Below are 43,282 nucleotides of genomic sequence, written 5' to 3'. Positions count from 1 at the left end.
GGTCAGAAAACTCTTGCATAACGGACGGTAACCACAGAAGAAATCCGCGTCGATAATGTTCCTGACCCTCTGCTTAAGCTCTTTGGGGTTGGGGAAGCCACCGTCTCTCTTGCGTTCCCATATCACTTCGTGATCTACGCGAATTTCAAATCTTCCACCTGTGTCAGGGCAGAGAGCAACCTCACCAAGCTGATTTCCAAAAGTGGAAAGAAGTTCCTGCGCCATCCATGCTGCACGTAAAAGCCAATTGCACTGTGTGCAGTAGTAAATAGAAACGCGAGGCAAGGGCATGAGCATGTTCCATTTTTTTACGCGGATAATTTTAAAGACGAATGAGCGCATTATAGGGTTGCTGCAGTAAGGTCTATTTTTAAAGCGATATAGACGTTTTTATGTAATAACTTTGTTAGAGTTTATTGAAGTGCATGCGGTGCAAATGCGCTTTTAAAAATGAACAGAATGTCAATTTGTGTTCTGTAAGATTCAATCCGTTTTTGTGGCTGTTTTGATCAAGATCATTGAGGTGTTTTTAGCTCTCTTTTACTCTGTAATAGCTTTAGAAAATCATGGTCTATGCAGGTTTTTTGGAGAGAATTTGTGTGTAGAAAATAATAACTTGACCATTGTGTCATAATTTAATCATATTGCCTCGTCTGCATTCTGCGCTTTGATGTGTTGTGATCCGTTTTTTAGCAAGGTTTATTGTGAAAGCTCCTGCCAAAATTGCAATTATCGCTCTTTCTCTCTTTGCGGTCGCGGGCGGAGCGTTCGCATGGCATGAGCATCAAGTGGCTCAAAGTGTTCCTGATGGTATCATTTACGGCAATGGTCGGTTGGAATTTACCCGTGTGGATGTGGCCGTTAAATATCCGGGGCGCATTACGCAGTTACTGGTGCAGGAAGGTGATAACGTAACCTCTGGCCAAATTCTTGCGCAGGAAGATAAAGCGGCTGTTCAGGCACAATACGATCAGGCAAGTGCGCAACAAAATCGCGCAGCAAGCGCAGCTGGTCGAGCCTCGGCTGAACTTGTGGCGCGGCAGGCGGCCTTGCAACTTGCGCGTGATGAGCTGCGCCATGCCCAGAAGATGCGGCAACAAAACCTCGTTTCCGATATGGAGGTTACGCAACGGCGCACGCAGGTTGAAACAGCACTGGCCGCAGTAAACGCAGCTTCTCAGGCGGTTCAGGAGGCCCTACATGCCAAGGAAGGTGCCGCAGCGCAGGTTAATCAGGTTCAAACCGTGCTGGATGATATGACCATCCGCGCCCCTGTTTCCGGCCGGATTGAATACCGTGTTATTGAAACCGGCAGTGTTCTGCCGCCGGGTGGGCGGGTGTACTCCATGCTGGATCCGGTGGATCCTTACATGACGCTGTTTTTCCCAACAGCATCCATCAGCAACCTAAAAATAGGTGATGAAGCGCGCATCCGATTTGATGGAATGGATACGCCGGTTGCTGCCACTGTTTCCTTTATTGATAGTCAGGCCCAGTTTACCCCCAAATATGTGGAAACAGCTACCGAGCGAGAGCAGCTTGTATACCGTGTTAAACTGCGCGTAACCGCAGATGAGCAGAAGCGACTGGGCACACTGCTAAAAGCCGGGATGACGGGTGAAGGTTATATCAAGCAACGGCCAGATGCGGCATGGCCCAAAGCAGCACTGTCTGGCGATGCCAGATAATGAGGGCATCGGCTTCTGAAATTCGTGTTGAAGGCGTAAGCCATGCTTATGGTGGGCGTAATGTTCTGCACGATATTTCTCTCACCCTTCCTGCTGGGCAAACCATTGCGTTTATCGGCCCGGATGGTGTTGGTAAATCAACACTTCTGGGGCTGATTGCCGGGGTTCGGCACCTTCAGCGCGGGGCCATTCACACACTTGGAGTGGATATCAGCAACAGAGCCGAGCGGGAGGCTTTTCTTTCCCGCTTGGCCTTTATGCCGCAAGGGTTGGGCAAGAACCTCTACCCTACCCTTTCCGTGCGTGAAAATATCGACTTTTTTGGCCGGCTATTTGCGCTGGATGCTACAACCCGCGCCAACCGCATTACGCATCTACTGGATGCCACAGGTCTTGCGCCTTTCCCTGATAGGCCCGCAGGTCACCTTTCTGGTGGGATGAAGCAAAAGGTCAGCCTGTGCTGCTCCTTGGTGCATGAGCCAGACCTGCTCATTCTGGATGAGCCTACAACGGGGGTGGACCCACTCTCTCGGCGTCAGTTCTGGGCGTTGGTGGAGCAAATGCGGGCTGAACGCCCCTCCATGACCGTGATTGTTTCAACCGCTTATATGGATGAAGCCGAGCGCTTTTCATGGTTGGTGGCCATGAATGACGGGCGTATTCTGGCCTCAGGCCCCACAGATGAGGTGAAGAAGCAGACTCATACCACAACGGTGGAAGCGGCTTACATCTCACTGCTGCCTGCGGCGGATCAGAAGGAAATTTCTGATTTTGCAATTCCACCTTATCAGGATGATGGCAGCCCTCCGGTTATTGATGCCGAAAACCTGACGCGCAAATTTGGATCTTTCACGGCAGTTGACCATGTAAGCTTCCGTATCCGCCGGGGTGAGATTTTCGGGTTTCTGGGTTCTAACGGCTGCGGTAAATCCACCACCATGAAAATGCTGACAGGGTTGTTGGATATTACCAGCGGCACAGCAACCCTGTTTGGTCGCCCGATAACACCGGGAGACATGAAAACGCGTATGCGTATTGGCTACATGTCTCAGGGTTTTTCTTTGTATGAAGAACTGACGGTACGCCAGAATCTGATGTTGCAGGCAGAGCTTTTTCAGCTTTCCTCAACCGAGGCCAAACAGCGTGTTGAAAACATGCTCCAGAGCTTTCAGTTGGCGGATGAGGCCGATAGCCGCCCAACGGGCCTGCCCTTGGGGTTTAGGCAAAGGCTGCAACTTGCGGCCGCCTGCATTAACAACCCGGATATTCTTATTCTGGATGAGCCCACTTCTGGCGTGGACCCGGCAGCGCGAGACATGTTCTGGAAGCACCTTGTCGCGCTTTCACGCCAGAAGCATGTGACCATTTTTGTTTCTACGCACTTCATGAACGAAGCCGCCCGGTGTGACCGCATCTCTCTGATGGATAAGGGGAAGGTGTTGGCTATGGGCACCCCTGCCGAAATTACGCAGGAGGAAGGCGCTTCTACTCTGGAAGATGCGTTTATTTCGTGCCTGGAAAAGGCTGGGAATTCCATAGTCGTTGCCAAGCCCCAGCAGGCTGCTTCGGCAGCAACGGGCGCAATGCGGACAATACCACCCTACATACGCTGGTTTTCGCGCTGCTGGGCCTTTGCCCGGCGTGAGGCTGTGGAACTGATGCGTGACCGCCTGCGCCTGATGTTCGCCATTCTTGGCCCGACCATTCTGCTGCTTATTTCGGCTTATAGTATCTCGTTCGATATCAACACCATTCGCTACACCGTGGTGGATTACGATCATACCCATGCCAGCCGAGAGCTTGTGGAGCAGTTTCGGGGCTCTCGCTATTTTCAGGAAACCGCATTCTCGCCAGATCGCGAAACGCTGGAAACACGCATACGCCATGGGCAGGTTGCAATGGGGCTGGATATCCCCCCTGGTTTTGGGCGAGATGTTGCCGCAGGGCGTAACCCGGCCATTGGTGTGGTTATTGATGGCTCCATGCCCTTTTTAAGCGCCAATGTGCGCTCTTACACAGATGCCGTGCTGTTAACCTATATGGCAAACATGCAGAAAACACTGCCGGCTTCTGTAACATCCAGCCTGATACCCGTAAGCATTGTGCCGCGCTTTGTGTATAATCAGGAATTCCGCAGCATTTTTGCCATGACACCCGGCACCATCATGCTGGCGCTTATTCTTGTTCCCACCATGCTCACAGCACTTGGTGTTGTGCGGGAAAAAGAAATTGGTTCCATTATGAACCTGTATGCCTCCCCCGCTAGTTCCGGGCAGTATCTGGTGGGCAAGCAACTTCCTTATGTTGCGCTGGCCGGTATGGCGTATCTGGTTCTGGTGGCGCTTTCTGTTACCGTTCTGGGGGTGCCGCTTAAGGGCTCCTTTATTGGGCTGAGCATTGGGGCCACGCTGTATATTCTGGCAAGTACTGGTCTGGGGCTGTTGATTTCAACTTTTGTCAGTTCTCAAGTGGCGGCCATTTTTGGCACGGCCATTATTTGCCTGATTATGTCTGCCAATTTTTCGGGTTTGCTGTACCCGGTTTCAACACTTACCGGCTTTACTTACTATTTGGGTAAAGCTTTTCCGGCTTCGTGGTTTCAGCTTATCAGCCTTGGTAGTTTTACAAAGGGTTTGGGTATTAGGTCCTTTCTTTCCATGTATCTGGCATTGGGTGGTTTTGCCGCGCTTTACATGGTGGGGGCCCGTCTTTTCTTGAAAAAGCAGGATACGTGATGCTGCGCTGGCTCATAAATGTCGGCCTGCTATGCCGCAAGGAATTCCACAGCCTGATGCGCGATTTTGTGCTGATGGGCCTAATTGTTTTTGCATTTTCTGCAGCCATTGTTCTTGTGGCGCATGGGGTGCGTGTGGATGTTGCAAACGCAACAGTTGCGTTTATTGATGAAGACAACTCAGCTCTTTCGCGCCAATTACGTTCTGTTGTGCTGCCGCCTTATTTCAAGCCCCCTACCCTGACCAACCGTATTGACGGTAAAACGGGTATGGATAACGGAAGCTACAATTTCGTTATTGATATTCCACCGCGTTTTGAAGCCGATGTACTGGCAGGCCGCACGCCACAGATACAGGAACTGATTGATGCCACGGCCATGACGCAGGCCGGGCTTGGCAGTGTTTATCTGCAACAGATTTTTCTGGGTGAAGTAGAGGCGCAGCTTCACTCCCCCGATATCAACAAGCTTATGCCGTTTCATCCAGAAAGCCGTATTCGTTTTAACCCGAACAGTGAATCTGCATGGTTTACGTCTGTTATGCAGGTTGTCACCAACGCAACAATTCTTTCCATTGTGCTGGTTGGGGCAGCCGTTATTCGTGAGCGTGAGCACGGCACCATTGAACATTTGCTTGTTCTGCCGGTTTCCGCCAGCCAGATTGCTATTGGGAAAATTCTGGCAAATGGTGCTGTTATCTTTGTAGCCAGCATGCTTTCCCTTTGGGTTGTTGTGCATATCGGGCTGGCTGTGCCTATTTCTGGCTCGCCTTTACTATTTGCTGCCTGCCTTATTTTATATCTGTTTTCGGTAACATCTCTGGGGATGATGTTGGCTACCATTGCGCCCACCATGCCGCAGTTCGGGCTTTTGGTGGTGCCGGTTTATGCGGTGGCCTATCTGCTTTCTGGCGCGGCTACTCCAGTGGAAAGTATGCCAGAGGCTGTGCAATCCTTGGTGCGGTTTTTCCCTACCACGCAATTCGTCAAAATCTCACAATCCATTCTGTATCGCGGTGCGGGGCTGGAAAGCATCTGGCCTTCGCTGCTGGCTATTGTGTTTTCTTCTACTCTCTTTCTTGCCATGGCGCTGCTTCGCTTCCGTTCCATGCTTGCCCGCCAGGATTGAATGCTGATGTTCCTTTCTTCCTCCTCTACGCGCTTATTGTTCAGCACTCTTCTTTGCACTGGCTTGGTGGCGTGCTCTCCTTTCCATACCAAACTGCCGCCTTCCCAGGTGGCTGTTCCGGCGCAGTTCAGCGCTACACCGCAGGATGCACAACCTACGGACCTGACAAACTGGTGGACAGCATGGCAGGACCCGTTGCTTGATCAGCTTGTGCAAAATGCGCTGGCTGCCAACCCGGAAATACGCATGGCGCAAGAGCGCGTGCAGGAATCTCGCGCTTATACCCAAATGGCCAAATCTGCCCTGTATCCTACCATTGGTGCCACGGGCGGCATGATGGGTGGTGGTGTGGACTGGCGGCACCCGGTGCCGCCCCTTATGAAAATGGCAGACCCTGATATTCAGGATCCGGCAACAGATGGGCATCTGGCTGGCATAACCATGGCGTGGGAGCCAGATATCTGGGGCCGCAACCGTGCCCGTAAGCGAGCAGCGCAACATATGGCCTTGGCTGCGGCAGATGTGCTGCATGGCACACACATGGCCATTGCGGCAGATGTGGCCGCCAATTACCTTACGGCGCGTGGGCTGCAACAACGCATTGCGTTGCTTGATCAATCTGCCCGCACGCTACAGGAGCTTTTGCGGTATGCCACAGCGAGGTTTGATGCAGGCCAGACAACACGGGCTGATCTGGAAACCATAACGGCCCAGATCAATCAGGTGCAGGCACAACGGCCATTACTGGTTGCCGCGTTTGATGCATGCCGGCATCGGCTGGCTATTCTATCCGGCCTGCCGCCGGAACAGGCGCCGGATCTATCAGCACCGGCTCAATATCGGGTGCCAGCGCCCCCTGCTACAGAACTGCCCTCTACAGTGCTGGAGCGTAGGCCAGATGTGCTGCTGCAAAAGAATATTGTGCAAGCCAATCTGGAACGGTTGATCAGCACAAAAACAGATTTGCTACCGCGTTTTGGGTTAGAGTTTTTTGGTGGCGATGGACGCTTGCGGTTTGATGGTATTCCGGGCGTATCCGGCTCTGGCGGCCTTATGGCTGTGAATGCCTACCTGCCTATTTTTACGGCTGGGCGCATACAGGCCAAGATACGCGCTGCGGACTCTCAGCTAAAGCAGGCTGTGGCATCGTATGATCAAACGGTTCTGACAGCCTTGGCAGAGGTGGAAGATGCCTATGAAAGCCGTTCCAGCGCAGACCAGAATATTGCCAGCCTGAGCGGAGAAGTTTCATCCCTCTCTCTCGCCACAACTCAGGCACAAGGGCTTTATGAAGGCGGGCAGTTTACCATGCAGGATATTCTGACAACCCGGATAAAAAAGATTTCCGCTCAGGATGAACTGGTAAGTGCCCAAACCCGGCAGGCGTTGGCAACAGTGCGTCTTGCGCGGGCTTTGGGCGGTGGCTGGGATACGCAAACAACCAAGCGGTAAAAGTCTAGCACCCATTGCTGCGCTTTTAGGTCTGCACTTTGCTGGATTGGGCAATTAACTCCAACAGCGCTTCTGCTGCCGGGCTGCGATAACGCTCCTTATGGCGCAAACCGTAGAAGAAGCGTGTTCCCAAAGCTTGGGGCACGGCATGCAACGTGCCTGCCTGCACGGCGGGTGCAATCACTAAAGCAGAAAGAGCACCAATACCTGCACCTGCCTCAATGGCCGTACGCACACTCTCGTTGGAAGGCAGCACAAGCGTTACATTTAGTTCCGTAGGGTCTATGCCGTGATGCCGCAAAGCGTGTTCCAGTGTGGTGCGGGTGCCAGAACCCGGTTCACGCATGACCCATTTGGCAGATCGTAGCCACGCGGCATCTATAGTGTCAGGCACATGCGCATCGGCTTGCACAATGCTCAGGCTATCTGTTGCAACGGGCCATTGCGCCAAGGCGGGATCATCCACCTGCCCTTCCACAATACCCAGATCAACTTCACCGTTTTTAACGCGGTGTGCTGCTTCTTCTGTGTTGCTGATGGCAATATCCATAACAATTTGCGGATATTGTTGGCAGAATTTCACCAAAAGTGCTGGCAGCCAATAGGCTGCAATAGTCTGGCTGGCAACAACGCGTAATGTGCCCTGCTTCAGCCCGCTAAAGGCTTCCAGCATGTTCTCGGCGGCTTCTGCCTGCGCCAGAACTGCACGGGCTTCAGGTAAAAACAGGCGGCCTGCCTCTGTAAGGCAAATACCGCGCCCCACACGATGAAACAGCTTGACTGCATGCTGTTCTTCCAGCGTGGCAATAGCAGCGGATACGGCTGATTGCGTAACATGCAGGGCCTTGCTGGCCGCTGTAACGTGCTCACGCTCTGCAACAGCAATAAAGAAGCGAAGTTGTTCCAGTGTCATGCCTGATTTCATACTTCAATCAATCATGATTTCCGATTGGAATAAACAGAATAATGAGTTGGAGTGATGAAATGGCTTGCCCTTATGTTTTGCAAAGAAAGGGACATTGCCATGCTCACCACATCTCAGGCGCAGCCATTATTCAAACAACGCATATTGGATGTTATCAGCCATAATCTTCCCGGTATTTTATTGTGTCTGGCTATTACGGGCATTGCCTATTTTTGCCAGCAGATTGAAGAATTTCTGTGCGGGAAAATCTGGCTGGAAATGCTCAATCTGGCGCTTATTGCCGGTGTTGTGGTACGGGCTGCGCGTAAGCCAGATCATCTGTGGCAGCCGGGTATCCGAACATGTTCGAAAACGCTTTTGAATATAGGGATTGTGCTGCTTGGGGCTTCTTTTAGCATTGATGCGGCGTTTTCCACTGGGCCGTGGCTTTTGGTCGGCGTTATGGGGCTGGTTGCGTTTAGCCTGATATTTACCAGTTGCATTGGCTGCATGATGGGCCTGCCTTTGCCCCAAACTCTGCTGGTGGCTTGCGGGAACTCCATTTGCGGCAATTCGGCTATTATGGCGGCGGCCCCTAGCATTCATGCCAAAGATGAAGATATTGGTGCAACAATTGCCTTTACGGCAGCGGGTGGCCTGATACTTGTTGTAGGCTTACCGCTTGTGGCCCCCTTTCTGCCGCTAGATAGCCGCACTGGCGGGGCCCTTGCCGGGCTAACGGTTTATGCCGTGCCTCAGGTTGCGGCTGCGGCCTCGGCTTTTGGCGGAAACGCCGGGCATATTGGCATGCTGGTTAAGCTGATGCGTGTATTGATGTTGGGGCCAGTCTGTATTGTTCTGTCCATACTTTATGCCCGCTTAAACCGAGGGAAAGTTCAGCACGCGCATCGTGCGCCGCAGATGGTGCCTTGGTATATTGTTGGCTTTATCATCATGATGATTGCGCGTTCCATGAACGTTATTCCGCATGAACTCATTGCGCCTTTAAGCTTTATAGCCAATTTTTTAACCATTCTGGCCATGGCTGCGTTGGGCTTGTGCATAGACATACGTTCGGTTTTTCGCGCAGGTCGTCCACTGCTTCTGACGGAAGGGTTTTCTCTGCTCGGGCTGATTTGTGCCAGTATGCTACTGCTTAAGGTCGTGTTCTAGAACAGCCATCAGCATTGGGAGCCCATATTGCGTAATCTAGACTTCAGTTCATGGCACAGCTTTCTGTTCACCATGATTGGGCTCTCGCTCATTACTTTAATTGGTGTGGGCATCAGACTTTTGATGATGGTGCTGATCCAGCAGCGGCGGGAACGTATGAACCGCCAGATTAATGAGCGTTTGCGCACATTGATTGCAGCTTACCGCACATTGGGGGGGTCTTTTACCGGAGATCTGGCAGTAGACCCAAGGCATAAGCGAGATTTCCGTATTGCGGCGGATACGGATACCCCAACAACCACGTCCATATTGGAAGACGCCAATGCATCCGACCGGGCACGTCGTATTCGTGATGCTGTAGAGGCTGCGCTATCCGATATCATTCTTCTGGGCACGGAAGAACATGTACGTTTAGCAGAACATGCTGCGCGCGAACTGGTGGCAGGCCAGCGGGTGCATACGCATGATTTGGTTGTATCCTTGCGTAATTTTGTAAGGCAGGCGCTGGATCTTGCCCCTATTCCGTCTGATCTGAGTATTCCCATACAAGGCCCAACCCGTGTGCAGGCTTGTGGCGGTAAAGGGAAAGATGGCGGAGCAGAAAAAGCTGGTGGCGGCGGGGGTGGTAATGGTGGAGGTGGCGGCATGCAGGGTGGCGGTGATATGGCCATGACCGGCAGCCATACTGCGGATAATCAGGACTCAATCACCCCTTCCGGGCATTAAATACTGCCAAGCCAGATGATGTAATGCCTCAATTATAAAGGATGCAGAAGTTTCCCTCTGCATCCTTATCCTAAGTTAGTTTCCGAGTTTGATTAAACGGGATGCACGGCTGAGCGCGATAATCGGGAAAAGCTGGCGGTAGAGATCATAGCGCAGCATGAAGGCGCGTGAGAGCTCGGCCCCCTGCATCAGACGCTTTGAAATGGCCGGGTCATCCAGCTTGATGGTCTGGCCCACACCGTAGCCGGGGAAGCCCGTACCGGTGAACTCTTCTTCATTCCAGCTTCCGTCTTCTTCCTGCAAGTCAATCAGGTAGCGGCAACCTTTGGCTATGGCCTCATAATCCTGCGGACGGTTGGCCGCTATCAGCCCCATAAGGGCCCAAGCCGTTTGAGATGGCGTGGTGGCGCCATGGCCAATGGAAGAGACTTCCATGTAGGACGCACAGCTTTCACCCCAACCGCCATTTTCCTGCTGGCAGTTAATAAGCCAGTCACAAGCCTTGGAGATGTAAGGCTGTGTCATGTCCTCACCCAAGGCGGCCAGAGCGGGCAGAACAGCCCCGGTGCCATACAGGTAATTTACGCCCCAGCGGCCAAACCAAGGCCCTGTTGGATCTTGCTCCTTACGAATGTAAGCCAGCCCACGCTGGATGCAGGGTAGATCACGCGGCAAGCCCAACAGGCCAAAAGCTTCCAGAACGTGCGCCGTAACGTCCACCGATGGCGGGTCCAGCGCTTCCCCAAAATCGCAGAACGGAATTTTGGCAAGAATGCTCTTGTTGTTGTCCTTATCAAAAGCGCCCCAGCCACCGCAGGAACTTTGCATGGCTACCAGCCACCGCACGCCGCGGCCAATGGCTTCTTCTACGCCTTTTGCTTGCCACTCTGGCCGGTTGCGGCAAGATGCAATGGCAATCAGCGCAACGGCGGTATCATCTGTATCCGGGTATCTGTCATTGGCGTATTCAAACGCCCAGCCACCGGGTTCTGTATTGGGGAGTTTAACAGACCAATCCCCTTTCACGCGTATTTGACGGGAAAGCAGCCAGTCCAGAGCCTTATCCATTTCTGGTGTAAAGCGTTCTTCGGCATTGGCATCATGCAGCGCCATGAGCGACAGCATGGTGTCCCATACAGGGCTGTTTGTGGCCTGAATCCAACTGGCATCACCTTTGTCGTGCCGCCAACCCGGATCGTTTAGCGCATCCAATGCCTTTGCCATAACGGGGTGGTGGAATTGATAGCCCTCACCATGCAGGGCCATCAGCCCGTATACCCATGGCGGCTGAATGCCACCCCAGCCACCATCTGCATCCTGATGCCAGATAATCCATTCCAGCACGTATTTAATGGCAGCTTCCCGCGAAGGCGCGCGTTTAAGGAAAGAAGACTGCAACCAATGCAGGCCTTTATCAGCCAGACGAAAGAAGTCAGCAATAACATCCCTGCCCTCTTTGGTGGGCAGTTCGTAATCAAAGTTCGCACGGCCACCCGGGAAAAGGGCATCCAGCCGATCTTGCGGACGCAGCGGACGGGATGGACGGCGTGCAGACAAAATAGCCAGCGGCATCATGGTGGCGCGGGCCCATTGTGCAAAATTGTAAATGGAAAAAACAAAATTATCGGGGAACCAGATAATTTCTGGCGGAAGATTAGGTGTTTTCTCCCACGGCCATTCCCCAATCAGGGCCAGCCAGTAGCGGGTGAATACACGTACGTTCTTTAGGCCGCCTTTGCTGATAATCCATGCAGCAGCTTTGCTAACGGCCGGGTCATCTTCTGCGTAGCCCAAAGATCTGAGAGCGGCATAAGATTCCACAGTCGCGTTGATATCACCACTGCCAGCACCATAATATGTGCCCCAAGAGCCATCGGGCCGCTGCATTTCAAGCAGAGCCTTGCCCAAGCGCGGGCGCAGGGGATGATCTTCCAACCCCAGGAACCACAGAGCCAAACACCATTCAGCTTCCATGGAGGCATTGGACCCAACAGAACCCACCCAATGGCCATCGGGTTTCTGTTGCTTCATTAACCATTCACATGCGGAAGACAGCGTGTGTGTCAGGCTGTTCCCCATTGCTTTCAGGGCTGACAGATCTGCCGGAACCTGTGGAGCAGGTTTTTGACGCACAATATCCGAGGTTCCAGACTGAATAAGGGTGTTAACGTTTGTTCCCTGTGTGTCTGAACCGGAACGCAAAATCTTCTTTAATGAAAAACGGCTTGCCATATTCATTGTGTCATACCTGCGCGAAATATCATGAAAGACTCATTGGTTCCTGTTTTAAAGATCATGGTGTTTCTGCTTGGGGCGTAATAAGCCGCAGGCAATCTGTAAACACTGAATCCCAACCAGACTGATCCATAGCGATAAAGCCGAAGCTTCTGAGAAGGAAAGCCCCTTCGGCTGCAAAAATTGCCGTACGCGCCTGCCGCGCATCTTCTGCGGTGACGTTACAATCCCCAAACCATCCGGCGTACCATTCTCGTATCCGATTGAGGTATTTGGGGGATTGCAGCAGGGTAATCAGCATGCCTACCATTCTGGCTTGCGTGGCGGCATCTATCTGGCGGCATGCCAGAACATAGGCACGCGCCCGCTCTGCCAGTGATGCCTTGGGCCCCGCATGTTTTTCTATTTCCAGATCAAAAGCTGCTATCCAGCGATCAATCATGGCGGTAATCAGGTCATCTTTGTTGCCAAAACAGTATTGCAGGCCACCTTTGGTAATTCCTGCGGCTTTGGCCACGGCATCAAGCGTTAAAGCGGTTGCGCCGCCCTTCTGAACAAGCAGCTCTGCGCTGTCCAGAACGCTCTCCCGATCAATGGTTCTGCGGCGGCCCATGCACCGTCCTCTATTATTTCAATCCGTCTGGATGGAATTAAAATGAGAGCGATGATTGTGCAACTATATTATTGGAATACACGGATGCATTTTTAGAATGGCAGAAAGCAGCTCGATATAAGTAAGAAAATTTACATAAGAACATGATAATAAAAAATAATTTTCCCTTCTTACGGCCTTAGCGCATCTTCAATAAGGGCGTTCAGTGTCATCTTCTCACCTTCTCGCGTCAGCAAGGCTTCCAGAAGTCCGTCTATGGCCAATACAGCTAAACCATGAACCTTGGCCCATAAGGCTGCGCGCGCACCAGCACGTGTATGGGCAGAATGCTGGCCTTTCAGCTCTCCCACCAATTGTGTGAGCATGGCAGATGTTTTGGCTGCGGCGGCATCCAGATGCGGGTTTTTCCTATCAACTACATCGCTGCGGAACATAAGTGTAAACAGGCCGGGATGCTGCATGGCAAACTGCACATAGGCTACACCCACAGCGTATGGCCCTTTATCAAGCAGCGGCGTAAGCGTTGCGGTCAGTTCTTCATACCCAATGGTTGCCAGTGCACTGAGTAGGCCTGTGAGATTTCCAAAATGCGGAATTGCTGCGGTTTGTGAAACACCCGTATGGCGCGTAATGGCCCGCAGCCCCAGCGCAGCAATGCCTTGCTCCTCCAGAATGGTGCGTGCGGAACGCAACAGAGCGGCATGCAAGTCTCCATGATGATAGGCTTTTTTAGGCTGAACAGGCTGGGCCATTACATATTTTCCAGAATATTCACGATGACCCTCAGAACACTTGACATTCTATCCCCATGTCCCATTCTTAACATTGTTAAGTTTCAACTTGTCGGGCGGTCAAACACAAGACCAATAGCCTGAGGAAGGATCCCTCTTGCGTTTTCTCCCCTCTGTTTATCATGTTTCTCGTCTGGTTGCTGGTTTTTGCCTGATGGGGGTGAGTTCTGGCGCCATTGCAGCAACAGCCTCTCCTTCCGGCACGGCTGGTAAGCTTACATCGTCTCAATCCTTACCAGATGCTTTTACGTTGCCAGATGCTGGGCGTTCCCTGCGCATTACGTACCTTTCCACCAATGGCATTACAGGCAAAGGGCTTGTGCCAGTTACGGCTGAAGTGATTCTGCCCACAGGTAAACCGCCTGCTGGTGGGTGGCCTATTGTTGCCTGGGCACATGGCACGGTAGGCGTTGCAGACCGCTGCGCACCCTCTAACAACCCGTGGAGCGCACGGAACAAGCGTTATCTTTCTGAATGGATGAAGCGTGGCTTTGCCGTAGTGGGCACGGATTATCAGGGTTTAGGCACCCCCGGCACTCACCCGTATCTGAACACGCGAGTGGAAGCCTATAGCCTGCTGGATGGCGTGAAGGCAGCTTTGGCCTCGGTGCCGGATTTGCAGAACAAGATCATGATTGTCGGGCAGTCTCAAGGTGGTGGGGCTGCTTTTGCTTCGGCTGCTTTTGCCCCAACCTATGCGCCAGAACTGAATATTCGGGGCACGGTGGCCACGGGTGCACCTTATATTACGCCGGAATTGCTCAAGCAGATGGCAACTGCGCCGGACAATGCGCCATATAACCCCGTTATTGTTTATGCGCTGTATCTGGCACAGGGGCTTTCTGGCTACGATGCGGCCTTTAAGCCAGAAAGTGTTTTTACGGCAAAAGCCATGCCGGCCTACCGTGGCGCAGCCAATTTGTGTGTGTATGAGCTGACAGATAAGGTGAAGGAGGATGGCCTGAATTTCAGCAACTCTCTTAAGCCCGATTTTGCAAAAAATCTGGCTCCGGCTTTACAGGCAATGCAATACCCCACCATGCATCTGGCTCAACCGCTGTTTATGGGCACTGGAGAGCTTGATAAGGATGTGCCTCCGCCGCTTCAGTACGGGTTGGTAAAGGCCGCCTGTGCTGCTGGCACAGTTGTGCAGGCGCATGTTTATAAAGGTCTGAACCATGATCAGACGGTAAATGCCTCATTACCGGATTCAGCTTCTTTCACGCAGGCCGTCATGAACGGGCAAACTGTTACGCCTCAGTGCACTCCAACGCCGGAATAAAAGCACCTACACATATTCAGGCTTGATTGCGGGAGGAAAAGCGGCGGCTTTACGTTTTTCCTCCCTTGTGCGGGGTATATAACGTCTTCAATATTCACGTATGACAGATACCCCTGCTGCGTGCGTTTATCGCATCCATCGTTTTTTGCAGTCTCCGGCAGGAGGTGCAACAGCCCTGCTTCTGGCCTCACTTACGGGGTTTGCTCTGGCAAACTCGGCTTGGTGTGGTGGTTATGAAGCCCTGATTACAACACCCATGCGGCTTTCTATTTTAGGACCGCACATGCCAGATACGCTTGAGGCATGGGTATCTGATGGGTTGATGACGCTTTTTTTCCTGCTGATTATTCTGGAAATCAAGAAAGAGATGGTTTCGGGCCATCTTTCATCCATGCGTCAGATTGCCTTGCCATTGATTGGCGCATTGGGTGGTATGGCTGTGCCAGCGCTTACCTATTTTCTGGTAACGTACAAGCATGCAGAAGCGGTTCATGGATGGGCCATTCCTGTGGCTACCGATGCCGCATTTACATTGCCCGTTATTATGGCGCTGGGGGCGCGTGTTTCGGCCGGGGCGCGGGCATGGCTTATGGCCCTTGCCATTTTTGATGATGTGTTGGGCATTGTTGTTATTGCCCTGTTTTACGGTTCTGCCCTTTACTGGCCTGCACTGGCTGGCGTGCTGTGTGTAACCGTGGGCATGATTGCTGCAAACCGCTTGGGATGCAGATCTTTGTGGGTTTATTCTGCCGGATGCCTGCTGCTTTGGGGCATGCTTTTATCTTCCGGCCTGCACCCAACGCTTGCCGGGGTGATTACTGGCCTTTGCCTGCCAGCTCAACCACCTGCAACAGATACAGAACAGATGACGCCGCTTGAAAAAGTATCATCCGCGTTAACGCCTTTCGTAATATGGCTGGTGCTGCCCCTATTTGGCTTTATGAATGTTGGGGTTTCTCTTGCTGGTGAGCATATGGGTGCACTTCTTGCTCCCGTTCCTCTGGGCATCATGCTGGGGTTGATTATAGGAAAGCCCGTGGGTGTGTTTGGAGCAACCATATTGTCGTTCCAACTACGCATAGCGCCTGTCCCAGCCGCAACATCAATAAAAATGCTTTTCGGGCTTTCTTTGCTGTGCGGTATTGGCTTTACCATCAGTCTGTTTATTGCCGGTTTGGCATTTAAAGATGCAGATACAATTGTATCTGCAAAACTGGGGATATTTGCGGGATCTGTTGTTGCAGCATTGGCCGGATGGAGTTGGCTGCGCTGCTTGCCTGTTGAACAACCAAGCCAGTGTCCTGCCAACCTTGCGGCTATGAGCGGCAAATAAGGTTGCCATGTTCGTTTGCTTTGTGTCTGCATAGTTTGTTAAGGGCAGACACAAAGCAGAACTATAAGTTTTTACCCTATACGAATAAGCTTGCGGTTAATGAATTCCTCAATCCCGAGGAAAGAAAGCTCCCGGCCAAAGCCAGAATTTTTAATGCCCCCAAATGGCAGTTCGGGTGCGGCAGCGGTGGCTGTGTTAATAAACATCATACCGGTTTCAACCTGCTCGGCCACCTTTTCTGCCCTCCCGATATCGCGCGAGAATACGGAACCACCAAGGCCATATGGTGAGTCATTTGCCAGATCAACGGCTTCCTGTTCAGATGTAACCTTATGAACAACCGCAACCGGGCCAAAGATTTCCTGATAAAAAACAGGGTTATCTTTTTTCACATTAGTCAGGATTGTGGGTTCCATAAAGAACCCTTTACGGTTTATCCGCTTGCCACCAGCAACCAAGGTTGCACCGGCTTTTACGGCTTCATCAATCTGTTCCAGCACCAGATCCAGCGCGCGTTTGCTGCTCATGGGGCCATGTGTGATCCCTTCTGCCAATGGGTCCCCAATACGGAATTGGGTGATGGCCTTTTTCAACCCATCCAGAAATGCATCATAAATTTTTTCATGCACAATCATGCGTTTTGCGGCGGTGCACACTTGTCCGTTATTGGCAAAGCGGCCCCATGTAGCCCATTTGATGGCAAGTTCCAGATCGGCATCATCCAGCACAATAAAGGCATCACTGCCGCCAAGTTCCATGGTGTCCTTCTTGAGTGAGGCACCAGCTTCTGCCGCTACGGCCTGCCCTGCCCGTTCACTACCAGTAAGCGCCACACCACGAATACGGACATCCTTGATCAGCTCGGCAGATTGATCATTGCTTAGGAAAATATTGGTATAAACGCCAGCTGGCGCTCCGGCATCATGAAACAGTTTTTCAAACGCCAAGGCGCATTGCGGCACGTTGGGGGCATGCTTGGCTATCACCACATTGCCCGCCATCAGGTTGGGGCCCGCTACCCGTGCCAGTTGGTAATAAGGAAAGTTCCAAGGCTCGATGCAATAAATAACGCCTAGTGGCTGGTTGATTATTTTTGCGCTGCCATCTTTTACCTTGAGCGGCGTGGGAGCCAGAAACACCTCTGCCCCATTGGCGTAGAAGGAAAGAATATCTGCCGTGATATCAATTTCCTCCAGCGCATCTGGCAGTGCTTTGCCCATTTCCGTGGCAATCAGGCGCGCATGGGCTTGCCGGTCCTTACGCAGCAGATCAGCCGCCTTTGACATAATGATTTTACGCTCTGCAATGCTGCGCTTTTTCCAATCTGTGCGCCAGATATGGTCCGCCCTGTCTGTGATCGCCTGCATCTGTTTTGGGGTATGCAGTTCAAACGTGCGTTCAACACTTTCGGTGGTGGGGTTAATTGTCTGATACATAATCATTTTTTATCATCCTGATTATAAAAAGGGTAATCGGTGTATCCGTGTGCGCCGCCGCCATACATGGTTGTGGGGTCTATGGCGTTAAGGGGCCATCCGTGCTGCAAACGCGCAGGCAAATCCGGGTTGGCGATGAATTTGCGGCCAAACCCGATCATGTCGGCCCAGCCATTTTGCAAAACGTGGTCTGCTTTGGCTTTATCGTAACGGCCCGCACACAAAATGCGGCCCGGAAAGATATCGCGCACGGCAGCACGGAATGAATCCGGCATATCTGGCGCGTTATCCCAGTCAGCTTCTGCCAGAGAGAGATATGCAATGCCTGCATCGGCCAAAACACGTACCGCTTGCGTATAGGTTTCTGTCGGATTGCTTTCCAACAAGCCAAGATAAACGCGTTCTTCCTTGGTTGTGCTGAACAGTGGAGAAAACCTGACGCCCAGCCTTTCAGGAGAAACCACGGCAGAAACGGCCTCTACCACTTCACGCAAAAATCTCAGCCGGTTGGGGAGCGAACCGCCATAGGCATCTGTGCGAAAATTGGCGCGTTCGGAAATAAACTGGTTGACCAGATACCCATTGGCAGCGTGAATTTCCACGCCATCAAATCCGGCTTGCAGAGCGTTTCTGGCAGCCTGCGCATAAAGCTCTACCAGTTCATGAATTTCGGGAATGGTCAATGCACGAGGGGTATCGGGCGGCACCAGTTTTCCGGTGCCCGGGCCGGTTGGGATAAAAACATTCACACCCGTTGCGGCCACAGCAGATGGTGCAATAGGTGACTGGTGGTTCGGTTGCAAAAGATGGTGCGAAACACGCCCAACATGCCAAAGCTGCGCAAAAATGGGGCGCTTTTTGGCGTGCACGGCATCTGTTACCAGTTTCCAGCCCGCAATCTGTTCAGGGGAGTAAATGCCGGGTGTCCAGGCATAGCCTTGCCCGCGTGGTTCTATTTGTGTGCCTTCGGTAAGCAAAAAACCTGCCTGCGTACGCTGAGCATAGTATTCTGCCATAAGCGCATTGGGGATATCACCCGGCTGGGTGCTGCGGCAGCGGGTTAACGGCGGCAGAAAAATCCGGTTTTCTAGGGGCAGATCACCCAGTGTTATGGGGTCAAAAAGAGAAATTGAAGTCATGATCAGCCTTGTTCAGAAGCAGAAATAGTCTCTGGTCTGCTCGTAAACATTGGCCTATTAGGTTTAAGGCGCAAGAACGCACATAAACCGCCTATAGTGTCAGGAATGATACCATGCCCCGTATTCGCCACACCACGCTAACATGCAGCCCCGGCTGCACCGTAGAAGCCACGCTGGAGTTATTTGGGGGCAAATGGAAGGCGCTTATTCTGTATCATCTGTTTGAAGATGGCGTGCTGCGCTTTAGCGAATTTCGTAGGCGTATGCCAAATGTAACGCAGCGTATGCTGACGAACCAGTTGCGAGAACTGGAAGCCGATGGCCTGATTTCCCGCACGGTTTTTCCCGAAGTGCCGCCGCGGGTGGAATATGAACTGACCGACCTAGGCAAAACCCTCAAGCCGGTCATCCATGCACTCAAGGAATGGGGCGATAAATATGCCCATAGCTTGAAGCAGAAAAAAGAATAGGTAGTGGGTGAAAGCCCCTCACCCACGTTATCTAAACGAGCGTGAGAGGGGCTTTAATTTCAATCCAGCTTTTCACGCTGCCAGAAGCGAAGTGCGCCGCAGGTTTTTACAAATGCATTGGCATCGTTTTTGCTACCAAGCTTGATGCAGCCTTTATCAACATCGTCAGCCAAACCCGCCTTTTTGAACAACGTGCAGGCCTCTGCCGAATACCCAATAAATTTGCAGTGCGTGAAGGCGTCTGTAAGGAAATCCTTGGCTGCAGGGTTACTAGCCAGAACTTTTGTACCTTCCTTGGAAGCCAGAATGGCTACGGCATCGTATAATACCGATGGGCCTCCATCTATCTTCTGCTGCGCAGCCACCTTGGTGCCATCCGAGAGTGTAATGCCGCCAATTTTGGGGGCCACCACTTCATAATTGGCTTTTTCTGCCTGAAGGGCAGCAATAAGCGCAACAAAAAGGTCTGCATCCACGCCATCTGTTGCCAGAATACCCATTTTTCGGCCTGCAAATGTTTTTGGCCCATTTTTGAGGATGCTGAGCGCATCAGACGCTGGCAGATCATTACGCGTAGGCTGAGTTGTTTCTGCGGGATCAGGCAATGGCAAGCCCAGACCATCAGCTACCGTTGTTGCCAGATCCTCATCAATATGCAGCAGATGGGAGACAACGCGGGAGCGAATATCGGGCCGTTCTACCTTGCTCAGTTCAAACGTAATGCCATCTGCAATATGCTTCTGCTCAATGGGCGTCTGGCTGATGTAAAACTGCCGCGCCTGACTGTAGTGATCGGAAAAACTTTCGGGCCGTAGGCGCCGCTTGGGGCCTGTTTCCTCGCTTGCAAAACTGCGGAAGCCCTGTTTTGGGTTTTCACGCGGGCCACCTGCTGCCCCCCAACTGTTCGGCTCGTAATTGGCGCGGCCTACCAGGTTGTGCATGGCCATATGCCCATCCTGCTGAAAATGCGCCATGGGGCATTTGGGAGCATTGATTGGGATATGCGTAAAATTGGGGCTACCAAGCCGTTTTACCTGTGTATCCAGATATGAGAAATTTCGGCCCTGAAGCAGCGGATCGTTTGAGAAATCAATGCCTGGCGGCACGTTCTGGGTGCAGAACGCAACCTGCTCTGTTTCGGCAAAAAAGTTATCAACAACGCGGTCCAGCACCAGACGGCCCACTATTCTTACGGGCACCAGTTCTTCAGGAATAAGTTTGGTGGGGTCCAGCACATCGAAATCGAATTTTTCGGCAAATTCTTCGTCAAAAAGCTGCACGCCCAGTTCCCATTCGGGAAAGTCCCCGCTGGAAATTGCGCTCCAGAGATCTCGCCGATGAAAATCAGGGTCTGCCCCATTGATCTTGACCGCTTCATTCCAGACAACAGATTGCAATCCCTGCTTGGGCTTCCAATGAAACTTCACAAAGGTTGAACGGTCATTGCTGTCCAGAAAACGGAATGTATGCACCCCAAACCCTTCCATAAAACGGAAGGACCGCGGGATACCCCGGTCTGACATCACCCACATGATCATATGAAAGCTTTCCGGGGTGAGTGAAATGAAATCCCAGAAGTTATCATGCGCAGATTGAGCCTGCGGAAAATCGCGGTCTGGCGCTGGTTTTACGGAGTGCACCATATCAGGAAACTTGATGGCATCCTGAATGAAGAATACCGGGATATTGTTGCCAACCAGATCCCAGTTACCTTCCTTGGTATAGAGTTTAACGGCAAATCCACGGACATCGCGCGCAACATCAAACGAGCCTTTGGACCCCGCTACCGTGGAAAACCGCACAAAAGCTGGCGTGCGCTCCCCTACGTTCTGAAAAATAGCTGCGCGCGTTACGTCTTGCAGGCTGTCTGTCAGTTCAAAATAACCATGGGCACCATAGCCACGGGCGTGCACAACACGTTCGGGAATACGTTCATGGTCAAAATGGAAAATCTTTTCCCGGAAATGGAAATCCTCCATCAACGCCGGGCCGCGTGCACCGTAACGCAGTGTGTTCTGATCATCCGCTACGGGAATACCCTGAGCAGAGGTAAGTGTTGCAATATCACCGCCAGCCTGCTGGTGTGTTTCTCCCCCATTTCCCTGTTGCTCGGTATAGCTTGGTTCAATTTTATCTTTATTTGCCTTTAAACCGTTTTTGGCAGCTTTGCTGGGCGTGTTTTTTTTGACAACCATGATCTTCTCCTCGCCAGTGTTTCGGCGGGAGCGTCGTCCCTTTACATGTCTTAAATCTTGCGTCTCTAAGGTTTCGTCGCTCCCCGTATTCTAGTTCTTACGTGTGGGGGGCAGAATGGTTCCAATGGCAGATTTTGGCTGCACAAGCATCACAACACAAAATGTGTTATGTCGGGCTTATGGCAATTTCTATCCTTCCCAATATTTCTCTGACCGATTCTGAACTGGAGGTCTCTTATATTTTGGCATCTGGCCCAGGGGGGCAGAATGTCAACAAGGTTGCCACGGCTGCTCAATTACGGTTCGATGCAGCGCATTCTTCTTCCTTGCCAGATCGGGTGCGTGCACGCTTGCTGGAACTTGCGGGCAGTCGTGCCACGCGTGACGGTGTTATTGTTATTACAGCACGACGTTTTCGCACGCAGCAGCGCAACCGTGAGGATGCGATAGAGCGTCTGGCTGCCTTGATACGAGAGGCAGCACATCGCCCGGCTTTTCGTGTTGCTACGCGCCCTAGCCGCGCTGCGCGCCAACGGCGGTTGCAGGGAAAAGCACATCGCGCACGTATTAAACAAGGACGCACAGTGCGGCTTGATGATTGATATTGCCAAATAAGCTAATGGGAATGGCTTGCTGTTTCCTTTAAAAATTGTTTTTGGTTTCTTCTTTTCAGAGATAATCCGCTCAGGAACGTTTACCCCGTTCCAGCGTTGAATGACGGCTGAATACTTGGCGATTAGAAGAATATTCTATTTGTCCGAGTGCTTTATTGCTTTTCTCGAAATCTACTTAAAGCACAATCGAAATGTTTGCGGCTGGTTTCTCTTGGATGGAGAACGAAAATGCGCACCCCTTTTGTAAAAAATCAGGCTTCTTCTGCTGTTTCAAAAACAGAAAAGAAGGTGGGGCAGAATGTGGCTGATGACAAAGCAGTTGGTGAAGATTCTTTGCCAGAAAACAAAAAATCACAAAATAAAATGGTGAAAAACAAAACGTTGTTAGAAGAAAAAGCGCTTTCGACCGCCCTAAGAACAAGAAAAAGTCTGTTTCGGAAATAACAAATAAAGGCCGCATTCAGCTTTGTATGGCCCTTATGAGGGAGTTGGTGCATGCGTACAGAACACCCATCAGATACCGGCCCCAAAAGTGCCAGTCGTTCATTTTTACGCGGTTTGTTTGGGGGGCATGGTCCCGTTAACATACAGGATGATCATTTTCCCATAAAAAGCGAAATTTTTGGCATTGAACGTCTGGAGGCGCATGCCAGAAGCTTGGCCGTAGCACAGGCCATTGTGCCCGCAAGGCATAATCGGCGTGGGCAGCCCCTCAAGCGCAGGTTGGCAGAAAATGCCGCAGTGCTTGCAGCAGCTAATGAAACAGTGACCAAGGCCAGTCAAAGGGGCCGATTATTACCGCCAGCAGCTCAGTGGCTGGCAGATAACTATGCCCTTATTGATATGCAGATTAGAGAAACCAGTCTGGATCTGCCAAGTGGGTATTACACGCGCCTGCCCAAGCTTGCGAATGGTCCTTTTGTTGGTTTGCCGCGCGTTTTTGGCATTACATGGGCTTTTGTTGCGCATACAGACAGCTATCTTCAGCCTGATTTTTTGCGGCGGTTTTTGCTTGCTTACCAAACGGTTACGCCACTTACGATAGGTGAGCTTTGGGCTGTTCCCATTACCTTGCGCATTGTTTTAATAGAAAACCTGCGCCGTATTGTAAGCGCCATTATAGATAGCCACGCAAGCCAACAGGCGGCGGATATTCTGGCTGATCAACTTGCAGCGGCCCGCAAGAACGATGCGCCTAAATTGTCTGCCATCTTATCTCAAATAGATCCACGCATGATTACGCCTGCGTTTACGGCGCAGCTTGCGCATCGTTCAAGAGGAATAGATCCAGAAAAAGACCCCGTGCTTGTGTGGTTGGAGCAGCGTCTGGCAGACAAAAAAACAAATATCGAGCAAGGCATTCAGGAATATTTACAGACGCAGGGCGCCTTTAATGCGACTATTCGAAATATCATTACCAGTTTGCGGCATATTGCAGAATCTGATTGGACAGAAACTTTCGAGCAAGTGTGCTTGGTGGATACAGTATTCGCAGAATATGCAAGTTTTACATCTGCCGATTTTGCCAGCCGAGACCTTTACCGCAAAGCTATTGAGGATTTGGCTTATGGTAGTACCGTTGATGAAATTGAGATTGCCAAGAAGGCTGTTTTTTTAGCGCAAGACGCAGCTTCTTCCAATGGGTTTGACCAGCGCAAGAGTGATCCCGGTTATTATCTGGTGATGGAAGGTCGTTCCATTCTGGAAGCTTCCATCGGTTTTCGTCCCAGTCTTTCCAGAAAACTGGCACAGGCATTCTGCCAAAGTGGCATTACAGGCTATGCCGTGGTTGTTTTTATACTGGCACTCATTTTTGTGGCGGGGCCTGTGTGGCTTTCCTTTCAGGAAAACGCATGGTTTCCATGGGTTCTGTTGGTAGCGGCGTTGGCACTTGCCCCCGCATTGGAGGCCGCCGTTGCGTGCATTAACTGGCTGGCTTTGCGTGTTACCAAGGTAACGGCATTGCCGGGGTTGGAGCTTTTAGGCGGTATTCCGGTAAAACTGCGCACAATGGTGGTTATTCCTGCCCTACTTACCAACGTAAAAACGGTGGATGAGCTTTTATCTCGGTTAGAAATCCACTATCTGGCCACTCATGATAGCGGTGTTTATTTTGCGCTTTTAACAGATTGGTCTGATCATTCAGAGGCCTCTGCCCCAGAAGATGATGCACTTTTTCAGTTAGCTTCTGCCGGTATTCATCATCTTAACGAAAAATACGGGTCTGTGCCGGATGGCAACAGGTTTCTCCTTCTGCACCGCCACAGGGTTTGGAGCGAGAGTGAAGGCGTATGGATGGGGTGGGAGCGCAAACGGGGTAAGCTGCATGAGTTGAACCGCCTGTTGCGCGGCGCAACAGACACCACTTTTCTGGCTGAATGCAGCCAGAATATTCCCCAAGCTGTAAAATATATCGTCACACTGGATGCCGATACACGCTTGCCCCTTGAAACAGTCAAAAAACTGGTGGGCAAACTGGCGCATCCTCTTAATGCACCGCAATTTAATGCAACAACCGGGCGTGTGCAGCAGGGTTATGCTGTTCTGCAACCTCGTGTTACGCCCTCTTTGCCTATCGGGCATCAGAGCACTTTGTTCCAGCGTATTTTCTCTGCATCTAGCGGGATAGATGCCTATTCCTCTGCAATATCAGATCTTTATCAGGATATGTTTGGAGAGGGATCTTACGCGGGCAAAGGCATTTACGAAATTGATGCGTTTGAAGCTGCCTTGGCCGGGCGTGTGCCAGAAGCAACGCTTTTAAGCCATGATCTGTTTGAAGGTATTTTTGCACGCGCCGGATTGGTTTCTGACATTGAGGTGATAGAGGAGTTTCCGACAGATTACCTGGTTGCGGCCCAAAGGCTCCATCGCTGGACACGGGGAGACTGGCAACTGCTTCCCTGGATTGTTTCTGGCATATTTCGCACCCCTTCCCCACGCAACAGCTTATCCGGAATTGCGCGTTGGAAAATGGTGGATAACCTCCGCCGCACCCTATGTGCGCCCTTTACTTTGTTGGCGCTGATTATCAGTTGGATTTTGTTGCCAGAAAACGCTGGTATCTGGACACTGTTTATCCTTCTGATTATGGCTCTGCCCGCTTTTCTGCCTGTCATTCCCGATATTGCGCCACGCCGGGAATGGATTAGTTTTCGCAGCTATTTTAATGTGTTGGGGGCATCCATTTCCAATGCCGTTGTCATGACGGCGCTTAACATTACATTTCTAGTGCATCAGGCCTGCCTATTGGGTGATGCAATTATTCGCACTCTTGGGCGAGTTTTTGTAACACGGCGATATTTGTTGCAGTGGGTGCCTGCGGCGCAAACGGCAGATCTTTTGCAGTCTGGTTTGCTGCAATATTACCTGAAAATGCTTTCTGCCCCACTTATTGCGGTCATTCTTGTCATACAGGTGACCATGCAGGATGTGGGAAACCTGATTTTTATTGGCCCACTGGCTGTTCTATGGGCGTTTTCTCCTGCTATTGGGTTATGGACAAGCCGGGTTGCAGTTTTAACGGCTCAATCCCGTCCTTCCCGCACAGATATTCGCACTTTGCGTCTGACTGCCCGCAATACGTGGCGCTTTTTTGAAGAATTTGTCACCGCGGATGATCACATGCTTCCGCCAGACAATTTTCAGGAAGTGCCCTCTCCCGTTATCGCCAGACGTACATCTCCCACCAATATAGGGCTTTATCTTTTATGCACGGTCAGTGCCTATGATTTTGGCTGGAATGGTCTGGCTGATACAATAGAACGGCTTGAAAACACTTTTAAAACACTAGATGAATTGGAAAAATATAAAGGGCATTTATATAACTGGTACAGCACGGCTGATTTGGAGCCGCTAGCGCCTTTATATGTTTCCACCGTAGATAGCGGTAATTTTGCGGGCCACCTTGTTGCTCTGGCACGCGCTTGCCGGGAGTGGATTAAAAATACTGCCCAACCGTCTATGTGGCGTGAGGGTATAGCAGATGCCATTACCCTTGCCATTACAGATCTTACTTTCCGTAATGGTGAACGGTTGCAGAATACAAAACAGCAAAAAGTTTTGATCCGATCACTCGCGCGGTTAAAAACCTCTGTTCTGGGTGCTTCTGAAATAAAAACCGAGGCCAGTCTGCTGTTGTTACAGAAACAGGCGCAAACCATAGCAGAGCACGCAGTTCATCTTTATGCAGAAACCAATGGAGCAGAAGAACAGGCGGTGTCAGACCCGCTTTTCTGGTCTCTGGCGCCATTAAAGGCGATTGAAAGCCATCTGCGTGATTTGGATCATGCACAAAGCGCAACCTTTGAAGACCGGCTGAAAGCACTACAAACCAAAGCGACCATGCTTGCATACGGCATGGATTTTGCCTTTTTGCGAGATCCTGCACGCAAACTTCTCTCTATCGGGTTTGTTGTTACCGAAGATACCCCAGATAGTAATTGTTATGATTTGCTAGCCTCTGAATCCCGGTTGGCGGTCTTTTTTGCCATCGCAAAAGGAGACATTCCCGCGCGGGACTGGTTCCGCCTGGGGCGTGCCCTCACCTCTGCTGGCAGTGGCGCCGCACTGGTATCGTGGTCTGGCTCAATGTTTGAATATCTTATGCCTTCTCTGGTGATGCGTGCGCCTATAGGCAGCCTGCTCCAGCAAACCAACGCGCTTATTGTGCAGCGCCAGATTGCTTATGGGCAATCTCACAATATTCCATGGGGGATTTCGGAATCAGCCTATAATGTGCGGGATGTAGATTACACTTACCAATACTCTAACTTTGGCATTCCGGGGTTGGGGTTAAAGCGTGGCCTTGGGCAGGATAGAGTGGTGGCGCCCTATGCCACCTTGCTGGCCTCTATGGTTGATCCGCAAAAAGCTGTGGCCAATTTGTCTGTTCTGGAAAAAACAGGCGCACACGGTCGATACGGTTTTTACGAAGCTCTGGATTACACCCCAGAACGCGTGCCGGATGGGCAGAAAATGGCCATTGTGCAGGCTTACATGGCGCACCATCAGGGCATGTCCATTCTTTCCGTGGCAGACGCCGTTCTGGATGGCATCATGAGGAAACGCTTTCATGATGACCCGGTGATTGCCTCGGCCGAATTGCTGTTGCAGGAACGCGCACCCCGCACAGGTGCGGTAGCCCATCCTCTGCCAATAGAAGAATACCCTCTCCCGCGCTCGGAGTTGCCGCAAGCGACATCTGGCCGCTACTACGGTACGGATTACACGCCCGCTCCTGTTACGCACCTTCTTTCCAATGGCCGTTATACAGTTATGCTCACGTCTGCGGGTTCTGGCTATACCATGTGGCAGGGATTGGCTGTTACACGCTGGCGGGAAGATCCAACGCTGGATAATTTTGGATCATATCTTTACCTGAAAAACGTAAAGACCGGGAAAGTCTGGTCTGCCGGCATCCAACCCTGTGGGGAAGAACCGGATGATTACGTAAGTGTTTTCCATGAAGATCGCGCAGAGTTCACTCGCCGTGATGGCTCTCTGACCACAACGGTCGAAGTCATGGTTTCTGCGGAGGATGATGCCGATGTACGCTACCTGAGCGTTTTTAATGGTGGCTATGATAGTGTTGAAATAGATATTACATCTTATGCAGAACTGGCTTTACTGGCACCAGATTCAGATCTTGCGCATCCGGCTTTTACCAAACTGTTTGTAGAAACAGATTACCTGCCAGAAGCCAAAGCCCTTATAGCAACCCGCAGGCGGCGCACCCCTAATGAGCCTGAAATCTGGGCGGCACATGTGGCTGTGTGTTCCACCCCCATTATGGTGGAAACAAACCGTGCGCAGTTTATTGGGCGCGGCCATACAGCCCGGTCTCCCGCAGCACTGGCGGGCAAAACACAACTTTCTGGGCAAACAGGCACAGTGCTGGACCCCTGCTTTGCCATGCGCAGCCGCGTCAGCATCAAACCCGGAGCTACAGCGCGGATCACGTTCTGGACAATGGTTGCTTCATCCCGTCAGGAGTTGGAACGGCTGATTGAAGTGCATCAGGATGATACAGCACTGGACCGTGCACGCACACTGGCTTGGACACAGGCGCAAATTCAGTTCCGGCATTTTGATATTACTCCGGCAGAAGCCGATCTGTTCCAGCGTTTGGCTGGCCATATTCTGTTTGCCAATGCGGCTTTACGGGCACCATCCGCAGTTATCATGCAAGGTATGGCTGCCCAGCCAACGCTATGGGAACAAGGTATTTCTGGTGATCTGCCTTTGGTTGTTTTGCGCGTAAAGGATACGCCAGATACTGATATTGTCCGGCAGGTTCTGCTGGCGCATGAATACTTGCGGCTCAAGCAGGTTGCTGTAGATCTGGTGCTGATAAATGAACATCCATCGTCCTATCTACAGGATTTACAGAACACTCTTGAAAACCTTGTTCGCTCTATGCCCAAAATGGCAACCGTGGCTGGCTCTATCTGCATTTTACGGGCTGATCTGATATCCGCTCCAGTTAAGAACCTGTTACTGGCGGCAGCCCGCGTTGTTCTTACGGCAGATAAGGGTTTGGCAGAACAGCTTGATCAGGCCGATGTGGCAATGGCCCCAAAATCTGTTCTGTTTCAAACGCCGCATGTGTTCGCGCCCAGTGTCTTCAAGGTGCCTGATATTCCCGAACTTGAATTTTTTAATGGGCATGGTGGGTTTGCTCATAACGGACAGGAATATGTGGTTGTGCTGCCACCCGGCCACACAACCCCGGCCCCATGGATTAACGTGATTGCCAATGATACTGCGGGTTTTCAGGCTTCTGCCGAAGGAAGCGGCTACACATGGGCACTAAATAGCCGTGAACACCAGATAACCCCGTGGTCGAATGATCCTGTCAGCAATCAGCCGGGCGAAATTTTCTACCTGCGGGATGAAGATACAAAGGTATTATGGAGCCCCACAGCAGCTATTCGCCGCGATGTTGATGCAACCTACGTTAGCCGCCACGGGCACGGCTATACGCAATATGATCGTATTGCGCACGGCATAGGCAGCACGTTGTTGCAATATACGCCGGTAAAAGACCCCATCAAGATTTCCCGTCTGCAACTGCATAATCTTTCTGGCCAAGCTCGCACACTTTCTCTTACCGGATATGTTGAATGGGTGCTTGGCACGGCCCGCGCCAAAACAGCGTCTTTCATTACAACGGAAATAGATGATGCCACAGGGGCGCTATTTGCCCACAATCGGTGGAGTGCCGTTTACGGTGGCCGTGTTGCCTTTGCCGATATTGGCGGTTACGTCACAGCCAGTTCGGGAGATCGCACCTCCTTTGTAGGTAGAAATGGCACACTGGATAGCCCGTATGCCCTTACCTTGGCAGATACTGTGCAAGGAAGCACCGGTGCCGGGCTTGATCCATGCGGTGTTTTGCAAACCATAGTTACCCTGCCAGCAGATGGACGTGTGGAAATTGTTTTCCTGCTAGGGGAAGCAGAAAACGAGGCTGAAGCCAGGCAGATGATTGCCCATTACCGGACGATTGATCTGGATACCGTTCTGGACGAGGTCAAACAGCAATGGCAGCATATTTGTGGGTCCATTCAGGTTAAAACACCAGATCGCAGCATGGACATCATGCTGAATGGCTGGCTGTTGTACCAAACACTTTCCAGCCGTGTGCGTGCCCGTGCAGGTTTTTATCAGGCCAGTGGGGCTTATGGGTTCAGGGATCAGTTGCAGGATGGCATGGCCCTTGCAGCCTCCTGCCCCACTTTGGTGCGGGAGCATCTTGTTCGCGCGGCTTCCCGCCAGTTTGTGGAAGGTGATGTGCAGCATTGGTGGCTGCCTCAAACTGGCGCAGGCGTGCGTACCCATATTTCGGATGACTGCACATGGCTTGGTTACACTGTGGCACACTATGTCACCACAACGGGTGACCTTGCTGTTCTGGATGAAAATATCGGTTTTCTGGAAGCCCCTCCGCTGCCCATAACCGAGCACGATAGCTTCATGGTTCCCGCACACTCGGAAGAGAGTGCGACGCTTTTCGAGCATTGTGGCCGCGCGCTTGATCGGAGCCTTGCCGTAGGTGTGCATGGCCTTCCCCTTATGGGTACGGGGGACTGGAACGACGGCATGAACCGTGTGGGGGAACAGGGCCGTGGAGAAAGCGTGTGGCTTGGTTGGTTCCTCTACACCACGCTGGAGATATTTATCCCCATCGCTCGTGCCCGTAATGAAGATATGCGGGCAGATAAATGGCAACAGCATACCCGCAAACTGGCCAAAGCGCTGGAACATACATGGGATGGAGATTGGTACCTGCGGGCGTATTTTGATGATGGCACGCCTCTTGGCTCCCACACCATGCCGGAATGTCAGATAGATGCCATTTCCCAATCATGGTCTGTACTGTCTGGGGCAGCCATGCCGGAACGGGCCAACCATGCCATGCGCTCTGCTATCCATCGGTTAGTGCGGCAGCAGGATGGGCTTATTCTGGTGCTTACGCCACCATTTGATAAAGCCATGCCAGACCCCGGCTATATCCGCGGATACCCACCCGGCATACGTGAAAATGGCGGACAGTACACCCACGCAGCTTTATGGACGGTTATGGCCATAGCGGCCTTGGGTGATGGTAATCTGGCCCAAACGTTGTTCCATATGCTCAACCCCATTACTCATAGCCAGACACCGGAACAGGCGGCCCGTTACAAGCTGGAACCCTACGTTATTGCCGCCGATGTGTATTCCGAAGCCCCGCATGTTGGGCGTGGTGGGTGGTCTTGGTACACTGGGTCTGCCGGTTGGATGCAACGGGTGGGCACTGAAACCATTCTTGGCGTGCGCATCCATGCTGACAAGCTTTTGATAGACCCATGCATTCCACAGCATTGGCCGGAATTTGAGGTAACATTGCAATGGAAAACAGCGCGTTACAGTATTCTGGTGAAAAACCCGGATCATGTTTGCCGTGGTGTCAGAAAGATTACCGTAGATGGCGTGCAAAGTTACATGATGCATGAAGTGAACATGCAAGATGATGGGCTTTTACATAAAGTAGAAGTGATCCTTGGCTCATGAATATCTGCTAAACATAGAACGAATACCAGTTTCTTCCCGTTCATGCCGCTATTAGGGGGATCAATATGCGCCGTATGTTTTTCATCACAACTGCTTTGTTCATGACAACTCAGGCGCTTGCAGCCTCTGCCCCTCCCGTTGCACTCACGCATGTGCGTATTGTGGATGGCACCGGAGCACCCCCTATAGAAGATGCAACGCTTGTGATGCAGGGAGATCATATTCTTGCAGTTGGCAAGGATGTGGACATACCCAAAGATGCCAAAGTGCTGGATCGTTCAGGAGATACTGCCCTACCCGGCATTATTTCCGATCACAGCCATGTTGGGCAATATGAGGGTGTGACCACGGGTTCCCAGTTTTATACACGCGCCAATATCATGGCGGCACTTGGGCAGTATCGACGTTACGGTGTCACCACTGTTACGGCGTTGGGCAATAACGTGCCAGATGTGTTTGATCCGCTCCGGAAGGAGGCACATGCAGGAAAAACACCGGCTGATCTGTTCGGAGTTGATCAAGGCATTGGCGTTCCCAATGGTGCGCCGCCTGTAAATGTTGCACCTAACCAGCTTTTCCGCCCCAAAACAGCCAATGAAGCCCGAGAAGCCGTGGATACAATGGCAGATGAAGGCACTGATCTGGTTAAAATTTGGGTTGATGATTTTGATGGCACGCTGCCCGTTAAAATGAGCCCGGATATTATTGCTGCCGTTGTAGAGGAATCCCACAAACGCAAATTACGTGTGGCAGCGCATATTCATGATTTGGAAGATGCTCAGCATGTTGTGGCTGCCGGAGTGGATATTCTTGCTCATGGTGTGCGGGATAAACCCGTTACGCCAGAGCTGGTTGCGGCACTGAAATCCCGCGGTATCTGGTATATTGCCACCCTTCAGCTGGATGAAGCTACAACAGCATGGGCTGATCGCGCGCCGTGGACGCAAACTTCCTTTGCAATAGCAGGGCTTTCTGGCCCCTTACTGAAACAGATTAATGATCCCGCATGGCAGGCACAGCACAAAGCAGGCAAACAGGCTGATTTCGCCCGCTCCTCTTTAGAGATGAACCTGCAAAACCTAAAAACATTGCATGATGCTGGTGTAAAAATAGGCTTTGGCACAGATAGCGGCGCTACCCCTTTACGGGTGCCCGGCGTGGCAGAACATCGGGAACTGGCCCTTATAGTACAGGCGGGTCTGACACCTTTGGAGACCATTCATATCGCCACCCAGAACGCTGCAGATTTGCTGAATCTTTCTGATCGGGGCGTATTGGCACCGGGTAAACGGGCAGATGTACTGGTGGTTACCGGAAACCCTGCCGCCAATATAGAAAACGCCGACAAGATTATTGAAACATGGGAAAACGGCGTAGCCATTTCTCCCCCTGTGCTGCAAAAATAAAAGCAGACTTTAAAACCTCCCCATCTTTTCAGCGTTTAGAGCGAAAGTCGGAGCCTTACGGTTTATGGAGGGCATTACTACTTACTGTGGCCACTTTAAGTCGTGTTATGCTGCATTAAAGTGGCTAAGGTTCAATTGCATAGCGCAACGGGTTTGTGGAGGGAAACCACTCTCTACCTCATCTTGTAATACGGCCGCTAATCTTGGATTTATCAAGCTTTCAGGAAGGATTTTAAACCCAAGACGCGTATAAAAAGGCGCATTCCATGGCAGTCCCCGAAAAGTCGTCAGAGTGACTGCGCTAAGCTGGTATGCTTTTGCCCAACTACATGCCGCGTAAAGAAGCGCTGTTCCTATTCCCCGCTTCTGCTCTTTCTTACAAACGGACATTTCAAGAATATGAAACTCCTGTGCGTATATTCGCGCACAGAGAAAAGCGACAGGTTGACCATTATGATCAACAGCAACCCAACTTGTGCCAGCGGTTATGGCAGAAAGATGTATATCTACCGGCAAAACAGTATGATCGGCTATCCAGCTTAATGAAGGGATCTGCCGGAAAATCTGCGCAGCGGATTGCTCAATAAGTGCAAGAACAGGCACATCTTCAATGCACGTCTTACGTATGGTGAAATCGGATTTATTCATTTTTCCATCTGCAATGTATTACGCTACAAATTCATAAGGTAACCATGCATAAGCCTCCCCACCTTACCAGACATACTTTATGTGTGATGTGGCGCAGGCCGTGGTAACGCTAAAGCAATTCTACCAAACCTATCTTCAATATGACGTGCATAAAGAGCCTTGCCCTGATACGTTAGGCCTTACCGAGGGGAGCCCCGACATGGAGCTGAGATATTGCAGAGCCAACAGGCAGCGCAATGACCCTTTGAACCTGATCCGGGTTATGCCGGCGAAGGGACAGGTTTGACTACCCTATCCTTTTTGCTGGAATTGCGCGGCAGGGAGCCATGTTCTTGCGGAAAGGGAATTGCCCGACCATGATCGCCAATGTTTTGAGTATTGCCGGCACCGATCCCACAGGTGGTGCAGGAATTCATGCCGATATTAAAGCATTTTCGGCCATGGGGGCTTATGGCATGGCCGCCATTACGGCCGTGGTGGCCCAGAACACCCAAGGCGTGCGGTCCTTTGTGGCGCTAGACCCGCAATTTGTAGGCGAGCAGATTGACAGTGTGTTTGATGATGTGCGGGTAGATGCCGTTAAAATTGGGATGGTGCCCAATATCGGCATTGCCAAGGTTATTGCAGAACGGCTGCATCATCATGGTGCAAAAAATATTGTGCTTGATCCGGTTATGGTGGCCAAAAGTGGAGACCATCTTCTGGAAAGCAATGCTGTCAGCACTATCAGAGACCTTCTGGTGCCGCTTGCAACGCTTATTACCCCCAACCTGCCAGAAGCTGGTGTTTTGCTGAATGCCAACCCCGTATGGACGCTGGATGAAATGCGCTTACGGGTAAAAGAATTGGCCAAGCTGGGCTCGGAATGGGTTTTGCTCAAAGGTGGCCACCTTGAAGGATCAACCCAGAGTGTTGATCTGCTTTATGGACCGGATGAAATTATTGAGTTTGCAGCGCCCCGTATCCACACACGTAATGACCACGGTACCGGCTGCACACTCTCTGCTGCCATAGCGGCGCTACTACCTTCCAAATCGGTGGAAGATAGCGTGCGTGAGGCAAAAGTGTATCTACATGGCGCTCTTGCTGCGAGTGATACGCTTGATGTCGGGCATGGCCACGGCCCGCTGCATCATTTCCATCACCTTTGGACATAATGTACGGTTTTATCGGCATCACATAGCGTGATGCCGATAAACAGGGATATATCAGAGTTCAATATCTATTTCACGAATGCCAGCGCGCTGTGTGGCATCCGGGTGACCTTGGTGGAATGGCTCGTCTGCAAGCAGCTTCACATCGCTTAACTCAGATACAGCAATGCAATCCCACTGCCCCTGCGCTGGCACACGCTTTTCATGCGCATCCACACCACGATACATCAGCACCTTTTCTACGCCATCTCCTTTGCCCAGAGCGTGCGGAGAGCCGACCTGCGGTTTATCATGAAGCGTAAAAGCTACGGCTTTTTTCTGTTCAATAGCGGTACGTAAAATGCTGTAAGCTGACATGGTTTGTTTCCTCTTTGCAGGAATAACAGTCCAACCCGCGTGCGGCTTAGATAACGCCGGAAGCTGACAAAAGCTTCATGCAGGTCTTTTATGGGGTTACGCCCCTTCCCCCACAAAAGCGAGAGAGTTGAGATAGGAGCAGCTATACCTGCCCCCACAACAGAACAGCCCTGCTGATCTTTGGCATGTGCCTTTCTTCAGCCCTCTGTGTGCGCGGGGTATTTGTGCGCCACTTACTCTTTCTTGACAAAAGGCAAATAATCTTCCTTTAACAAGAGCACAATTTGGAGAGGATTTTTGTCTAGATCAGCCACCACGCACGCAAAAATGCGCCTGTTTGCCAGCCGATGGCTGGTGGCCATTTGTGTGATGGTGGGGCTTGTTGGGCAGCTTTTCCTCCAAAGCCATGCGCAGCTTGGGGAAATGCCCCGCGCCACGCTTGAACGCCTTACCGGCCTTCATATTGGTCCAGCGCTTAAAAGCCCGGCATGTCCTGATATGGATGATGCCATGGTGATGCCTGCGGATGATGAAGGGCATGACCCGGCTCATCATTCGCATGATGACAACAACGGGTTCTGCCCTCTCTGCCCACTGCTGCAACTGCCTGATATCGCCTTTATCGGGATTTTTGTGGCCCTAAGCATTATGCTGCTGGCCAAGCGGCAGATCTATCATGACCGCGCCCCACGGGCCCCGCCTGCTGGCATTTTTACGGGCCTTCCTCATACACGTGGGCCGCCTTCTTCCCTGTCATGTCTTTACTGACAGGAACACGTTTTTGCGGCTGCTATCTGTAATATAATAGCATCTGTCATTTCCGCCTTATGCGGGAACCAGCCATAAGGTCTGGATACATCAACCTGCCCTGTCAGCCTTTATGTGTGACGCTGTCAGGACAGATAGGTATGTCTCGTATTTTTCGAACACTCCCATGTTTTGGGGTTATGATAGGCGGTCTTACGCTTATCTGTGGGCCAGCTTTGGCTGCTTCGCCCCTCACCTACTGCACACCAACCTCTGCCAGTGCGTCTAAAAAATGTAGCGCCTCTGGGCCTTCTTGCGCGTGTTCCTCTTCGGCAAATCACGCATCTGCTCAAACAACCCATCAGAATATTACGGTATATGGATCAGGCTCCCGACATTCCTACACTGTGCCAACAATAGAAGCTTGGGGGAAAACGCCGGTTGCACTGAAGGATATTCCCCAGTCCGTATCTGTCATTACGCAGCAGCGTATGGAAGATTCCAACATGCTGACAATGACCGACGCGATGCGCCAGATTAATGGCATTCGCGTTATGCCGGCCTCTACGGCCAATTCCAATTTCTACTCACGTGGGTATCAGCTCACAACTTCTGTGGATGGCACGCCAAATGCTTCCGGAACGCTAAATAACGCCAGTTTTGATCTTTCCATGTATGACCGTATCGAGGTGCTGCGTGGGTCTTCGGGCCTGTTGCAGGGGGCTGGTGGTGCGGGTGGGGTTGTAAATGAGGTCACCAAAAAACCGGGGCAGGATTTTGCGCTAAGCGGTGCCGCCAGTGTTGGGAGCTTTAACAATTACCGTGCTGATGTGGATATGACGGTAGCACTGAACAAATCCAAAACCCTTCGCTTCCGCACGGCTGATCTGTTTGAAGATAATGATTACTTTTACAAATACGCCCATACCCGCAAATGGCAGGCCTATGGGGTGCTGGAGTGGGATATAACCCCGCGCACCACCTTTATGGTTTCCCACGCAGCGCAACAGCAGGATAATCAGGCCCCCTATTACGGATTGCCGCTTACAACGGCCAATACGCTGTGGTCTGGCAGCCGCTCGGCAAACCCTAGCCAGAGCTGGGGATATTCCAATTACATGACCCAACAGACCATAGCCTCACTCAACCAGAAACTCTGGGGGGATTGGTCTGCAACTGCGCGCGGCACATTTTATGATCAAAGCTACAACACGCTTTATAACGAGCCCTGGAACCAGATAGACCCCAGCACAGGCACCTTGCAGTATCGGGACCAAGGCATTGCCGCTTTTAAGGGCACAAATTCATCACGCTCTGCGGATATTTATGCCCAAGGCAGTTTCCATTTTCTAAACCGTACGCATCATGCGCTTTTCGGGTTCAACTATAATTCGTACGAACAGGTTACGCAGTATGCCAACAACAATTGTAACGCCATCTATAATGATGTGAGCATAAACAACACGGATGTTGTTAAAAAACCCGCAGCAAGCTGTTTTAACTATGCCACAAACGCCAATGGTTGGGGCACGGATGACTATGCCTATCAATGGGGTTTTTATGGCCAGCTCCGGTTTGAACTCACCAAAAAACTCTCCCTTATTCTGGGCGGCCGTGCCTCACGCTATTACGAGAAACTGCGCGATATTGCGCCCGCACCAGCCACACAATGGCAGACAACATCCAACATACATGGGGAGCTTACGCCTTATCTGGGATCTGTTTACCAGATAACACCCCATATCTCTTGGTATGCCAGCTACTCCAGTATTTTCACCCCTTCTGTGGGCAAGGAAACGTATCACGGTGGCGGGCTAACGCCCCAGCGTGGCAACCAGATTGAAACAGGATTTAAGGCGGAATATTTTCATGGCCGGTTAAATGTTTCTTCCGCCCTGTTCCGGATGGAGAGCGTGAACCAGCCAGTGCAGGACCCGCTGCATGCGCAGTTTTACGTCACCACCGGGCCTATTCGCCGCCAAGGATGGGAAATGCAGATAGATGGGCAAATTCTGCCTAATCTGGATGTTTCCATTGGCTACACGTATCTGGACACCAAAGTTTCCAATTCCCGTGTCAGCGATTTTGGAGGCGTTTACTCCCCGCATCACATGTTCAAATCCTGGGTGCATTACACCGTGCCTGATGGACGGCTGAAAGATCTGAACATAGGGGTTGGGATAGATGCCAACAGCAATCTGCGCGGGAGTTATGCCACCACCGTGCAAGGTGGGTATATGACGATGGACGGTATGATTGGTTACAAGATCAACCGTAACCTGCGCCTGCAACTGAATGCTTATAACCTGACCAACCGCCATTATTACGAACGCGCCAGTGGTATATGGCAGTTCAACTTTCCCGCGGCTCCTCGCAATTTCATGGCAACGCTTCGTGCTACGTACTGATAAACCCTCTTCTTCCCATTCTCTTTCAGATTGGAAAATCCTGTTCCCTTTTTGGGTATCTGCAGAAAAGTGGAAAGCATGGGGCCTGCTGGGGCTTATTATTGGGCTTTCGCTGCTTTATGTGCGCACAGCCGTGTGGTTTGGGATTTGGGACCAAAAGTTTTTTGATGCCTTTTTTGCATTCCATGTAGGCCAAGCGCTAGGCCTGCTGCCGGTTTATATTGCAGCTTGCGCCTTTTCAGCCGGTATTTATGTGCTGCAAACCTATCTGACACAGATCCTTTCCATGCGTTGGCGCTTATGGAACACAAAGGTCTATCTGCAACATTACTTGCAAAACACAACCTATTACCGTTTGGAGCATGATGCCGCGCAGGCAGATAACCCAGACCAGCGTATTGCAGATGACCTTGCACAAATGACAACCCTTGTTCTCAAACTGGGATTGGATGCTATTCAGGCAGTAATGACGTTGCTGTCATTCTCTATTGTTCTATGGGAAATCGGTGGTGTGTTATCGGTGCCACTTTGGGGGCATATCTGTCATATTCCCGGCTATCTGTTTTTTGGAACAGTTATTGTTTCTGTATTGGTTTCCTTTTTCATAGAAAAAGCAGGCGGCCCCTTAATAAACGCTGATTATCAGCAACAACATTATGATGCAGATTTACGTGCAAGTCTGCTTGATTTGCGGCGTAATTCTGAACAGGTCGCTTTTTACAAAGGAGAAGATGCCGAGCATCTGCGCTTTTCCACCCATCTTGCTCATATTGCCAGAAATTGGCGTAAGGTTGTGCATTACACGTGGCGCGCCAACTTTGTAGGCACCTTTTATAACCAAACAGCTTCCATTATTTTATGGGTTTTATTGGTGCCCAAAATTATGGTGCATGCGCTTACGTTTGGCGCTTATGCGCGTATCAATGCTGCCTTCATGCAGGTTCGAAGAAGTTTGCAATGGTTTATTGATAATTACACAGATCTGGCAGGGCTGCGTTCCACATTGCAACGTCTGGCTGAATTTGAACGCATCATACAGCAAAAGCCGATACAAGGTATTGTTTGTAAACCTACAAACCAAAATACAGTTTCAATCCATAATCTGGTTCTTAACCTGCCTTCCGGGCAGACATTGCTGGACTTCGGCAGCCTGACATTTCAAGCTGGTGAGCGATGGGCTATTTACGGTGCATCCGGCAGTGGAAAGAGCACATTTTTACGTAGTTTAGCTGGGTTATGGCCTTATGGCAGTGGAGAAGTGTGCCTTAACAGCGCAAAAGCCATGTTTGTTCCGCAGCAAAGCTACGTGCCATCGGGGTCTTTACGGCAAGCCCTTTCCTACCCGTTATCGCCAGAGCAGCATGATCTGCATGCGTATGAAGAAGCACTTCATGCCGCAAATCTGGATGGTTACGTGTCTCGTCTGGATGAAGAGCAAGTATGGGGGAATATCCTGTCTGGTGGGGAGCAGCAGCGTCTGGCCTTGGCACGGGTTTTTCTATTTCAACCATCCATCCTGTTTCTGGATGAAGCTACCTCTGCACTGGATGAAACCAATGAGCGTTGCTTGTATGATGCGCTGCTAACATTCTTGCCCAATTGCACAATTATCAGCGTGACATACCGCAAAGCGCTGCAAGATTATCATCAGAAACAAATTGTTTTACAAAATGGGAAGGCTTTCTTTTAATCCTTAGCAAAATAGAGGAGAAACCGCTTATGCCTGTTCGCATCGGCGTTGCTGGCTGGTCGGTTCCTACCCAACTTGCCGCAGAATTTCCTTCAACTGGTACGCATCTTGAACGCTACGGCACGCGTTTTTCTGCCGTGGAAATTAACAGCAGTTTCTATCGCCCTCATCAGCACAAAACTTACGTGCGCTGGGCAACAAGCGTACCGCCGGATTTCCGTTTTTCCGTCAAACTTCCCAAGACAATTACGCATGAGCAGCGCTTTATAGGGTGTCAGGATCTTGTTGCGCGCTTTGCTGCGGAAACCAGCGGTTTGGGTGGTAAGCGCGGCCCTATTTTGGTGCAATTACCTCCAAGCTTTGCTTATCCCGGAGACATTGCAGAACAGTTTTTGCATGATCTGAAGGTTGCCATCAACGGTCCGGTTGTGCTGGAGCCTAGGCATGTGAGCTGGTTTCAACCTGAAGTTGATCTCATGCTGAAAAGACAGCATGTTTCACGGGTTGCGGCGGATCCGGCTAGATTTACTTCTGCCGCACAGCCCGGAGGCTGGGGTGGTCTTGCCTATTTTCGGCTACATGGCTCTCCGCGCATTTATGAATCGCCGTATAGTGCAGAGGCTGTACAGGCACATGCAAACAGCGTTGCTGCATTAAACGCATGTGGGACGGAGGTTTGGACAATCTATGATAACACTACCTTTGGTGCTGCCACACAGAATGCACTTGAACTGATAGCGGCATTGCAGGCGTTAAAGCATTCACCCAGCATGATTGCGGATTAACGCGCCTTTGGAGCAAGCTGATGTGTAACCTCTATTCCATGACATCCAACCCACAGGCCATTCGTAAGGCTGCAAAGGTGGTGGTTGATAACACAGGCAATCTGCAGCCGTTGCCAGATATCTACCCCAACACCATGGCGCCCATTGTGCGTAATACTGTGCAAGGCCGGGAATTGATGAGGGCGCGCTGGGGTATGCCAACGCCTCCCAACTATCTTAAGGGGCACAAGGTAGACCGGGGTGTTACAAACATCCGCCACCCATCCTCCATGTGGTGGAAGCGTTGGGAGCATGTGGGGCATCGCTGTCTTGTGCCGCTAACGGCTTTTTCAGAGCCCACGCGCCTGCCTGATGGCAAGTCACAACCCGTATGGTTTGCCCGTAGTGATGGTGAACCTCTGGCATTTTTTGCCGGTATCTGGTGCCAGTGGACATCTGTGCGCAAACTGGCAGACGGAGAAACAACGGATAACCTCTTTGGGTTTCTGACCACAGAAGCCAACCGAGAAGTTGGAGCCATTCACCCAAAAGCCATGCCAGTTATTCTCACGCAGCCGGAAGAGCTGGATATATGGATGAATGCGCCAGCGGAAGAAGCCCTGCAGCTACAAAGGCCCCTACCAGATGGTATGTTGAAAGTGATTGCTCCAGCTAACGCCCCGGAGTAACCCCGCCTAAAATGCAGATATCTGGTGCAGGAGAGCATCAGAGGCATGGACAGCATGGCAAGTGGACACTATTTTCCGCCGGCCATGACTATTTCAGCCCGCCCTATCCAGATCGGCATTGATTTCGGTACGACCAATAGCGTCATCGTTATCGCGCGCCCTGATCGTACCATCCAGACCATTTCTTTCCCCTTGCCGGACGGTGGTTCCTCTCAAACCTGCCCCACACTTCTTGCCTTGTGGCAGGAAATGGAAGGAGGCAGGCGGCTGCTCCAGCGGGCCGTGGGCGCTTATGCGGTTGAGGCGCATCTTGATGATCCGTCCGAAACGCGGCTTATCATGTCCATGAAGTCTTATCTGGCTCAAGCCAGCTTTCGTGAGACACAGGTTTTTAGCCAGCGCCTTTCGTTAGAAAATCTGATTGCCACTTTCCTGCGGGAATTGATGGCACTTACAGATATTACCCCAGCAGAATGCCACGTTACGGTTGGGCGGCCGGTTCATTTTGTAGGCGAAAACGCAGATAACGCTCTGGGGGAAGCACGGTTACGCGCGGCCTTTACGCAGGCAGGCTTTGCAAATGTGGCCGTTATGATGGAGCCAGAAGCTGCGGGCTGGCGCTTTATGCAGCGGCTGAACCAGCCCGCAACAGTGCTGGTTGGAGACTTTGGCGGTGGCACGAGTGACTTTTCGATCATGCGGTTTGACCCTGCCAGCAATCAAGGGGCGCAACCACTTGGCCATACAGGTGTAGGGCTGGCTGGGGACCAGTTCGATTTCCGTATTATTGATAATGTTGTGGCCCCTTACCTTGGGCGTGATTGCACATTCCGCATTATGGGAGGGGAGCCCCTTCCGGTGCCTATTGAATGGTACCACTCTCTGGCACGTTGGCATCGTCTTTCTTTGATGCGCACCCCGCGTATTCTTAATGAGATTGCAGATGTTGCCCGAACGGCTTCTGAACCGGAAAAACTGAAAAGCCTGATCGAGCTTATTCGTGAGCAGCATGGGCAGGAGCTTTACAATGCGGTTTCTGCCACCAAGCGGGCTTTATCCTCTGCGGAAAGTGCTGAGCTTTCTTTCTCACAACCCGGTCTGGATATTAAAACAACCGTTTCACGCGCAGATTTTGACCGCTGGATTGCCCCAGATATTGCCAAACTTGGTGCCGGTATTGATCAGGCACTTAGCCAAGCCTCTCTTGCGCCAGAGCAGATTGACCGCGTGTTTCTAACAGGGGGTACATCTTTCGTGCCCGCAGTTCGGCAGCTCTTTACCTCTCGGTTTGGAGAAGATCGGGTTGAATTGGGTGGAGAATTTGTATCGGTTGCTGAGGGGTTAGCGTTGGCCTCTGTGTAGGTTTTGGGAAACCTGCACTTTACCCACCAGAAACCACATAGAGGCGAATGTAATTCTCCATCAAACGTTGCTGCATGTTCAGGAGTTCAACCTCACCATCCAGGCTTGCAAGTTGGCTGAGCAGAAATTCCACTTTAGATTCATCACCACGGCGGTAGGAGGCCCCTACCCTTTTTGCGCTAATTTTTGCATTTTCAGCCATTTGCACAGCATTTCCATACTGTGCGCGTGTCATATTGTAATTGGCAAGCGCATCTTCTGTTTCTTTCCAGGCATTCAGCACTGTTCGCTTATATTCTAGCCCGGCACTTTTGAGTTCGGATTTGCGTAATTCCACTTGCCGCGCAATTTTGCCGCCTTCAAAAATAGGCAAGGTGAGCGTTGGGCCGAATTGGGTATTTCGTGCCCCCCACCCAAACTCGGTTAAGGTTAACGCATCTATCGACAGTTCTCCGGAAAATGTAATCCGTGGGTAAAAATCAGCCCTGGCAATACCAACCATGGCTGAAGCTGCATGCAATCTCTGTTCAGCTGCACGAATATCTGGTCGGCTTTTCACCAATACAGATGGAATTTTTAAAGGTGCTGGTGTGATCTGAGTATAATCAATAGGTGAAAAACTCTGATCCATGACAGATAATGCATCTGGGCGATTATATACCAGCATGGAAAGCGCCCGACGCACGGCCTGTTGTGCGTTATCCAGTTCCTGATACTTCATAAAAACTTTCTGAAACTGGTTGTTTTGTTCGAGAAGAACCGTTTGTGAAATAAGCCCCCGTTGATACGAGACATTATTTATATTTTCTACTTCCTTTAAAATATCGGAAGCCTTTTTTTCCACCTCTACCATTTGGGTAAGATTAACCCACAAAAAATAGAGGCGGCAGATTTCTGCCTCAAATGAAAGGGATACTGCATCAATATCATCTTGAAAGGCCTGACGGTTGGCGTCTGCCACTTTGCGCATCAGCTTATAGCGGCCCCATAAATCCAGTTCCCACGAGGCAAACATGCCCGTGTTAAAATTGCTATAAGATGGGGTGGTTGCCGTCCTCCCCGCACGGCATCGCAATGTGCCAGAATGGTC

The 43,282-nt window shown here is 51.3% G+C and carries 31 protein-coding genes and 1 riboswitch; of the genes, 20 read left to right on the top strand and 11 right to left on the bottom strand.

Annotation, left to right across the window (positions count from 1 at the left end):
- Positions 1-297: SelT/SelW/SelH family protein (locus APA10_RS03450; RefSeq protein ID WP_080587113.1), on the bottom strand; the 297-nt coding region annotated here is incomplete at its 3' end.
- A gap of 407 nt (positions 298-704) precedes the next feature.
- Between APA10_RS03450 and APA10_RS03445 the strand changes: the two genes are divergently transcribed.
- From APA10_RS03445 to APA10_RS03430, 4 genes are read left to right on the top strand one after another with little or no spacing between them, the layout of a single operon-like run.
- Entirely contained in the window at positions 705-1,688 is a 984-nt protein-coding gene (locus APA10_RS03445; RefSeq protein ID WP_035366381.1) for an HlyD family secretion protein, read from the top strand.
- Complete coding sequence (gene rbbA / locus APA10_RS03440; RefSeq protein WP_003630790.1) at positions 1,688-4,423, top strand: ribosome-associated ATPase/putative transporter RbbA; 2,736 nt, start codon at positions 1,688-1,690, stop codon at positions 4,421-4,423. The genes APA10_RS03445 and rbbA overlap by 1 nt, the downstream gene beginning before the upstream one ends.
- Entirely contained in the window at positions 4,423-5,550 is a 1,128-nt protein-coding gene (locus APA10_RS03435; protein ID WP_003630788.1) for an ABC transporter permease, read from the top strand. Before rbbA ends, APA10_RS03435 begins: the two co-directional genes overlap by 1 nt.
- The gene (locus tag APA10_RS03430; protein ID WP_003630785.1) at positions 5,551-7,002 is read left to right on the top strand and encodes a TolC family protein; all 1,452 of its coding nucleotides are present in this window, start codon (positions 5,551-5,553) and stop codon (positions 7,000-7,002) included.
- Positions 7,003-7,027: 25 nt separating this feature from the next.
- Here APA10_RS03430 and APA10_RS03425 read toward each other — a convergent pair whose 3' ends face one another.
- Positions 7,028-7,927, bottom strand: a complete 900-nt coding sequence (locus APA10_RS03425; protein WP_003630783.1) for a LysR family transcriptional regulator — start codon at positions 7,925-7,927, stop codon at positions 7,028-7,030.
- Between the two features lie 54 nt (positions 7,928-7,981).
- Here APA10_RS03425 and APA10_RS03420 point away from each other — a divergent pair, with 54 nt between their 5' ends.
- Together APA10_RS03420 and APA10_RS03415 are read left to right on the top strand one after the other, a co-directional pair.
- Complete coding sequence (locus APA10_RS03420; RefSeq protein ID WP_003630781.1) at positions 7,982-9,079, top strand: YeiH family protein; 1,098 nt, start codon at positions 7,982-7,984, stop codon at positions 9,077-9,079.
- Positions 9,080-9,106: 27 nt separating this feature from the next.
- The gene (locus tag APA10_RS03415) at positions 9,107-9,805 is read left to right on the top strand and encodes a hypothetical protein (protein WP_170164623.1); all 699 of its coding nucleotides are present in this window, start codon (positions 9,107-9,109) and stop codon (positions 9,803-9,805) included.
- 75 nt (positions 9,806-9,880) lie between these two features.
- Here the strand turns inward: APA10_RS03415 and shc are convergent, their stop codons facing one another.
- The 3 genes from shc to APA10_RS03400 all read right to left on the bottom strand — a co-directional run bounded on the left by shc (position 9,881) and on the right by APA10_RS03400 (position 13,405).
- Positions 9,881-12,043, bottom strand: a complete 2,163-nt coding sequence (gene shc / locus APA10_RS03410) for a squalene--hopene cyclase (protein WP_003630777.1) — start codon at positions 12,041-12,043, stop codon at positions 9,881-9,883.
- 55 nt (positions 12,044-12,098) lie between these two features.
- A complete protein-coding gene (locus tag APA10_RS03405) occupies positions 12,099-12,653 on the bottom strand; it encodes a TetR/AcrR family transcriptional regulator (protein WP_003624473.1) in 555 nt (184 codons plus the stop codon).
- Positions 12,654-12,823: 170 nt separating this feature from the next.
- Positions 12,824-13,405 carry a TetR/AcrR family transcriptional regulator gene (locus tag APA10_RS03400; protein WP_003630776.1) on the bottom strand — a complete coding sequence of 194 codons (582 nt, stop codon included), beginning with the start codon at positions 13,403-13,405 and terminating at the stop codon, positions 12,824-12,826.
- A gap of 136 nt (positions 13,406-13,541) precedes the next feature.
- Between APA10_RS03400 and APA10_RS03395 the strand changes: the two genes are divergently transcribed.
- Together APA10_RS03395 and nhaA are read left to right on the top strand one after the other, a co-directional pair.
- Positions 13,542-14,726 carry a lipase family protein gene (locus APA10_RS03395; RefSeq protein WP_003630774.1) on the top strand — a complete coding sequence of 395 codons (1,185 nt, stop codon included), beginning with the start codon at positions 13,542-13,544 and terminating at the stop codon, positions 14,724-14,726.
- Positions 14,727-14,826: 100 nt separating this feature from the next.
- Positions 14,827-16,059, top strand: coding sequence for a Na+/H+ antiporter NhaA (nhaA, locus tag APA10_RS03390; RefSeq protein ID WP_035367313.1), 1,233 nt, complete (start codon positions 14,827-14,829; stop codon positions 16,057-16,059).
- 71 nt (positions 16,060-16,130) lie between these two features.
- On the opposite strand, the gene APA10_RS03385 is transcribed toward nhaA, so the two are convergent.
- On the bottom strand, positions 16,131-17,501 hold the full coding sequence (locus APA10_RS03385; protein ID WP_003630945.1) for an NAD-dependent succinate-semialdehyde dehydrogenase: 1,371 nt from the start codon (positions 17,499-17,501) through the stop codon (positions 16,131-16,133).
- Positions 17,498-18,634 carry an alkene reductase gene (locus APA10_RS03380; RefSeq protein ID WP_003630943.1) on the bottom strand — a complete coding sequence of 379 codons (1,137 nt, stop codon included), beginning with the start codon at positions 18,632-18,634 and terminating at the stop codon, positions 17,498-17,500. The genes APA10_RS03385 and APA10_RS03380 overlap by 4 nt, the downstream gene beginning before the upstream one ends.
- Positions 18,635-18,747: 113 nt before the next feature.
- Here APA10_RS03380 and APA10_RS03375 point away from each other — a divergent pair, with 113 nt between their 5' ends.
- Positions 18,748-19,104, top strand: a complete 357-nt coding sequence (locus tag APA10_RS03375; RefSeq protein ID WP_003624479.1) for a winged helix-turn-helix transcriptional regulator — start codon at positions 18,748-18,750, stop codon at positions 19,102-19,104.
- A 59-nt stretch (positions 19,105-19,163) separates the two neighbouring features.
- Here APA10_RS03375 and katE read toward each other — a convergent pair whose 3' ends face one another.
- The gene (gene katE / locus APA10_RS03370) at positions 19,164-21,299 is read right to left on the bottom strand and encodes a catalase (protein ID WP_003630942.1); all 2,136 of its coding nucleotides are present in this window, start codon (positions 21,297-21,299) and stop codon (positions 19,164-19,166) included.
- Positions 21,300-21,460: 161 nt separating this feature from the next.
- Between katE and arfB the strand changes: the two genes are divergently transcribed.
- From arfB to APA10_RS03350, 4 genes are all read left to right on the top strand, one after another.
- Positions 21,461-21,901: an alternative ribosome rescue aminoacyl-tRNA hydrolase ArfB gene (arfB, locus tag APA10_RS03365; protein WP_174714322.1), complete on the top strand. Its 441-nt coding sequence runs from the start codon at positions 21,461-21,463 to the stop codon at positions 21,899-21,901.
- A 240-nt stretch (positions 21,902-22,141) separates the two neighbouring features.
- Positions 22,142-22,357, top strand: coding sequence for a hypothetical protein (locus APA10_RS03360; protein ID WP_003630940.1), 216 nt, complete (start codon positions 22,142-22,144; stop codon positions 22,355-22,357).
- A gap of 51 nt (positions 22,358-22,408) precedes the next feature.
- Positions 22,409-30,967, top strand: a complete 8,559-nt coding sequence (locus APA10_RS03355; RefSeq protein ID WP_035367312.1) for a GH36-type glycosyl hydrolase domain-containing protein — start codon at positions 22,409-22,411, stop codon at positions 30,965-30,967.
- 65 nt (positions 30,968-31,032) lie between these two features.
- Complete coding sequence (locus APA10_RS03350) at positions 31,033-32,373, top strand: amidohydrolase family protein (RefSeq protein WP_003630571.1); 1,341 nt, start codon at positions 31,033-31,035, stop codon at positions 32,371-32,373.
- Positions 32,374-32,478: 105 nt separating this feature from the next.
- Here APA10_RS03350 and APA10_RS03345 read toward each other — a convergent pair whose 3' ends face one another.
- Entirely contained in the window at positions 32,479-33,021 is a 543-nt protein-coding gene (locus tag APA10_RS03345) for a GNAT family N-acetyltransferase (protein WP_003630569.1), read from the bottom strand.
- 175 nt (positions 33,022-33,196) lie between these two features.
- A riboswitch (TPP riboswitch) is annotated at positions 33,197-33,316 on the top strand.
- Between the two features lie 61 nt (positions 33,317-33,377).
- Here APA10_RS03345 and thiD point away from each other — a divergent pair.
- Positions 33,378-34,178 carry a bifunctional hydroxymethylpyrimidine kinase/phosphomethylpyrimidine kinase gene (gene thiD, locus APA10_RS03335; RefSeq protein WP_003630567.1) on the top strand — a complete coding sequence of 267 codons (801 nt, stop codon included), beginning with the start codon at positions 33,378-33,380 and terminating at the stop codon, positions 34,176-34,178.
- A gap of 51 nt (positions 34,179-34,229) precedes the next feature.
- Here the strand turns inward: thiD and APA10_RS03330 are convergent, their stop codons facing one another.
- A complete protein-coding gene (locus APA10_RS03330; RefSeq protein ID WP_003630566.1) occupies positions 34,230-34,532 on the bottom strand; it encodes a hypothetical protein in 303 nt (100 codons plus the stop codon).
- A gap of 327 nt (positions 34,533-34,859) precedes the next feature.
- On the opposite strand from APA10_RS03330, the gene APA10_RS03325 reads away from it, so the two are divergent.
- The 6 genes from APA10_RS03325 to APA10_RS03300 are packed head-to-tail and all read left to right on the top strand — an operon-like array spanning position 34,860 to position 42,192.
- Complete coding sequence (locus tag APA10_RS03325; protein WP_003630565.1) at positions 34,860-35,300, top strand: DUF2946 family protein; 441 nt, start codon at positions 34,860-34,862, stop codon at positions 35,298-35,300.
- A 59-nt stretch (positions 35,301-35,359) separates the two neighbouring features.
- Positions 35,360-37,687, top strand: coding sequence for a TonB-dependent siderophore receptor (locus APA10_RS03320; RefSeq protein ID WP_035366243.1), 2,328 nt, complete (start codon positions 35,360-35,362; stop codon positions 37,685-37,687).
- A complete protein-coding gene (locus APA10_RS03315; protein WP_080587112.1) occupies positions 37,617-39,377 on the top strand; it encodes an ABC transporter ATP-binding protein/permease in 1,761 nt (586 codons plus the stop codon). Before APA10_RS03320 ends, APA10_RS03315 begins: the two co-directional genes overlap by 71 nt.
- 29 nt (positions 39,378-39,406) lie before the next feature.
- Positions 39,407-40,162, top strand: coding sequence for a DUF72 domain-containing protein (locus tag APA10_RS03310; protein WP_003630561.1), 756 nt, complete (start codon positions 39,407-39,409; stop codon positions 40,160-40,162).
- Between the two features lie 20 nt (positions 40,163-40,182).
- Positions 40,183-40,830, top strand: coding sequence for an SOS response-associated peptidase (locus APA10_RS03305; protein ID WP_003630560.1), 648 nt, complete (start codon positions 40,183-40,185; stop codon positions 40,828-40,830).
- A 45-nt stretch (positions 40,831-40,875) separates the two neighbouring features.
- Positions 40,876-42,192 carry an Hsp70 family protein gene (locus APA10_RS03300; protein WP_003624502.1) on the top strand — a complete coding sequence of 439 codons (1,317 nt, stop codon included), beginning with the start codon at positions 40,876-40,878 and terminating at the stop codon, positions 42,190-42,192.
- A gap of 19 nt (positions 42,193-42,211) precedes the next feature.
- Here the strand turns inward: APA10_RS03300 and APA10_RS03295 are convergent.
- A partial coding sequence (locus tag APA10_RS03295) for a TolC family protein (RefSeq protein WP_050998006.1) occupies positions 42,212-43,282 on the bottom strand: 1,071 nt, incomplete at its 5' end.

The organism is Acetobacter pasteurianus subsp. pasteurianus LMG 1262 = NBRC 106471 (assembly GCF_000285275.1).
Lineage (GTDB): Bacteria > Pseudomonadota > Alphaproteobacteria > Acetobacterales > Acetobacteraceae > Acetobacter > Acetobacter pasteurianus.
This window is presented reverse-complemented; position numbering and strand designations above follow the sequence as displayed.

What these genes read in the sequence shown, in the direction of transcription:
- APA10_RS03350 (WP_003630571.1), top strand. Translation starts at nt 31,033, where the DNA reads ATGCGCCGTATGTTTTTCATCACAACTGCTTTGTTCATGACAACTCAG.
- APA10_RS03360 (WP_003630940.1), top strand. Translation starts at nt 22,142, where the DNA reads ATGCGCACCCCTTTTGTAAAAAATCAGGCTTCTTCTGCTGTTTCAAAA.
- APA10_RS03345 (WP_003630569.1), bottom strand. Translation starts at nt 33,021, where the DNA reads ATGAATAAATCCGATTTCACCATACGTAAGACGTGCATTGAAGATGTG.
- shc (WP_003630777.1), bottom strand. Translation starts at nt 12,043, where the DNA reads ATGAATATGGCAAGCCGTTTTTCATTAAAGAAGATTTTGCGTTCCGGT.
- APA10_RS03310 (WP_003630561.1), top strand. Translation starts at nt 39,407, where the DNA reads ATGCCTGTTCGCATCGGCGTTGCTGGCTGGTCGGTTCCTACCCAACTT.
- APA10_RS03380 (WP_003630943.1), bottom strand. Translation starts at nt 18,634, where the DNA reads ATGACTTCAATTTCTCTTTTTGACCCCATAACACTGGGTGATCTGCCC.
- APA10_RS03375 (WP_003624479.1), top strand. Translation starts at nt 18,748, where the DNA reads ATGCCCCGTATTCGCCACACCACGCTAACATGCAGCCCCGGCTGCACC.
- APA10_RS03420 (WP_003630781.1), top strand. Translation starts at nt 7,982, where the DNA reads ATGAAATGGCTTGCCCTTATGTTTTGCAAAGAAAGGGACATTGCCATG.
- thiD (WP_003630567.1), top strand. Translation starts at nt 33,378, where the DNA reads ATGATCGCCAATGTTTTGAGTATTGCCGGCACCGATCCCACAGGTGGT.
- APA10_RS03425 (WP_003630783.1), bottom strand. Translation starts at nt 7,927, where the DNA reads ATGAAATCAGGCATGACACTGGAACAACTTCGCTTCTTTATTGCTGTT.
- APA10_RS03400 (WP_003630776.1), bottom strand. Translation starts at nt 13,405, where the DNA reads ATGGCCCAGCCTGTTCAGCCTAAAAAAGCCTATCATCATGGAGACTTG.
- APA10_RS03430 (WP_003630785.1), top strand. Translation starts at nt 5,551, where the DNA reads ATGCTGATGTTCCTTTCTTCCTCCTCTACGCGCTTATTGTTCAGCACT.
- APA10_RS03435 (WP_003630788.1), top strand. Translation starts at nt 4,423, where the DNA reads ATGCTGCGCTGGCTCATAAATGTCGGCCTGCTATGCCGCAAGGAATTC.
- katE (WP_003630942.1), bottom strand. Translation starts at nt 21,299, where the DNA reads ATGGTTGTCAAAAAAAACACGCCCAGCAAAGCTGCCAAAAACGGTTTA.
- nhaA (WP_035367313.1), top strand. Translation starts at nt 14,827, where the DNA reads ATGACAGATACCCCTGCTGCGTGCGTTTATCGCATCCATCGTTTTTTG.
- APA10_RS03385 (WP_003630945.1), bottom strand. Translation starts at nt 17,501, where the DNA reads ATGATTATGTATCAGACAATTAACCCCACCACCGAAAGTGTTGAACGC.
- APA10_RS03305 (WP_003630560.1), top strand. Translation starts at nt 40,183, where the DNA reads ATGTGTAACCTCTATTCCATGACATCCAACCCACAGGCCATTCGTAAG.
- arfB (WP_174714322.1), top strand. Translation starts at nt 21,461, where the DNA reads ATGTGTTATGTCGGGCTTATGGCAATTTCTATCCTTCCCAATATTTCT.
- APA10_RS03355 (WP_035367312.1), top strand. Translation starts at nt 22,409, where the DNA reads ATGCGTACAGAACACCCATCAGATACCGGCCCCAAAAGTGCCAGTCGT.
- APA10_RS03330 (WP_003630566.1), bottom strand. Translation starts at nt 34,532, where the DNA reads ATGTCAGCTTACAGCATTTTACGTACCGCTATTGAACAGAAAAAAGCC.
- APA10_RS03300 (WP_003624502.1), top strand. Translation starts at nt 40,876, where the DNA reads ATGGACAGCATGGCAAGTGGACACTATTTTCCGCCGGCCATGACTATT.
- APA10_RS03325 (WP_003630565.1), top strand. Translation starts at nt 34,860, where the DNA reads ATGCGCCTGTTTGCCAGCCGATGGCTGGTGGCCATTTGTGTGATGGTG.
- APA10_RS03320 (WP_035366243.1), top strand. Translation starts at nt 35,360, where the DNA reads ATGCGGGAACCAGCCATAAGGTCTGGATACATCAACCTGCCCTGTCAG.
- rbbA (WP_003630790.1), top strand. Translation starts at nt 1,688, where the DNA reads ATGAGGGCATCGGCTTCTGAAATTCGTGTTGAAGGCGTAAGCCATGCT.
- APA10_RS03405 (WP_003624473.1), bottom strand. Translation starts at nt 12,653, where the DNA reads ATGGGCCGCCGCAGAACCATTGATCGGGAGAGCGTTCTGGACAGCGCA.